This window comes from Kribbella sp. NPDC055071 (genome assembly GCF_053608045.1).
Genome location: NZ_JBSGUS010000001.1, coordinates 169,564 through 225,543 on the forward strand (window position 1 = coordinate 169,564; position 55,980 = coordinate 225,543).

Genomic DNA, 55,980 nt, shown 5'->3' on the forward strand with positions numbered 1-55,980 from the left:
CCCCTGAAATGGGACCCGGCGGGGGGTCAGTCCATGCGGACGAGGGCCTGCTTGAGCAGATCCTCGGTGGCGGACACCGGTGCGGCCGAGATGGTCAGCCCCTCCATGATCGCGACGTACTCGTCGACCTCTTCGAGCTTGTCCAGGTACAGCGCACTGGCGGCGTGCTCGATGTAGACGATGTCGGGCAGGTCGCCCTCGGGGAAGCGCAGGATGCTGAACGCGCCGCCTGCGCCCGGATACCCGACGCTGCTGAACGGCATCACCTGCAGCGTGATGTTCGGCTGCCGCGACCACATCATCAGATGCTCGATCTGGGCCCGCATGATCGTCTCGCCGCCGACCGGCCGGTGCAGCACCGACTCGTCGATGACCACCCACAGCCGGGCCGGGTTGGCGCGGTTCAGGATCTGCTGCCGCGTCACCCGGAGCGCGACCCGCTGCTCGATCTCGTCGGCGGGCAGGTACGACTTCCCGAGCTGTACGACGGCCCGCGCGTACTCCTTGGTCTGCAGCAGGCCCGGGACGAACATCACCTCGTAGGTCCGGATCAGCGTGGCCGCGACCTCGAGACCGACGTAGTTGGTGAACCAGCTCGGCATCACGTCGCCGTACCGGGACCACCAGCCGGGGTTGTTCGCGGCCCGCGCCAGCTCCATCAGCCGGAAGCGTTCCTCCTCGTCGGCCAGCCCGTAGAGCTCGAGCAGATCGCTGACGTCGCGTTCCTTGAACCCGACCCGGCCGAGCTCCATCCGGCTGACCTTGGACTCGGACGCGCGGATCTGCCACCCGGCGTCGGCCCGGCTGATCCCGGCCGTCTCCCGCATCCGCCGTAGCTGTCCGCCCAGCATGATCCGGAGCGCGGTCGGCCCACCCTCGCCACCCGTCACCGTCACGTCGTCACCCGCACCCTGTGGTCGCTCGGGCATGCACCCAACCCCTGTCACCCATTTCAGCCCGCGATGCTACCGCGTGTCCACCGCGGGAACCGGGTTGGCGCTCCGGAAATCAGCTCAGCGACAGGTCGAGCACGGTCGCGCCCGGGAGTTTGGCCAGGTCGGCGCCGTCGACGAGCAGCTTCGAGGCGCGGATCCCGCTGCCGATCACCACGTGCCCGGCCTCGACGACGCGGGAGTCGACCAGGACCGGCCACTCCGCGGGCACTCCGATCGGCGTGATCCCGCCGTACTCCATGCCGGTGGAGCCGACCGCGTCGTCCTGGGCGGCGAACGAGATCTTCCGGACCCCGAGGTGCTTGCGGATCACGCCGTTCACATCGGCCCGGTCGGTGGCCAGCACCAGGACCGCGGCGTACGTCGACTCACCGGCCCGCTTGCCGAGCACGATGACGCAGTTCGCCGAGGCAGCCATCGGTACGTCGTACTCCGCGCAGAAGGCCGCGGTATCGGCCAGCCCCGGATCGATCGCCGCCGCGTACGCCGGGATCCCACCCAGCGCCGCACCACCCAGCGTCGCACCACCCAGCGCCGCGGTGACCGGTGCCGCGAGCAACTCCGGTACGTCGGCCGCCGCCCGCCATTCGAGCTTGCCCAGGACAGGTGCCGTCATTCGGAGTCCTTGACGAGGTCGGCGTACTCGGGGTGCTCTTCGAGATAGCCCTGGTAGAACGGGCAGGCGGGCTTCACGGACAGCCCGAGGGCGCGCGCGTCGTCGAGGGACTTCGACGCGATCCGGCCGGCCACGCCATGGCCGCGGTAGTCCGGCAGCGTCTCCGCGTGCCGGAAGATGATCACGCCGGGGTTGAGTTTGTAGTCGACGAAGCCCATCAGGTTGCCGTCGGCGTCGTGCGCCTCGTACCGACTGCTCTCCTTGGCGTCCACCACGGTGATCTCGTTCTCCATACCGCAACTGTAGTCACGTCGACCGTTTGGGAGACGGGACCTGCGGGGTACGTGCCTAAAGGGCGTCTTCGGCAGTTCGCGCCGTGGACCCGGGCCGCGGGAGGAGCAGCGAATGAGCGAGCACGCGTTGGAGGAAGGCAAGCCGATACCGAGCCTGGTGCCGGCCCGGATGGATCGACTGCCCTGGACGCGGTTCCACTGGATGATCGTCGTCGGGCTCGGCGTCTCCTGGATCCTTGACGGCCTGGAGATCCAGTTGGTCTCCCTGGTCGGGAACGTGCTGAAGGAACCAGAGACCCTGCACCTGACCACGTCCGAGGTCGGGCTGATGGCGTCGGTCTATCTGGGCGGTGAGGTGGTCGGAGCGTTGTTCTTCGGCCGCCTGACCGACCGGCTGGGTCGACGCAGCCTGTTCATCGTGACGCTGCTGGTCTATCTGATCGCATCAGGACTGGCCGGCCTGTCCTGGGACATCTGGTCGCTGCTCATCTTCCGGTTCATCGCCGGGATGGGCATCGGCGGTGAGTACGCGGCGATCAACTCCGCCATCGACGAGCTGATCCCGTCGCGGTACCGCGGCCGCGTCGACATCGGTGTGAACGGCACCTACTGGGCCGGCGCATTGATCGGATCCGTGGTCGGTCTGGTGTTCCTGAACAAGGACATCGTCCCGATCGAGTGGGGCTGGCGGTTGTGCTTCCTGATCGGCCCGGTGATGGGTCTGGCGATCATCTACCTGCGCCGCCACATTCCGGAGAGCCCGCGCTGGTTGATGACCCACGGCCGCGTCGAGGAGGCCGAGCGGACGGTTGACGCGATCGAGGAGCGCATCCGGAGCCAAGGTCGCGAGATCCCCGAGGTCAGCCAGGACGAGGCGATCAACGTGGTCGACTATCCGCCGGTCACGTACCGCGAGATCGCCCACGTGATGCTGAGCCGCTATCCCAGCCGCTCGTTCCTCGGCTTCTCGATGATGGTCACCCAGGCCTTCCTGTACAACGCGATTTTCTTCACCTACGCGCTGGTGCTGAAGGCGTACTTCGGGCTCAGCGACTCCAGCATCGCGCTGTACTTCTTCCCCTTCGCGATCGGTAACCTGGCCGGCCCGCTGCTGCTCGGGCATCTGTTCGACACCATCGGCCGGCGCAAGATGATTCTCGGGACGTACGCCATCTCGGCCGTCGTACTGTTCATCACCGCGCTCCTGTTCAACGCCGGCTCGCTGAACGCCGCGTCGCTGACCGGCCTGTGGTGCGTGGTGTTCTTCTTCGCCTCGGCCGGTGCCTCGTCGGCGTACCTGACGGTGAGTGAGATCTTCCCGATCGAGCTGCGTGGACAGGCGATCTCGTTCTTCTTCGCGATCTCGCAGCTGACCGGCGGTGTGATCGCGCCGTTCCTGTTCGCCTCGTTGATCGGTGAGGGCGAACACCCGGCCCGCGGCCCGCTGACCGTCGGCTACATCATCGGGGCGGCGATCATGCTGATCGGTGGTCTGATCGCGTGGTTCTTCGGGGTCGATGCCGAAGGCCAGTCGCTGGAGAACGTCGCCAAGCCGCTGTCGGCCCGCGACACCGGCGGGACGCGGTTCCAGGGCGTCGCGCCGCGGCTGCCCAGCACCGATGCTCAGGGCCGGCGCATCACTCCCGTCAAACCTGAAGCCGAACAAGGTCTCGACAGAAAAGACGAGCCCAACGAATAGTCAGCCCAGGACCCGGCGGAGGGCGTCCATCCGGTCGACGCCCATCCGCCGGCTCACGGCCGCCTCCTGGACCAGCTCCGAGCCGTGGAAGGTACCGGGGTAGAGGTGCAGTTCGGTGCCGACTCCGGCGGCGAGCAGGCGCTGTGCATAGATCATGCCCTCGTCGCGGAGCGGGTCGAACTCACAGACCTGGACGAACGCCGGTGGCAGGCCGGACAGATCCTCGGCCCGCGCGGGCGCGGCGTACTGCAGTCCGAGGAGCTCCGGCGTACCCGACAGGTAGTACTTCCAGCTGTACTCGGCGGCCGGCCGGTTCCAGAGCGGGGTGTCGACGAAGGTCCGCATCGAGGTGGTCTCGAAACGGTCGTCCAGCTCGGGAATCTCCAGGAACTGGAAGCTGATCGGCGGTCCGTGCCGATCCCGCGCCAGCAGAACGACGGCCGCCGCCAGTCCGCCGCCCGCGCTCGCACCACCGACCGCGATCCGGGCCGGATCGACGCCGAGCTCAGCGGCGTTCGCGGCCAGCCACTCGAGCGTGGCGTAGCAGTCCTCGAGCCCGGCCGGGAACGGGTGCTCCGGGGCGAGCCGGTAGTCCGGCGAGATCACCACCGCGCCGGTGGCCGCCGCGATGTCCACGGGTCCTTGCTCGAACATGTCGAGGTCGCCCATCACGAATCCACCGCCGTGGATGTCGAGGTAACCGGCCCGGAGCCCGTCGCGCAGTCCCGTGCCCGGATCGGTCTGCGCGTAGACCCGGGCGTAGACCTCTGTCCCGTCGCGGCCGGGGATCGTCACCTCGCGGATCTCGAGCCCGGCCGGAACCTGAACGGGTGGGCGCATCCCGATCGCGCTGTCGCGCAACTCCCGCGCGGCTGTCATGTCGGACAGGTCGATGTCCGGCAGCATCGCCAGCCAGGGCTGGAGCTCGGGGTCGATCGCGTAGTTGGTCATCGTGGTGCCTCTCTGCTCGCCGACCCTGTGAGCTTGCCTTCCCACGATGGCACGACGCAGCCGCCGGATGGCGGGGGTTCGGCGCGAGGATTCCGCCGTACGGCGGAGGGTTTCTGGCCTGCGGCCGGTAGCCTCGGGTCATGAAGGGCCTGCTGTTGCGGCTGTCCGGTCTCGACGCCGACGCGGAGAGCGCCGTCCGCGTGATCGGGTTCTTCGACGCGCTCGTGACCGGCAAGGCCGACCTCAACACGCTGCTGCGCAACACCGCCGCACTGGCCGAGTGCGAGGTCGGGATCGACGCGGCGGGCCGCGGACTGGTCCTGCGGGCCGACCCCGGCGGCGCGATCGACATCGCCGGTCCATCGGCCGGCGCTCAGCTCCGTCCGTCGGGTGATGCCTGCTTCTGGTTGGGCCGTCCCACCGGCGAGTTGGCAATCGACGACATGGTCCTCGAACGGTTCGCCCTGGCCGGCTCGATCCTGCTCGATCGCACGGTGAACGCCCTCCCGGCCGTCGGTGATCCCGCATTGGTCGAGTTGATCGTCTCCGCCTCCGCGGGCATCGCCGAGCGCTCCCGGGCCCTGCATCTCCTCGGCCTCACCCCGAGCGCCCCACTCCAGGTCGCAGTCTCCACGGCTCCCGTCTCCAGCTCCTCCGCTCAGGTAGGCAACCAGGTGGTGACCCTGCTTCCAGCGGGTGTTGCGCTGGAGGCGACGGCCGGTCTTCGGGCTGGCATCGGCCCGGCGCTGCCGGCCATCCAAGCCGCTGAGTCCTGGCAGGCGGCGCGGACGGCGCTCCGGCTGGCCTCGCCCGAGGAGCCCGTGGTGAATTCCGACGAGCTGGGCGGCCTGCTCGTCCTGGCCGACCGCCTGCGCCCCGAGGACATCGCGAACTCACCCGATGTGGCCGCCATCGACCGCATCGCTGCCGAGCCCGGTGGCGACGATCTGCTGGCGATCCTCCGCGCGTACTGCATCACCGACTCGGTCCGTAAGGCGGCCGCGCTCGTCTACCGCCACCACAGCACGGTCGCGTACCGACTCGAGCACGCGGAGGCGATCCTGGGCTTCGAGCTCGACAATCCGCAGGGACGCTTCCGCCTCTCGCTGGCCCTGGTGATGTGCGCACTAAGGTAGGCGAGTGGGTTCGCTCCTGATCGCTGGTACGACGTCCGACGCGGGCAAGACGACCGTCGTGACCGGCCTCTGCCGCTGGCTGGCGCGTCAGGGTGTCCGGGTGGCGCCGTACAAGGCTCAGAACATGTCGAACAACTCGATGGTCTGCGCCGACGGCGCCGAGATCGGCCGCGCGCAATGGATCCAGGCCATCGCCGCCGGCGCCGAGCCCGAGGCCGCGATGAACCCGGTCCTGCTCAAGCCGGGCAGCGATCGACGCAGCCACGTCGTTCTGATGGGGGAGCCGTGGGGGGAGCTGTCGGCGCGCGGGTTCCTGACCGAGCGGGCCGAGCTCGCGAAGGCGGCGTTCGCGGCGTACGACGAGCTCGCGGCCCGCTACGACGTGGTGATCAGCGAAGGCGCGGGGAGTCCGACAGAGATCAACCTGCGGCAATCGGACTACGTGAACATGGGGCTCGCGCAGCACACCCAGGCGCCGGTGGTGGTGGTCGGGGACATCGATCGCGGTGGGGTGTTCGCGTCGATGTTCGGGACCGTCGCGTTGCTCGATGCGGCGGATCAGGCGTTGCTCAGTGGGTTCATGGTGAACAAGTTCCGCGGCGACGTGTCGCTGCTGCAGCCGGGGATCGACATGCTCACCTCGGTGACCGGGCGTCCGACGTACGGCGTGCTCCCGTGGCTGCCTGAGTTGTGGCTGGATTCGGAAGATGCGCTGGACATCCCCACCCGACGGACGGCGTCGGCCGAGCTGCTCACCGTCGCCGTGATTCGCTTTCCGCGGATCAGCAACTTCACCGACCTGGATGCACTCGCGGTCGAGCCGACCACCAGTGTCTTCTTCACCACGAGTCCTGCCGAGGTCCGCGACGCCGATCTCGTCGTCCTGCCAGGCTCGCGGGCGACCATTTCCGATCTTGAGTGGCTGCGGTCGCACGGCCTGGCCGAGGCGGTCGCGGCGCGCGTCGCGGCCGGTCGGCCGGTGCTCGGCATCTGCGGCGGTTACCAGGCGCTCGGTGCGACGATCTCCGATCCCGACGGTGTCGAAGGCGGTGGCGATCACGCCGGTCTCGGGTTGTTGCCTGTCGCAACGACCTTCCGGCGGGAGAAGACGCTGGCCCGGCCGGCGCCGACGGCGTACGAGATCCATCACGGGGTGGTCGCGGTCACCGGCGACGCCGAGTCCTTCCCCGGCGGCTGCCGGTCGGGTCATACGTGGGGCACGATCTGGCACGGCCTGCTCGATGACGACGCGACCCGGCACGCTTTCCTGACCGAGATCGCCGGGCTGACCGGCAAGCCCGCGCCGGACGGCACCGTCTCGTTCGCCGCCCTCCGCGAGGCGCGCTTGGATCGCCTCGCCGACACCATCGACGAGTACGCCGACACCGCGGCACTCCTCGACCTGATCACCTCCGGCCCACCGCCGCGCCCCTTCGTCCCACCTGGCGCACCCGGTGGATGACGTCGAGGTGACTTGACGACTGTGACAGTGGGACTGTCACAATGGCGGGCATGGGTCCACTCGAAGGCGTGAAGGTGGTCGAGCTGGCCGGGATGGGTCCGGCGCCGTTCGCCTGCATGATGCTCGCCGAGCTGGGCGCGGACGTCCTCCGGATCGACCGTCCCGGCGGTGGTCTGTCGATGGGACCACCGGAGCTGGACCTGGTCAACCGCGGTCGCCGCAGCGTGGCGCTGGACCTCAAGCAACCAGCGGCCGTCGACGTCGTACGGCGCTTGGTCGCACAGGCCGACGTACTCGTCGAAGGCTTCCGGCCGGGCGTGGCCGAGCGACTCGGCATCGGTCCGGACGACTGTCACGCGATCAACCCCACGCTCGTCTACGGACGGATGACCGGCTGGGGTCAGGACGGTCCGCTCGCCCAGACCGCGGGGCACGACATCGACTACCTCGCGCTGTCAGGCGCGCTGCACTTGATCGGCCGGGCCGGCGGCCCGCCACAAGTCCCGGCCAACCTGCTCGGCGACTTCGCGGGCGGTTCGCTGTACCTGGTGATCGGTGTCCTCGCCGCCCTGCACAGCGGCCAGGGCCAGGTGGTCGACGCCGCGATCGTCGACGGCTCGGCGCATCTGACCACGATGCTCCTCGGCGCCCTCGCGGCCGGGACCTGGACGCAGGAGCGCGGCACCAACCTCCTGGACACCGGCGCGCCGTTCTACGACGTGTACGAAACCTCCGACGGCAAGCACGTCGCGGTCGGCGCGATCGAGCCGCAGTTCTACGCCGAGCTGATCGACAAGCTTGGCATCACTGTTGCCGACCGCAACGACCCGTCGAACTGGCCGACGATCAGGAAGACGCTCACCGAGACCTTCCGCACGCGGACCCAGGCGGAGTGGGCCGAGGTCTTCGACGGCTCCGACGCCTGTGTCACGGCGGTCCTGCCGATGGCCGCCGACCATCCCCATCTCGTCGCTCGCGGCACCTTTGTGGACCACCACGGAGTCCGGCAGGCCGCACCGGCGCCACGCTTCGACCGTACGCCGACCGCCCTGGGCCGACCGCCCGCCAAGGCCGGCCAACACACCCGCGAAGCCCTGACCGACTGGGGCATCACCGACCTCGACCACCTGCTCGAGACCCGCGCCGCCGTTCAGATCTGAGAGGACCCGCCCGTGGAACGTCAGCTCTTCGACGCCGATCACGACGCCTTCCGGGAGACCGTACGAGCGTTCTGCGACAAGGAGGTCGTGCCGCACCACGCAGCCTGGGAGGAGGCCGGCATCGTCCCGCGCGAGCTGTGGACGGCCGCCGGTGCGGCGGGTCTGCTCGGCTTCATGATGCCCGAGCAGTACGGCGGTGGTGGGGTGCGCGACTTCCGGTTCAATGCCGTGCTGATCGAGGAAATGACGACAGCCCACGGAAGTGGGGTCGGTTTCACGATCCACACCGACATCAACTCGGCGTACCTGCTCGACTACGCCACCGACGAGCAGAAGGCTCGCTGGCTGCCTGGGTTCTGCTCGGGGGAGCTGATCACCGCGATCGCGATGACCGAGCCCGGTGCCGGCAGCGACCTGCAGGGCATCCAGACCACGGCCCGGCGCGACGGCGACCACTACGTGCTGAGCGGTCAGAAGACGTTCATCTCCAACGGAATCCTCGCCGACCTCGTCATCGTCGTCGCCAAGACGGACCCGGCGGCCGGCGCCCAAGGCATCTCGCTGCTGGTGGTCGAGCGGGGGATGCCCGGGTTCGAGCGCGGTCGCAACCTGGACAAGATCGGGCTGAAGGCGCAGGACACCGCCGAGTTGTTCTTCGACGAGGTCCGTGTCCCGGTCGAGAATCTGCTCGGCGAGGAGGGCAAGGGCTTCACCTATCTGATGGAGAAGCTCCCGCAGGAACGCGTCACGTTCGCCGTCGTCGCGGCCGTCGCCTGCGAGAACGTCCTCGCCGAAACGCTGCGCTACGTCAAGGACCGGAAGGCGTTCGGGCGACCGATCGGCTCGTTCCAGCACAGCCGCTTCGTCCTGGCCGAGCTCGCGACCGAGACCCAGATCGCCCGGGTCTTCGTCGACCGCTGCATCCAGGAGCTGAACGCCGGCACCCTCACGGTCGCCGAGGTCGCGATGGCGAAGTGGTGGACCACCGAGCTCCAGCAGCGGGTGGTCGACCGGTGTCTGCAACTGCACGGTGGCTACGGATTCATGACCGAGTACCCGATCGCGAAGGCCTATCTGGACACCCGCGCCCAAACCATCTACGGAGGCACGACCGAGATCATGAAGGAGATCATCGGCCGCACGATGGGTCTGTAGTCACCATGATCCGGCTGCGCCGACGCTGGACATCCGGCGAGGGCGTGGTTGACTTCCTCCAGGAGCAGAGGAGGTCGGCATGAACATCGTGTCGCCGGGATTCACCGGTCGTCGCAGCAGCGGTTCGGATCTTCCCCCGGGGCAGTATCTGACCCGGGACTTCCCGGTCCTGTCGGCCGGGCCGACGCCGCGGATCCAGACCGAGCACTGGGAATTCACGGTCACCAGCGAGGCCGGTGAGAAGCACAAGTGGGACTGGGCCGCGCTGCTTGCGTTGCCGGCCGACACCATCACCAAGGACATCCACTGCGTGACCCGGTGGACGAAGCTGCAGACGGAGTGGAAGGGCGTCTCGCTCGACACTCTGCTCGCCGATGTCGAGACCGGTGCCGACTTCGCGATGGCGCACAGCTACGGCGGGTACACGACCAACCTGCCGCTCGACGACCTGCTCGACGGCCAGGCCTGGATCGCCTACGAGTACGACGGCGAGCCGCTGGACCCCGAGCACGGTGGCCCGGCCCGTCTGCTCGTGCCACACCTGTACTTCTGGAAGAGCGCCAAGTGGGTACGCGGACTGGTCCTGTCCGACACCGAGGACCTGGGCTTCTGGGAGACCGCCGGCTACCACGAGTACGGAGACCCATGGAAAGAACAGCGATACGCCGGCGACTGAGCTGGCAGGTGGCCACGGTCTCCGACGTACGACGTGAGACGGAGACCGCTCGGACGCTGACGCTCGACGTACCGGACTGGCCCGGGCACCTCGCGGGCCAGCATCTGGACGTCCGGCTGACCGCGCCGGACGGCTACCGGGCCTCCCGGTCGTATTCGATCGCCTCGGCGTGGACCGGTGCCACGATCGAGCTCACTGTCGAGCAGGTGCCCGACGGTGAGGTTTCGCCGTACCTGGTCGATGTCATCAAGGTCGGTGACCCGTTGGAGATCCGCGGGCCGGTCGGTGGGTGGTTCGTCTGGAAGCCGGAGCAGGAAGGGCCGGTCCAGCTGATCGGCGGGGGATCGGGTGTCGTCCCGCTGCGGGCGATGCTGCGTGCCCACAGCGCCGCGGTCAGCACGACGCCGGTCCGGCTGCTGTATTCGGTGCGGCGTCCGGAGTCGGTCATCTACGTGAGCGACCTGAAGGAGCTGGCCGCCTCGGACGACGTCGACGTACGGCTCGTCTACACGCGGGAGGCTCCGGCGGGAGAGCCGCGAGTGGGTCGGATCGACGCCGAGGTGATCGAGCAGCACGCGTTGCCGCCCGACCAGCTGCCGACGACGTACGTGTGCGGGCCGACGCCGTTCGTGGAGACGGTGGCAGACCTGCTGGTCGCGGCCGGCCACGACCCGGCCCGGGTGAGAACAGAACGGTTCGGACCCACAGGAGGCCCTCGATGAGCGAGATGGATTATCTGGATGGCAATGCGGCAGCGGGGGCGCTGAGTGAGCTCTTCGCCGTCGACATCACGGCCGCGATCTCCCGCTGCGCCGGCTGCGGCCGGACCGGGGTCTTCGCGGAATCACGCCTGTACACGAACGCTCCCGGCCTGGTCGCCCGCTGCGTCGGCTGTGACAGCGTCCTGCTCCGCGTGGTGACGACGCCGACCGACACCTACCTGGATCTGCGCGGATTGACCTACCTGCGGGTCTCCAACTAGCGACGCTGCTTGTTCCGGGTCCGGCGGATGGTGTCGCGCTGGGTCTCACCGACGGCTCGTTCGTAGGCGAGCACGAGGCCCTGGATCGTGACCGGCTTGAAGCGTTCGACGAGCTGCTGGATGTGCTCGGGCGGACCGCCCGAGTCGCGGTAGTGCGGCCAGACCTTGGTCCGGAAGACGTCGGTGAGCTCCTCGGCGATGGCCCGGCCGTGATCGGCGAAGATCCGGCCGGCGTCCTGGACGGCTTCGACCGGCAGGTCCAGGTCGAGCAGCTCGACGCCGAGGCTCAGATGCGCGGTCGCGACCTGGAAGACGTCCTCGTCCGGCGTCGGTTCGACCACGCCCAGGGCGACGAGCATCTCGATGTCGTCGTCGGTGAGCTCCCGGCCGGTACGACGGACCAGGGTCGCGCGATCGAGGGTCTCCGGCAGGTCGCGCATCCACGGCGTGAGCAGCGTGCGATGCAATGCGATGTCCTGCGGGGTCGCGTCCGGCGGAATCCGTTCGAGGTACCCCTCGATCGCGGAGAGCGTGAATCCGTGGGCCTGCAGCTCGCGAACCAGATCGAGCCGGGCGATGTGCTCGGGACCGTAGTACCCGACCCGGCCGCGTCGGGTCGGCGGCGGGATCAAGCCGCGGCCGGCGTAGAACCGCAACGTCCGCACAGTCATCCCGACCCGCGCCGACAACTCGTCGACGGTCAGCGTCGCCACTTCGGCCTGTCCTTCTGCGCCCTGTACTTCTGGCATGGCGGAGATCATAACGACCCGTTCTTGACCACTATGACAGTTCAACTGTCACAATCGAGCTATGACCGAAGCCTTCCTGTACGACGCGATCCGCACCCCCCGCGGTAAGGGCAAACCGACCGGAGCGCTGCACGAGGTCAAGCCGATCTCGCTGATCACCGGCCTGCTCCGCGAGTTGCGGACCCGGCATCCCGAGCTGGATCCGACCGCGATCGACGACGTCGTCCTCGGTGTGGTCACGCCGATCGGCGATCAGGGCATGGACATCGCGCGGACCGCGGTGCTCGCGGCCGGCTACCCGGACACGACCGGTGGCGTGCAGCTCAACCGGTTCTGCGCATCCGGTCTGGAGGCCGTGAACCAAGCGGCCCAGCGGGTCCGGTCCGGCTGGGAGGACTTCATCCTCGCGGGCGGGGTCGAGTCGATGTCGCGCGTACCGATGGCTTCTGACGGCGGTGCCTGGGCGATGGACCCGGAGACCGCGATGCAGACCAACTTCATCCCGCAGGGCATCAGCGCGGACCTGATCGCGACAATCGACGGCTTCTCCCGGACCGACGTCGACGCGTACGCCGCCGAGTCGCACGCTCGCGCCGCCAAGGCCTGGGCGAACGGGTACTTCGCGCGCTCGATCGTTCCGGTCGACGATCGCAACGGGCTGCGGATCCTCGACACCGACCAGCTCGTCCGGCCGGGGACGACCGTCGAGACGCTGGCCGGCCTGCCCGCGTCGTTCGCGGCGATCGGGGAGCACGGCGGGTTCGACTCGGTCGCCCTGGAGAAGTACCTGACCGTCGAGCGGATCGAACACGTGCACCACGCGGGCAACTCGTCCGGAATCGTCGACGGCGCCGCTCTGGTTGCCGTGGGCAACGAGAAGGCCGGGGAGGCGCTCGGCCGGGCGCCGCGCGGACGCGTGGTCGCGACCGCGGTGAGTGGCGCGGACCCGACCATCATGCTGACCGGACCGGCGCCGGCCGCCCGGAAGGCGCTCGGAAAGGCCGGCCTCGAAGTCGGTGACATCGACCTGTTCGAGATGAACGAGGCGTTCGCGGCCGCGGTTCTGCATTTCATGAACGATCTCGGCGTACCGCACGAGAAGGTGAACGTGAACGGTGGTGCGATCGCGCTCGGCCACCCCCTCGGCGCGACCGGCGCGATGCTGATCGGAACCCTGCTGGACGAACTGGAACGACGCGAACTCCGGTACGGACTGGCCACCCTGTGCGTCGGCGGCGGGATGGGCGTCGCGACCATCATCGAGAGGCTTGCGGCATGATCTCCTGGAGCGACTCCGACGGCGTCGTCACGCTGACGATGGACGACCCTTCCGCCGCGGCGAACACGATGAACGAGGCATACGTCGCCGCGATGGGTGCTGCGGTCGAGCGGCTTCAGTCCGCGTCCGGACTGAAGGGCGTCGTCATCACCAGCGCCAAGTCGACGTTCTTTGCCGGTGGCAACCTCCAGATGTTGTCGCAGATCCAGCCGAGCGATGCGGCCCAGGTGTTCGACACGGTCGAGGAGGTCAAGCGGCAGCTCCGGGCGCTGGAGACGCTCGGCGTCCCGGTTGTTGCCGCGATCAACGGATCGGCCCTGGGTGGCGGGCTCGAGATCGCCCTCGCGTGCCACCACCGGATCGTTGCCGATGACAACCGGATCGAGCTCGGCGTACCCGAGGTGACGCTGGGTCTGCTACCCGGTGGTGGCGGCGTGACGCGGACCGTGCGGATGCTCGGTCTGCAGGACGCGCTGATGAAGGTGCTGCTGGAGGGCCGGCGGATGAAGCCTGCCCAGGCGCTGGAGTTCGGGATCGTCGACTCGGTGGTGCCGGCATCCGACCTGTTGGATGCGGCCTACCAGTGGATCGCGTCGTACGAGGGAGACGCGAAGCAGCCCTGGGATCGGGACGGGTACAAGATCCCCGGCGGTACGCCGTCCTCGCCGAAGCTGGCCGCATTCCTGCCGGCCTTCCCGGCGAACCTGCGCAAGCAGCTCAAGGGCGCGCCGTACCCGGCGCCACGCGCGATCATGAGCGCCGCCGTCGAGGGCAGCCAGGTCGACTTCGCCACCGCGTCGCGGATCGAGTCGCGGTACTTCGTGTCGCTCGCGACCGGGCAGATCGCGAAGAACATGATTCAGGCGTTCTTCTTCGACCTGCAGGCGATCAACGCCGGCGCCTCGCGGCCTACCGACGTACCTCGGTACTCCGCCCGGAAGGTCGGCGTGCTGGGCGCGGGAATGATGGGCGCCGGGATCGCCTATGTCTGCGCGAAGGTGGGCATCGAGGTGGTGCTCAAGGATGTCTCGCTCGAGGCTGCTTCTCGCGGCAAGTCATATTCCGAGAAGCTCCTCGCGAAGCAGGTGCAGAGGGGGCGGCTGTCGGTCGGCGAGGTCGAAGCGTTCCTGAGCCGGATCACGCCGACCGCAGACCCGAACGATCTGGCCGGGTGCGACCTGGTGATCGAGGCGGTCTTCGAGGACGGTGGGCTGAAGCAGAAGGTGTTCGCCGAGATCGCGGAGGTGGTCGAGCCGGACGCGCTGCTCTGCTCGAACACGTCGACCCTGCCGATCACCTCACTGGCCGACGGGATTGATCGCCCGGACGACTTCATCGGCATGCACTTCTTCTCGCCGGTCGACCGGATGCCGCTGGTCGAGCTGATCGTGGGCTCGAAGACCTCCGATCGCGCCATCGCTCGCGCGTACGACGTCGTACGGCAGATCAAGAAGACACCGATCGTCGTCAACGACAGCCGTGGTTTCTACACCTCCCGGGTGTTCGGCACGCTGGTGATGGAGGGTGCGGCGATGGTGGCCGAGGGCGTCGATCCGGTCACGATCGAGCGGGCCGCGACGCAGGCGGGCTTCCCGGCTCCGCCGCTCGCGATGCTGGACGAGGTCACGCTGACGCTCCCGCAGAAGATCCGCGACGCGGCCCTGGCCGCGGGGGACAGCGCCGGCGCCTTCGACGACCACCCCGGGATGGCGGTCACCGATCGCCTGGTGACCGAGTTCGATCGCCGCGGGAAGGCCGCGGGGGCTGGCTTTTACGAGTATCCGGCCGACGGACCCAAACACTTGTGGCCGGGACTGTGGTCGCACTTCGCGCGCGAGAGCGCCGTACCGGTGCTTGATCTGCAGGAGCGGATGCTGTTCGCGATGGCGCTCGAGACCGTCAAGTGTCTGGACGAAGGAGTACTACGCTCCGTTGCCGATGCCAACATCGGCTCGATCTTCGGCATCGGCTTTCCACCGTTGTACGGCGGCACCCTGCAGTACATCAACGGCTACGGCCTGCCCGCGTTCGTGGACCGGTCGCGCGAGCTGGCATCGACGTACGGTGACCGCTTCGAGCCGCCCGCGCTGCTGGTCCGCAAGGCCGCGGCAGGCGAACTCTTCCGCTGATCGACGAACTCCTCCGCTGATCACAGAGCGATATCAACTCAAGCAAAATCCACACATTCGAACAAAGTGGAGCGCGTCCGGTCTTGCGCCGGGCGCGCTTTTGAGACATGGTGCTGGCACTTCTACAACGATTGACCTGAACGGTACGGGCGTGGCGTCTTCCGAACGGGCGCGAGCCGTGCCAGAAACGTCATGTGCGAAAGCTGTTGTGATGTTGGATCGTGTTGTACTGTGTGCGAAATCGGAGATGCTTAACCACGTTAAGTAACTCGGAACCTGGCGTCGTACCCCTGCGGCGTTGCTCTCGGGAAGGTGGAATTCATGCCTGCTCATGTTCCGAACGCCGGTCTGACCCGGCGGGATCTACTGAAGCGGACCGGTGGCTTGGCCGCACTCGCGGCATTCACCGCGGCGTGTGGAGGAAATACCGGACGACCGTCCTCTGGTGGCGGCGGTGGTTCAAAGGTCAATTTGTCGCAGTGGTACCACCAATACGGCGAAGCCGGCACGCAGCAGGCCGCGACCAAATACGCCAAGGCCTACACCGATGCAAATGTCGCGGTGCAGTGGACGCCGGGCGACTACGCCAGCAAGCTCGCCTCCGGTCTGTTGTCGAACAAGGCACCGGACGTCTTCGAGAGCCAGCTGAACATCGGCATGGTGAAGAGCAACCAGGTGGTGGCGCTGGACGACATCCTCGCGGACGTGAAGGACGACTTCACCCCGGGCGACCTGGCCACGAACACGGTCGACGGCAAGGTCTACGGCATCCGGATGATCGTCGACCCGCAGGTCATCTACTACCGCAAGTCGCTGTTGGACAAGGCCGGGATCAAACCGCCGGAGACCGTCGACGACCTGATCTCCGCGGCCAAGGCGCTCACCACGAACAAGGTGAAGGGCATCTTCGTCGGCAACGACGGCGGCCTGGCGCTCGGCGCACCCGCGCTCTGGTCGTCCGGCGGGGACCGCCTCACCACGGACAACAAGCCCGGCTTCACCAACGATCGCGCGGCGCAGGCGTTCGGCAAGCTGCACGAGCTGTACGACAGCAAAAGCGCGCTGCTCGGCTCACCGACCGACTGGACCGACCCGAGTGCGCTCATCCAGGGCCTGGTCGCGATGCAGTGGATCGGCATGTGGGCCGTCCCCGCGATGCAGAAGGCGCTCGGCGACGACCTCGGGGTGTTCGCATTCCCCAAGCTCGACGCGCAGGGCAAGCCGGCCGTGTACTCGGGTGGCTGGACGCAGTTCGTGTCGGCCAAGAGCCCGAACGTCGACGCGGCGAAGAAGTTCGTGAAGTGGCTGTGGATCGACCAGCAGGACTACCAGGAGGACTGGTGCCTGAACTACGGCTTCCACATCCCGCCCCGGAAGAGCCTTGCGGCGAAGGCGGCCAAGCTGCAGAGCGGTGTCGCCGCTGAGACCGTGAAACTGACCGGCGACTACGGTCACACCGACAATCCGGCCTGGACCCCGAAGATGAATACGGCCTACACCGACATGCTCACCAACATCATCCGGAAGGGAGCCGACCCCACCGCCGAGATCGCCACAGCCGAAAAGACAGTCAACGCCGAGCTGTCCCGGTTGTTCGGATGAGCGCTTCGGTCAAACCCGTCCAGGACTCCGTCGCAGGTGGTGAGCGGCGGAAGTCCCGGCGGCGTCGTACGGGCATCGCCGGCAGCACGATGTGGTTCTGGATCTTCGTCGGTCCGTTCGTTCTCGGGCTGCTGATCTTCTCCTACCTGCCGATCATCTGGAGCCTGGTCCTCAGTTTCTTCGAGGCCTACAACACGGTCACACCGTCGAAGTTCGTCGGGTTGCAGAACTACATCGACATGCTCACCGACCACAACTTCCTGTCGAGCCTCGGCACGTTCACGATCTTCGCGGTGTTCATCGTGCCGCTGACGTTCGCACTGTCGCTCGCGCTCGCGTTGCTGGTCAACCAGGTGAAGATCGCGCGGGCGTTCTTCCGGTCGGTGTTCTTCCTGCCGACCGCGTGTTCGTATGTGGTGGCGTCCCTGATCTGGCGGTTGTCGATCTTCAACGGAGTCCGGTTCGGACTGGCGAACACGGTGCTCGGCTGGTTCGGGATCGACAACATCGCCTGGCTGTCGACGGTCGACCCGCCGTGGTACTGGATCCCGATCATCACCGTGCGTCTGTGGTTGCAGCTCGGGTTCTACATGATCCTGTTTATCGCGGGTCTGCAACGGATCTCGCCGACGCTGTACGAGGCGGCGTACGTCGATGGCGCGAAGCCGGGGTGGCAGGTGTTCCGATACATCACGCTGCCGCAGTTGCGGGCCACGTCGGTCGCCGTACTGATCCTGAATCTGATCGCGGCCTACCAGGCCTTCGACGAGTTCTACAACCTGCTCGGCAACGTGAACTTCGCGCGGCCGCCGCTGGTCTACCTGTACGGGATCTCGCTGGGATCGATCCAGGACCTCGGCCACGGTTCGGCCGGTGCTTTGATCCTGGCGGTCATCATCATGATCGTGACGCTGCTGCAGAGCCGGATCCTCGGCTTCGGAAGGGCCGGTGACTGATGGCTACCGCCGAGCGTACGACGGGAACACCTCAGCCGATCGGCTTCAGCCGAAGCCCGATCGGCCGGGTCGGGCTGCTGCTGCGCTGGATCGCGCTGTTCATCGCCGTGGTCCTGTTCCTGCTGCCGTTCTACCTGATCCTGCGCAACGCGTTGTCGACCGAGGCCGACATCACGTCGCCGTCGTGGACGTTGTTTCCCTCGCATCTGCAATGGGGGAACATCAAGGAGTTGTTCGACGACACCCAGGTGCCGATGGCGCGGGCGCTGTACAACTCCGCGGTGGTCGGCATCCTCGGGACGGCCGGACAGTTGCTGTTGGCATCGATGGCGGGATATGGGCTGGCCCGGATCCCGTACAAACATGCCGACAAGATCTTCTACGCGATCGTCGCGACGCTGATGATCCCGGCCGCGGTGACGTTCATCCCGAGCTTCATCGTGGTCTCGTCGCTCGGATGGGTCTCGACGTTGCGTGGTCTGATCATTCCTACGCTGTTCAGCGGGTTCGCGGCGTTCCTCTTCCGTCAGTACTTCCTGGGCTTCCCCAAGGAGCTGGAGGAGGCGGCGCGAGTCGACGGCGCCGGGTACTTCGGGGTGTTCTGGCGCATCGTCGTACCGAACTCCCTCCCGTTCTTCGCCGCCCTAGCCGCGATCACCTTCATCGGCAACTGGAACGCATTCCTGTGGCCCCTGGTCATCGGCCAAGACTCGTCGTCCTGGACAGTCCAGGTCGCGATGTCGACGTTCGTCACCGCCCAAACCATCAACATCCACGAACTCTTCATGGCCGTAGCCGTCTCGATCCTCCCGCTGGTCCTCATCTTCGCCTTCCTCCAGCGCTACCTGATCCAAGGCGTAACCCAATCCGGCATCAAGGACTAAACCCCGACGGCGGGGACCCCACCAGGCTCCCCGCCGGACAACTCGCCGCTCACGAAATGATGCGGACCCGGCCAGACTCCTCTGACTGGACTCGCTGTGCGGCTTGTGCGACGGACATCGGTCCGCGGCGGCTGCTTCTTCTGCCCGCCTCCGGCGGCTGCCGCACCCCGTGGCCAGGAGTTGCCGCATCCGGAGTCCGTGGCTCAAGAGCTTTGCGGGCGTCTCGGCTGACCCCGATCGCGTGCCGGACGACCGCGAGGAGCTGGACGGCGTTGGGACCAGAAGAGGGCGTGGCCGCCTGAGCCTTCGGGGATGAAGGTTTGGTCGGTGATGGTCAGCCCGGCCTGGGTCAGCCAGGTTTGGTTGGTGGCGCTGTCGGTGTGGCTCCACCACATGGGTACTCCGCCGTCCAGCCAGTTGTCGTCGGTGCCTGTCCATGCGCGGTGGCCGGTGGTGCAGAGAAACCAGCCGCCCGGCTTGAGCCAACTCGCGATGTTCTTGAGCAGGTCCTGCTGCTCCGCCAACGGGATGTGGATCAGGGCGTACAGCGATACAACTGCATCGAAGGACTCGGGTGGAAACTCCAGGCTAGTGGCGTCAGCCTGGACGAACTCGGCGTCCGGGACAAGCTCGCGCGCTCGACTGATCTGCACCTCACTGATGTCGACGCCGGTCACGTGATGACCAGCGGCCGTCAGCTCACGAGCGATCGGGACGCCGCTACCGCAACCGACGTCGAGAACTCTGCTACCAGGATCGAGCCGGCTGAGCAGCTCGTCGATCCAGCTCCGGTACTTCGAGTCCGCGCCGGTCGCTTCGTCGTACCTGCTCGACAGTACGTCGTAACCCCGCCGAACCACCTGCTTCGGATCGTCACCCGTCATACGCGCCGACGCTAACGACCTCACGGTGCGCAAGGCAACGAAATTTCCGGCTCCCCCCCAAAGCCGCGCCCCCACCGCGCGCCCCCCACCGCGCGCCCCGCATCGAGCGCTGAGTCTGCCCGTCTTACGACGTTGTGCAGCACCGTCTCCGGTGTCCCGCGACCTGGTCCGTTCTCCAGAGTTCGCGATTTGGTGAAATCGAACAGGTGTTCTAATATTGACCCATGAACGTGAGTGTGGTCAGCCGCCCCGGCGACGGTCTCCCAGCCGTCACCGACACCACCATGCCCACCGCCATGCCCACCGACCTCGTGCAATCGAGCGCCGACCAACGGCCCGGAGAAGCCAGCCGGCCAGGCGATCGCCCGCCGCCGACGGAGTCCACAGCTCCCGAGCAGTCCCACGACTCTCAATTCCCGAGCCCCGAGCCCGATAGCTCCAAGCTCCGCAACCCCGAGCTCCATGGCCCTAGGTTCCACAATCCCGAGTCTGCCAACGCCAACCTCTGCAACTCCAAGTCCCGCAGCGCCGAGTCCCGCAGCGCCGAGTCCCGCAGCGCGGAGTTCGGCAATTCTGCGTTCCGCATGCCTGAGTTCTGCAGTCACGAGCCGCCCGATCCCGAGTTCGACATCCCTGCCGGGTTTGGCATTCCGGAACTGCTCGACATCCCGGAGGGTCTCGACATTCCGGAGGGTCCTGGTGAGCCTGGGGGTCCGCGGTTCGTCAGCGAGCAGGATTATTTGGACGCCGAGCTCGACGAGCTGCTGGGCCGGAACCGGTCGACGCGGGTGGATGATCTTGAGTGGGAGTTGTGGGCTGGTGTCGAGCAGGACGAGGCCGAGCGGGAGATGCTGCGGCGGACCGCGCCGGCGTGGGTGTTGCTCCCGCCCGGTGGCGAGCTGGCCGCGGCGTTGGACAAGACCCGGCCGGAGGCGATGTCGCCGATGGAGTTGATCGAGTTCATGAAGGCCGCGGAGCGGATGGTGAGTTGGGCCGAGGCGTGCAAGGCGAGTGCGATGGCGTCGTTCTACCGGCAACGCCAGGCCGAGCATCGCGAGTCCCCGCGCCCGAGTCAGGTGGACAGTTCGGGTCGCCCGATCGATCCGGAGAGGTCCTGGTACAGCGAGATCGGCCTGGCCCTTGGCCTGTCGCCGAACACGATCGCCCGCCGGGTCGAAACCGCGCGGCGGTTGACGTCGACCCTGAGGGCAACCCACACCGGCTTGAAGTGTGGGGCGTTGACCTGGGGCAAGGCACTGGCGATCTCCGAGGCCACCAGCAAACTCACCGACCAAGCAGCCCAGGCCGTCGAGGCGCATGTGCTGAAGCGAGCCGCGAAACAGACCCATCGAAACCTCTCAGCGTCGCTGCATCGCCAGGTCGCCAAGCACACCATCGCCGAGTCCGCCGACGCTCACCGTGCCGCGGTGACTGAGCGCACCTGCAAGATCGTTCCCCTCGCCGACGGCATGGCCGGCCTGTGGGTGGTCAACACCTGCGACAAGATCCAGCAAATGTGGGTCGTCATCCAAGCCATGGCCACCCTGGCCAAACGCGCCACCCCCACACCCCCGACCCCCACAAACCCCAACCCCGCACAGCCGAACCCGGCAGGCCCAAACCCGGCAGGCCCAAACCCGGCAGGCCCGAACCCGGCAGGCCCGAACCCGACAGGGCCGAACGCCGCGCATTCCGCACCAGAGTCCGCGCCCACCGAGTCCACCACCCCGGCGGCCCCCACCCCCACAAACCCCAAGACCGCAGAGCCCACCACCGCAGACTCCACCACCGCAGACTCCACCACCGCAGACTCCACAACCGGAGGCTTTGCCACCACAAGGGCCGAACCCACGGACTCGGCGACCGCAGGCTCCACAGCCGCACGGCCGCAAGCCACAGCACCCACAACTGAGGAGCCCGCAACCGCACGGCCCGACGCCGTAGACGCCACGAGGGCCCGCCTGGCACCCATTAGGTCCGCGGCCGCCGACGGCACGACGGTGTACCCGACGCCCGTTGGATCCGCAGCCGCAGCCGCAGCAGCCGCAACTACCGCGTATCCCGCACCTGGTGGATCCACGGCCGCCGGCGCCGCCACCACCGCGGTCCCCACACCTTCGGATCCCGAGGCGGACGAGTCCCATGCGCCAGGTTCAACGTTCGCAGCTCCCGAGGCACTTGATCGCGGCGCCGCGGGCTCTACATCGGCCGCGCCCGAGGCTGCCGCAGCATGCGTCGCGGCGGGCTCAACATTCGCAGGTCCCGAGACGCCAGGATCAGGCTCCGCATCCGCCCCGCCCGAGGCTGCAGCTTGCGTCGGTGCGGGCTCGGCGCCTGGGGGTGGGGATGAGCGGACTGTTGAGCAGCGGCGTGCGGATGTGGTGGCGGATCTGTTCGAGCAGATCCTCCACAACGGACTGGACTGGCTAGGCCGCCGGTTGCCCGATCAGCATCGCCGACGTCCTCACATCGAGGTCGTCGTGCCTGCGTCCACGCTCCTCGGGCTCGACGACGACCCAGGCGAGCTGACCGGGTACGGCCCGATCCCCGCCGACCTGGCCCGGCGCATCGCCGCCGACGGCACCTGGCGGCGCCTGCTCACCGACCCCACCAACGGCACCGTCCTCGAGGCATCGACCACCCGCCACGACCCCGGCGTCCTGGTCACCGAAACCCTCCTGGCCCGCCACCCGGTCTGCGCCTGGCCCGGCTGCAACCGCACCTCCCGCGACTGCGACCGCGACCACACCACACCGTTTGCCCGCACCGGCACCACCAACCTGCTCGGGCTGGCGCCGTACTGCGAGTACCACCACGTCATCAAAGACACCCCCGCCTGGGGCTGGACCACCACCAGCCACCCCAACGGCTCCATCACCCTCACCACCCCCACCGGCCACCGCTACACCACCGTCCCGCCCGCCCGAGGCCCCATCACCCAGCCACCCACGCCCGGCCCGACGATGCCTGGACCGACGATGCCTGGACCGACGATGCCTGGACCGACGATGCCCGGACCACCCACGACCGAACCACGCGTCGCGCAACCGCCCGCCGCCGGACCACGCGTCGCCGAGCCGCTCATGACCGAGCCGCTCATGACCGGGCCGCTCGCCTCCGAACCAACCCCAATGTCAGGGCCACATCCCACAAGACCGCGTCCCGCAAGCCCGGAACCGGCACAACCGGAGCCGGCACAACCGGAGCCGGCACAACCGGAGCCGGCACAACCGGAGCCGGCGCAACCGGAGCCGGCGCAACCGGAGCCGGCGCAACCGGAGCCGGCGCAACCGGAGCCGGCGCAACCGGAGCCGGCGCAACCGGACCCGAACGGAACCTCGTCGATGCCACCACACCGACGCACGGCCGACAGCGATCCTCCACCGTTCTGACCATCGGCGAGAGGTGCCGGTCATTGGATGGCAGGCGATCTGCTAGTACATGAGCGGGCGCGCCGGGGCCGGGGCGATGACGATTAGCCGAGAAAGCAGAACCGGGGAGACCGCCTGGGCGTAACGGACCCAATCCGCCCCTGGCGACGATATTCGCCCTGGCCCTGGCCCCGAGCACAACCCGGCCATCGGCGTCGAGTCGGTCGAGACCGAAATCGAGGCCGGAGACGCCTACGGCTTCGTCCCCGACCACATCCGCCCCGGCATCGTGATAGGCATCGACACATCACACACCCCAGCGCGTCGCGCCTCACACACCCCAATGCGTCGCGCCTCAGCACCCCAATGCGTCGCGCCTCAGCACCCAATGCGTCGCGCCTCAGCACCCCAGTGCGTCGCGCCTCAGCACCCCAACGCGCCTCACACACCCCAGCGCGTCGCACCTCAGCACCCCAGTGCGTCGCGCCTCTGCACCTCGGCGTTTCGGGCATCTGCCTCGAACGTGTCACGTCTGCCGACACGCCGTATTCTTCGACACCTCGTGTCCCGGTTCGTCGGTCGTCCCAGCACGCCGCATGCCTGATCTCTCCGGTCGTTGAGAATCCCCGGGCGGAGCGTCTCGGTTCGGTCGAGCGCGCCGCTCATGCTGGGTCGTGGTCGTGCCTGGGGTAGCAACCACCGCCGTACGCAGTGGGAGGCGGGCACCTACTGCAAGCCGGATGGGGTCGGCCCGCTGTCGTTTTGTGGTGGATGTGCTGGGTTGATGTCTAGGGCTGTGAAGCGGGTGGTTAGGTCTTCTATCCAGTCGGGTGGAGTTCGGTGGTCTGGGAGGGGGACACCTGCCTCGCTGCGCCAGAGGGCGTCGCTGAAGAGGGTGCGGAGATGCCAGGCCATGACGTGGTTGGGGGAGAGGTCGCGCCCGGTGAGGGCCTGGTAGTGGTGGAGGGTGGCGGTGAGGAGTTCGATGCCTGGTCCGGTGCCGGGGAAGGTGCGGAGGTCGTATTCGGGCTCGGCGAGGCCGGTGGTTTCGAAGTCGACGACGGCGCAAAGGTGGTCGTCGTACCAGATCTGGTTGCCGCCGTGGAGGTCGCCATGGACCAGTACTGACGGGCGGGGGGTTGCCAGGACCTCGTCGGTCCAGTCGCACCAGCGCAGGACGGTTGGGCGCTGGTCTGGGCGGACCCATCGGGGGAAGCGTTCGCGTACGACGTCGGTCGAGACTGGCTGAAGGACCGCCGGGCGAAGCTCACCCACGGCGGCTTCGACGCGGTGCCGGGTAGCTGGATCCTCCAGGCCGGCCAGGAACTCAGCCAGTTGGCGGCCGGCCTGATCCCGGTCCATCGAGTCCACGATGTCGAACAGCGCCTGACCCGGAATCAACCTGGTCACCAACAGCACCGGGTCGGTGCTACTGGCAACTACTTCCGGCAGGTACGGGACGGCCGGCTCCTCAGCCAATGCCGCGAGGACCGTGATCTCGTGCGCGACCCGAAGCGCCGCGGGCTCGGACCAGGCGAACTTCACCACGAACCGCTCGTCGAGGACTCCCGTGGCCGACCACCAGAGGGGGTCGCTTTCGTTCACCGCCTCGCGCAGCACGATCGGATACTCACTCAGCTCAGGCGCCACGTCCCGCAGCGCCTCCACCACCGCCGCAGCCGACCGCTCCTTCAACCACCTCATCGCAGGCCCTCCCACACCCGGCCGAGGCTACCCGCCACCTTCCACCCACGCCTCACCTTTCTCTGCCCGTACTGAGGGTGAGGTGGTGGCTCTCGACGGAACTCGGGTTTGGGGGTGAGGATGAGGGTGTGGCGGGAGATGGGGGTCGGTTTGGTGGGCGGGTGCCGACCAGTCATGAGCGGATGACCGGGGTGCCTTGGGATGTGTCGTACGACGCAGGGCCGGCGCCTTGGGATGTGGGGCCGCAGCCGGCGATTGTGCGGTTGGCCCAGTCGGGCGCGTTCACGGGGACTGTGCTTGACGCGGGGTGTGGGAGTGGTGAGAACGCGTTGCATCTGGCGTCGTTGGGGTTGCGCGTGCTGGGGGTCGATGTCGCCGAAACCGCGTTGGCTCGGGCGCGAGAGAAGGCACGGGAGCGTGGGCTGGAGGTTGAGTTCGAAACTGGCGACGCGTTGCATTTGGAGCGGCTTGGACGGACGTTCGACACGGTGCTGGACAGTGGGCTGCTGCATACGTTCGATGCCGGCGAGCGTTCGGCGTACGCCGAAAGCCTGGCGAAGGTGACCGATGGGACGCTGTACGTCCTCTGTTTTAGTGAGGAAGGGCGTGACACCGGACCGCATCCCATCACCCAGGACGATCTGGGGACGGCGTTCGCAAGCGGCTGGCGGATCGTCGCCATCGAGGCGAGTCGGATCGGGACCCGGTATCACGACGAGAACGGCGCGCCGGCCTGGCTCGCGAGGATCGAACGCGCCTAAGGATTACGCCTGCGTTGAATAGTGCGGGGACGGGACCGCGCGGTGTTTATGGTCCGCACTATGGCTGTTGGGTATCGGGAAGTCTTTCGGGTGCCGGAGTTTCGGGCGATGTGGCTGGGGGAGTTGCAGTCGGTCGCCGGGGATCAGTTGGCTCGGGTCGCGTTGTCGGTGCTGGTGTTCGCCGACACGGGATCAGCTGCGCTGACCGGGTTGACGTATGCGTTGACGTTCGTACCGTCGCTCCTCGGCGGGATCTTCCTGACCGGGCTGGCCGATCGGTTCCCGCGGCGGGAGCTGATCTTCTGGATCGACGCGCTCAGGGGATGCCTGATCCTGTTGGTGGCGCTGCCGGTGATGCCGTTCTGGTCGTTGTGCGTGCTGGTCGGGATCGTGTCGTTGCTGCAGCCGGTCTTCAAGTCGGCGCAGCTCGCGTTGCTGCCGGAGGTGCTCGGCAAGGAACGTTTCTCGACCGGGATGGCGATCCGCAGCATCACGATCCAGTCCGCGCAGATGGCCGGGTTCGCCGGTGGTGGTCTGCTGATCGCGCTCTTCAATCCGTACGTCGTTCTCGTGATCGATGCGGTGACCTTCTTCGGCTCGGCGATTGTGATCCGGACTGGACTGAAGTCGCGTCCGGCCGCGGATCGGGCGGTCGCGGTCGACGGCGTACGGCGATCCTGGCGATCATCGGCGGGTGAATCGTGGGGACTGCTGTTCGCGGATCGTGGGATGCGGGCGCTCGTCCTGATGCTGTGGTTGATGGCGCTCGTCGCCGTCTACGAAGGGATGGCCGCGCCGTACGTCGCTGTCTTCGGCGGCAGTTCGGTGATGGTCGGACTGATCCTCGCCGCGGATCCGTTGGGCAGTGTGGTCGGGGCGTTCCTGTTCAGCAAGTTCGTACCGGAGGAGAAGCGACCGGGGTTGCTCGGGCCGCTCTCGATCGCCGCCGCGGTGCCGGTTGCGTTGTGTCTGTTGCGACCCGGGATCGTGGTGTCGATTGTCTTGTTCGTGGTGGCCGGTGGGTTCGGCACGATCGTCGTGATGCAGACGACGACGTCGATGACGCTCAGAATCCCGGACGAACGGCGGGGGCAGGCGATCGGGATGTCGAACAGCGGACTCACGACCGCGACCGGTGTCAGCCCTCTCTTCGCCGGGATCCTGGCCGACCGCACCGACGCGGTCAACGCAGTCGGCTGGTTCGGCCTCGCCGGAAGTGTCGCCGCCATCCTCCTCGCCATCGCCTGGCAACGAGCAAGACGCGCAGAACCAGAACCAGCCCTGGAATGACCCACTCCGGCCTTGGAATGACCCACTCCGGCCTTGGAGTGCAAGGATGGATCGGTGGAGGTCCGCTGCCGGAGCGATGATTGCGGTTGGCGATCGAGGTGATCGGGAGCTCGTGCTTTTCGTGGGTGGTGGGGTTCGCCTAGGTTCGGGGCATGAGCTTCGACTACGACGCCGAGTTGGGCCGGTATCACCGGCGGTTGCTGGCAGCAATGGATGTCGCGCCGGATGATCACGTGCTCGATATCGGGTGTGGCACCGGTCTCAGCACCCGGGACGCAGCCGGGCGCGCGGTTCGCGGCAGCGCGCTCGGGGTCGACATCTCCAAAGGGATGATCGCGACCGCCCGGCGGTTGAGTGAGGGCGTACCGAATGTGCGGTTCGAGCGCGCTGATGTACAGACTGCGCCATTGCCGCGGAACGAGTTTTCGCTGGGGATCAGTCGGTTCGGCACGATGTTCTTCGGCGATCCGAAGGTTGCGTTCGGCAACATTGCGCAAGCGTTGCGGCCGGGAGCCCGGTTGGTACAACTGGTCTGGCAGGAGTCGAAGTATCAGGAGTGGGTGACCGTCATCCGCACAGCGCTCGAGGGTGTCGAGCCGGGGCCGATCACAGGTGGAGCGTTCTCCCTCGCGGATCCCGCCGTGGCGCGACAGCTGCTAACTACTGCGGGCTTCACCGACGTGGACGTGACCGACGTACGGGAACCCGTCTACTACGGCGCGAACGCCAGGACGGCGAGCGATGCGATCCGCGGACTGGGGATGGCCGACGGGTGGGAACCTGCACTCGACCGGCTGCTCGCCGTACTGGCTGAGCGCGAGCAGCCGGACGGAGTCTGGTTCGACTCCCGTGCCTGGATCGTCACAGCGATTCGAAAATCTACAGCTTGACGGTCGCGAGCTGTCCGACCTCGTAGGTACCGCCCTGCTGCTGGGTTATCACCATCAGCCGGTTGAACGCGTTGATGAGGGAGATCAGGGCAACGATCGCCATCAGTTCTTCCTCGTCGTAGTGCTTGGCCGCGTTCGCCCACGTGTCGTCCGAGATGCCGCGGGAGTCGGCGAGACGGGTGCCTTCCTCGGTCAGTTCGAGCGCTGCCCGCTCGGCGTCGGTGAACACGGTCGTCTCCCGCCACGCTGCGATCAGACCGAGCCGTACGGCGCTCTCACCGGCGTGCGCGGCCTCCTTGACGTGCATGTCGAGGCAACCACCGCAGCCGTTGATCTGGCTGGCCCGGATCCTGATCAGCTCGGCCGTTGCTGTCGGCAACGTCGAACCGGCGATCGCCTTGTCGGCCGAGACCAGTTGCCGCCCGAACTTCGGGCCGAGCTGCGTGCCGAACGGGTTGAGCCTGGTGTTCATCAGAATCTCCTTCGTCGTTTTGGCCTTTCACTGACTCGACGAGCGGGAGCTTCAAGAGGTAACAGTGTCCATGGCAATCAGCCGGTCAGGATCGCTGACAGACTCGACCGCGACGATCCGGCCGTCGACGATGGTGCACGCCATCACGCCGACCAACCGACCGCTCGCGCCGTACGTCGCGACACCCGGCAGACCGTTCACCACAGCAGCGCGTACGTCCACCGCGGCACGAGCCCCACGCTGAACCCTGGCGGCGACCTCTTCGGCGCCTTGCTGGACGACGAGACCGTGTCGGGTGTGCGAGCGCCAGGTCACGTTGGGGTCGAGCAACCGGAGCAGCTCCTCGAAGTCTCCGCTCCGGGCGGCGGCGAGGAAGGCGTCGACGACGGCCCGCTGCTGCGGCTCGTCGGCCGGCCGGTCGGTGCCCTGGACCTTCCGGCGGGCGCGGCTGGCGAGCATCTTGGTGGCGTCCGGAGACTTGCCGATGATCTGGCCGATCTCCGCGAACGGCACCGCGAACATGTCGTGCAGGACGAACGCCAGCCGCTCCGCCGGCCCAAGGGTGTCGAGCACCACCAGCAATGCGAGTCCGACCGACTCCGCGAGTACGGCGTCGTCCTCGGGACCGCCGTCCTCGATCACCACGAACTCGGGCAGCTGATCCTCGTACGACGACTCGGGTCGCGTCTTGCGGGACCGCAGTACGTCGATGCACACGCGGCCGACCACGGTCGTCAACCAGCCGGAGAGGTTGTCGATCGCTGCGGCATCCTGGCGGGCCAGCCGGAGCCAGGCTTCCTGTACGGCGTCCTCCGCATCGGCCCGCGATCCGAGCATGCGATAGGCCACCGATACCAGCCGGCCCCGCTGCTCGTCGAAAGCCCGGGCCAGCGCGTCATTCGGAGTCATCCGACTACCTTCCCTCGATCAATCACCGTCATGACCATGACGAGCCCGGACCGGGAAAGGTAACCGGACGCCCCGGGCAACTACTCCGCGACCTGGTACGTCGGGGTGATGATCGCGCGGGCCAGGGTGTGGAAGGCCAGGTTGAAGCCGACGTACGCCGGGCTCGCGTCGGAGTCCACCTCCAGGGCCTCGACGTCGATGGCGTGGACGACGAAGTAGTAGCGGTGATTCTGGTCACCGGCCGGCGGCGCGGCGCCACCGAAGGCCTTGGTGCCGAAGTCGCTGCGGACGTGGAAGCCGCCGTTGTCGAGGCGCTCGGTGGCCCCGGCGTTCGTGGCCAGCTCGGTCACGGTGGCCGGCAGGTTGACCAGGACCCAGTGCCAGAAGCCCGAGACGATCGGGGCGTCCGGGTCGAAACACGTGACGACGAAGCCTTTGGTCTCCGCCGGGAAGCCGGACCAGCTGAGCTGCGGCGACTTGTTCCCGCCGGCGAAGGCGTGGTCGTCGGAGAGCTGCTCGCCGTCGGTGACGTCGGAGCTGGTGACGGTGAAGGAGCCGACCTGCGGAAGCAGTTCGTAGGGGTCCGGCGCGACGGGTCGATCGAGCGACATCTGTGATCCTCCGGGAGCTCGCGATGTGTGGTGATTCCGACATTACTGTCCATCGGACCCGGATCGGTCCGGGGGCAGGCAGGACGGGATGCGAAGATCGTCGAAGACCTGACTGAACTGGAGGAGCACCGTGGAGGAGTACCTGGACCGGATCGGACCGGCGGACGAGGTGGCGATGCGGGCGGCCACCGAGCGGCAGGCCCGGCTGACGAAGCCGGCCGGTTCCCTCGGCGTGCTCGAGGAGCTTTCCGTCCGGGTCGCCGGGATGACCGGCACGTGTCCCCCCGCGCTGCCCGCGCCGGCTGTGGTCACGGTGTTTGCCGCGGATCACGGCGTCCATGCACAGGGAGTGTCGCCCTGGCCGCAGGAGGTGACCGCGGCGATGCTGGCGAACTTCGCCGCCGGTGGCGCCGCGGTCAACGCGTTCGCGACGAACAATGGCGTCGAGGTCCGCGTCGTCGACGTCGGCGTGGCGACGCCGGTGGACGAGCTGGAGATCGTGCACGCGAAGGTCCGGCCCGGTACGCGCGACCTGTCCACGGAGGCTGCGCTCACCGAGGACGAGGCCCGGGCGGCGATCGCGGTCGGCTTCAACCTCGCCGACAGACTGGTCCGTGACGGCTACCGCTGCCTGCTGACGGGCGACATGGGCATCGCGAACACCACCGCCAGCGCTGCCCTGATCGCGACCTTCACCGGCTCGACCGCCGACGCCGTCACCGGCCGCGGCACCGGTATCGACGACGCGACGCTGGCCCACAAGACCTCGATCGTCCAGTCGGCTCTCGGGCTGCACGACGTACCGGCGTCGGATCCGCTGAAGGCTCTCCAGGCGTACGGCGGTCTCGAACACGCAGCCCTCGCCGGATACATCCTCGGCGGCGCGGCCAACAAGGTGCCGGTGATCCTGGACGGCGTGATCGCAGGCGCGGCCGCGCTCGCCGCGCAGGCGTTCCACCCGGCCGTGACGGACTACTGCGTCGCCGGCCATCGCTCGGCCGAGCCGGGGCACGCCATCGCGCTGAAGACGCTCGGGCTGCAGCCGCTGGTCGACCTCGACCTGAGGCTCGGCGAGGGGACCGGCGCCGTACTCGCGTACCCGATCCTGACCTGTGCGGTCCGGGCGCTCGCCGAGATGGCGACGTTCGAGGCCGCTGGGATCGACTCGTGACCAATCAGTACCTGTCCGGGCTCGTGCTCGACGGCCGCCGCGTGGTGGTCGTCGGCGGCGGTGGCGTCGCCCAGCGGCGACTGCCGCGGCTGCTCGAGTCCGGCGCCCAGATCGACCTGATCAGCCCGTCGATCACGCCGACGATCGAGGGCCTGCTGGCGAACCCGGCGTTGACCTGGATCGAGCGCGGTTATGTGTACGGCGATCTCGATGGCGCGTGGTACGTCGTCGTCGCGACGGACGATCCCGTGGTCAACGACCAGGTCTCGGTGGAGGCCGAGGAGCGCCGCATCTTCTGCGTACGGTCGGACGATCGATCCCGCGCGACGGCGTGGACGCCCGCATCGGGGCAGCACGACAACGTGACCATCGGCGTGCTCGGGGGCGGCGATCACCGACGGTCGGCCGCCGTACGGGACGCGATCCTCGAGGGCCTGCGGACTGGGGACCTGGGCGCCCGCGAGGTCGAGAAGCATCCGGGCGTGTACCTGGTCGGGGGTGGACCGGGCGATCCCGATCTGATCACCGTGCGCGGACGGCGGTTGTTGGCCGAGGCGGATGTCGTGGTCGCGGATCGGCTCGCGCCGCAGCCGTTGCTGGACGAGCTGCATCCTGATGTCGAGTTGTTCGATGCGGCCAAGCTGCCGCGTGGCCGGGCCGCTCAGCAGGAGGAGATCAACCGGATCCTGGTGGATCGCGGGCAGCAGGGGAAGGTCGTCGTACGGCTGAAGGGCGGCGATCCGTACGTGTTCGGCCGCGGCTTCGAGGAGGCGCTGGCGTGCGCGGCCGCCGGGGTGCCGTGGACGGTGGTGCCGGGGATCACGAGCTCGATCTCGGTGCCGGCGGTGTCCGGGATTCCGGTCACGCATCGCGGGGTGACGCATGAATTCACGGTGGCGTCGGGGCATGTTCCGCCGTCGCATCCGGACTCGTTGATCAACTGGGACGCGTTGGCCCAGCTCAGTGGGACGCTGGTGTTGCTGATGGCGGTGGAGAACCTGCCGGCGATCACCGAGCGGCTGATCGCGGGCGGGCGGCCGGCGACGACACCCGCCGCGGCGATTGCCGACGGCACCCTTCCCGGGCAGCGGATGGTGACGTCGGATCTGGCCGGAATCGCTGCGGCGATGGCGGAAGCCGGCGTCGGCGCACCCGCGATCGTTGTCATCGGCAACGTTGTTGCCGTGGCTGCGCAGGCGCGATGAGGATTGTGCTGGATGATCCGGCCGATCCGCGGCTGGCGGACTATGTGCAGCTGCGGGAGGTGACGCTGCGTCGCCTGCTGGAGGAGGAGCACGGGTTGTTCATTGCCGAGGGCGACAAAGTGATCCGTCGCGCGGCGGAGGCCGGTTTCGCGCCGCGGTCGTTCCTGCTGGCAGAGCGGTGGCTGGATTCGCTCAAGGACGTGCTGGAGCTGTGGTCGGAGACACCGGTGTACATCGTGTCCGAGGAGTTGGCCGAGCAGGTCACCGGATTCCACGTGCATCGGGGCGCACTTGCGTCGTACAAGCGTCGCGCTACTGTCCCGCTCGCGGACCTGCTGACCGATGACGTACGGCGGATCGCGATCTTCGACGACATCGTGGACCACACGAACGTCGGTGCCGGCTTCCGGGCGGCCGCGGCGATGGGGGTGGAGCTCGTGCTGGTCACGCCGTCCTGTGCGGACCCGCTGTACCGGCGTTCGATCAAGGTCTCGATGGGGACGGTCTTCCAGGTCCCGTGGACGCGGCTCGCGAGCTGGCCGGGGGATCTCGGCGTACTGCAGTCCCATGGGTTCACCGCCGCGGCGTTCGCGTTGACCGACGACTCGATCACGCTCGACGACCTTGCGGCCAGACACGACGAGCGGCTCGCGCTGATCTTCGGTACCGAAGGACACGGCCTCAAGCCGCACGTGCTCGAACAGGCAGATCTGACCGTGCGCATCCCGATGGCCGGCGGCGTCGACTCCCTGAACGTGGCATCCTCGGCAGCAGTCGCTTTCTACGCGACCCGACGCTGAGCCGGATTCATGGGAGGGGGATTCATGCGTACGACGGAACGCCTGCTGCTGCGCCCGTTCCGCGACGAGGACCTGGAGCCGTGGGCGGCGCTGAACACCGATCCCGCGGTGATGATGTACCTCGGCGGGAATCCGCTCAGCCGCGAGGAGTCCGACGCGATCGCGGAGGGCGTGAACAAGCGCTACGCGATCGACGGGACCGGGTTCCTGGCGATCGAGCGGCGTAGCGATGGCGCCTTCCTGGGCGCCTGCGGCCTCCAGCACACGCCCTGGTTCCCCGACTTCGAGATCGGCTGGCGCCTGTCGCGCGAACACTGGGGTCACGGCTACGCCACCGAAGCAGCCTCATCCTGGCTGGAACACGCCTTCACGGCAATGGACTTGCCCCACGTAATCTCGGTGACCGACACCCCGAACACCCGTAGCATCGCCGTCATGCGCCGCCTCGGGATGAGCTTCGACCAGGAGACGGTGCTGGAGGAGGACGGCGTCGAGTTCGACGCCACCATCTACCGACTCACGGCGGGGACATGGAACGCGGCCCACAAGTAGTCCTCGTCACCGGCATGCAAGCAGCCGGAAAGTCGACGATCGCGCCACTCCTGGCTGCCCGCCTCGGACCACCGGCGGCCACGCTGGACGGCGATGTGTTCTACACCGGCGTCGTCGCGGGCGCCGAGATCATGACGCCTGAGCCGACGGCCGAGGCTGTGCGCCAGTTGGAGCTGCGGTACGACGCGAGCGTGCTGGTGGCGCAGCACTATGCGGACGCCGGGTTCGACTTCGTCTGCAGCGACATAGTGCTCGGCACGCACGTTGAACGGTGGTTCAACCGGTTGCACGACGTGACGCCGTACCTGGTGGTGTTGGTCCCGGCCGTCGAGGCCATCGTCGAGCGGGAGATCGGGCGAGGGGGCAACAACTCGTACCGGGACTGGGGTGAGTCGCTCGAGGACGGCGTACGGGCGTTGCAGGCCGGTCTGGAGGGGATCCCGCGGCGGGGGCTCTGGCTGGACACCGGCGGACAAACCCCGGAGCAGACAGTCGACGCGATCCTCGCCGACTTCGACAAGGCTCGCTGGTAGGTCAGGTCGCCGGGGTGTCCTCGTGGGCGTCCTCGTGCTCGACCATCGGGGAGACGGGCCAGTCGGCGGGGTAGTCGGGCGCCAGTTCTTCAGCCTCGCCGTAGAGGCGTTTGCGGTATTTGCGGGAGATGCGGTCGCCGAAGACGACGCCCTTGGTGTGGTCGGTCTCGTGCTGGAGGCAGCGAGCCAGGAGGCCGTTGCCTTCGAAGGTGACGGGCTCGCCGTGCTGGTCGACGCCGGTGACGCGGGCGAAGTCGGGACGGGCGCACTTGGTGAAGGCGCCGGGCAGGGACAGGCAGCCCTCGTCGCCCTCGTCCAGGCTGCGGTCCTTGCCTTCGGGGAGCTCGATCTCCGGGTTACAGACGACGCCCTGGACCCGGTTGCCCTCCTTGTCGGGGCAGTCGAACACGAACAGCTGCAGGTCCACGCCGACCTGGTTCGCGGCCAGGCCGACGCCCTCGGCCGCGTTCATCGTCGCGACCATGTCGGCGACCAGCGTCTGCAGCTCGTCGCCGAAGTCGGTGACCGGCTGGTTGACCCGATGCATGACGTCCTCACCCCAGCGGGTGATGGGCCGCACCGAACCGTTCTCAGGCAACGTAGACATGGCGGAAATCCTAACCGGCCGGGCCGGGGTGGTGGCCCCAGGGACCGCCACCCCGCCCGCGGGCGCTACTTCGCGTTGACCTCGTCGCGCCAGCTGATCCAGTCCTTCAGCAGGCCCAGGTCGTGCACCGGACCCGACGTCGCGATCGTGAACAGCCGGGTGCCGACGTCGTACAGGGACTTGCCGGCCTCCTCGGGAGTCTTCGAACCGACGGCGGCCGAGCGCTCGATCTCGCCCGGGTCGCGGCCGAGCGTCTTGCAGTGCTCGTCCAGTACGGCGTGCTTGTGCGCGAGCGTCTCGGCGTCACCGAAGCCGTGCCAGATGTTCGCGTGCTTGGCCACGAGCTTCAGGGTCTTCTTCTCGCCGCCACCACCGATCAGCACCGGGATGTCCCGGGTCGGCTTCGGGTTGAGCTTGGTGAAGCGCTGCTCGATCCGCGGCAGTGCCTCACCGAGCGCGTCGAGCCGGCCGCCCGCCGTACCGAACTCGTAGCCGTACTCGTCGTAGTCCTTCTCGAACCAGCCCGACCCGATGCCGAAGATCAGCCGGCCGTTGCTGATGTGATCGACGGTCCGGGCCATGTCGGCCAGCAGCTCGGGGTTGCGGTAGGAGTTGCAGGTGACCAGCGCGCCGAATTCGACCCGCTCGGTCGCCTCGGCCCAGGCGCCGAGCATCGTCCAGCACTCGAAGTGCAGACCCTCGGGCTCGCCGGACAGGGGATAGAAGTGGTCCCAGTTGAACAGCACGTCCACGCCGGCCTCCTCGGCCGCGGCGGCGGTACGGCGGATGTCGGCGTACTCGGCGTGCTGGGGCTGGAGCTGGAGGGCGACCCGGACCGGATAGGCGGCGTACGGACGCTCGTTGGACTCGGAATCTGTCATGGTAGTGATCCTATTCCACGTTGCGGAGGACCCTCCGGATCGGGCCGGGGAATGGACCATGAGGGGGTACGGCGGAATGCCGGACGAGACCGAGATCGACGAGTTCGCGCGGTTGTTCACGAGGTTCCTGGAGCGGATGCATCAGCCGCCGGGACAGGCCGGCCGGGAGAACTTGCGGGACCGGCTGCGCGCCCACCTCGGCGTGGATCCCGAGCAGGTGCCGGTGGTGTCGTCGAAGTTCCCGTCGTACGACCTGCCGAACGTGCAACGAGCGGTCGAGGCGTGGTTCGACGAGTTCGAGCTGGTCGGGCTGGCCGGTTCGGACCGCGGTCACCACTCGCTCGCCGAGCTGCTCGAGCTGGCCGCGTACAACCGGTTCGGCATCGGGGCGGTCGACTATCAGCGGCTGCAGATCGATGTCGACGAGGAGATGGACTGCGTCGCGTTCGGGTTCTTTCTCGGCGTGCAGGGGGCGGATCGGTACGTCGCGCTGTTGCGCGCGGCGAACCAGCAGTACGGGCGGCCGTCCGTCGAGCTCGAGGTGCTCGCGTTGACCAAGGAGGCGGGGGACCGGTTCCTTGGCGCGCTGCCGGATCTGATCCGCGAGCACAACGTGTTCCGCGGCAAGGTGGTGTCGTTCGAGGGGCACGAGTTCGGGCAAGGGGTCGGGCCGTTCCGGTTGCACGCGCGTCCCGGGATCAGCCAGGCGGACGTCGTACTGCCGGATGGGGTGCTGGAGCGGATCGAGCGTGAGGTCATCGGCGTCGCGGACCACCGCGAGACGCTGCTGGCGGCCGGTCAGCACCTGCGCCGAGGCGTGTTGTTCTACGGGCCGCCGGGGACGGGCAAGACGCACACCGTGCGGTATCTGCTGTCCCGGCTGCCTGAGTTCACCGTCGTACTGCTGGCCGGGACGAGTATCGGGTTCATCCGGCAGGCGTGTGCACTCGCGCGGATGTTGCAGCCGGCCCTCGTCGTACTCGAGGACTGCGATCTGGTGGCTGAGGCGCGCGACTTCTCGCACGGGATGGACAACCCGTTGCTCTTCCAGGTCCTCAACGAGATGGACGGCTTGGCGGAGGACTCCGACGTGGCGTTCCTCCTCACCACCAACCGGGCGGATCTGCTGGAGCCGGCGTTGATGCAGCGGCCGGGGCGGGTGGATATGGCCGTCGAGATCCCGTTGCCGGACGCCGAGGGTCGCGCTCGGCTGCTGTCGCTCTACGGCCCGGGTCTGGAGGTCCCGGCCGAGGTGATCACCCAGACCGAAGGTACGACCGCGTCGTTCATGAAGGAGCTGGTACGGCGGACCGTCCTGCTGGCGGCCGAATTGGGCGTCGAGCCGACCACCGAGCACCTCCGCTCGGCAACCGCGGAGCTCCTGTCGTCCCGCGATGCGCTGACCCGCCGGCTTCTCGGCGCCACGAACGGCGACGTGCCCGAGTACGATCCGGGCCGCCCGGCCTCTCCCGGCATCTACCCCGGCTGAGGCCCTGGGCCGGCTCGTACCTGGGCTAGGCCATCTCGGTCGGGATCTGGTCGCCGAACTCGACCACCCACTCGCCGAGGGCTCTGAGCGGCCCGAGGAGGCCCTCACCGGCCGTGGTGAGGGAATACTCGACGCGCGGTGGTGCCTCGGCGTACCGGTCGCGCCGGACCAGGCCGTTGTGTTCGAGCCGTCGGAGCGTGTCGGTCAGGACCTTCTGGCTGATGCCGCCGATCTGCTCGCGCAGTTCGCCGGGACGGGCCGGGCCGTGGGCGAGCGAGTAGAGGACAACCATCTGCCAGCGCCCGCCGATCACGTCGATGGCGATCCGGGCTTGGCAGTCGGCGAAGAATCTCGGCTCCACGTCTCCATTCTGCCGTGTCGTTGGGCACCTGGAGGTGTGTATCGAACCGGCTAGCTTCCTGGCCATGAGAACCGGCATGGTGAGAATCGGAATCCTGGGGAACGGCCGGATGGCCGAAGCACTCGGCAGGCACTGGGTGAAGGCCGGCCACGAGGTGATGATCGGCGGACGCTCGTCGGAGCGGACGACGGCGGTGGCGGAACGGCTCGGGGCGAGTGCGGGAAGCTTGCGGGAGGCAACGACGTACGGCGAGATCCTGCTGCTCGCGCTCCCGGCGAGCGCGGTGGTGGACACGGTGAAAGCGCTCCCGATCGCAGCCGGTCAGATCCTGATCGACTGCACGAACGCGCTGAATCACGAGGACTTCACGCTCGTCGAACCAGCGACGGCCGAAGCCATCAGTGACGCGGCACCGGATGCCCACGTCGTCAAGGCGTTCAACCTCGCCGCCGACCCGGTCTGGCGGGACGCGCCGCACTCCTTCGAAGGCCGGCCGTTGGGAGTTCCGCTGTGTGGCGACGATCCCGCCGCGCTGGCCAAGGTCGGCGAGCTGGTCCGCGACGTCGGTGCTGAACCGGTGAACGCGGGCGGGCTTGCCCATGCGAAATTGCTCGAGGCAACAGCCGCGCTGGCCATCGGGGTCTGGGTGGCGGGCGGCGACGTCCGCGCCATGTTCCCGCCTGTGCAGCTCGCGTTCGGGGATGTGCGCCCCGACGCCTGACGATCAGCCCGAAGTTTGCCCGAACGGTCGGTACCTAAGGGCTACTGAGACGACGGTGAAATGGGTGGGCGGCAGGATCCACGGGTCAGTAGTGCAGATGATTCGGGGAGAGATGTCATGAAGGTGCTTGCGGGGGTCGCGGTGGCCGCGATTGTGCTGGGTGGGGTGTCCGGCTGTGCGTTTGCGTCGGACACCGAGGTCGAGAGTCAGCCGAACACCACTGCCGAGCAGCCCAGTGGGGGAGAGACGACGGATGGAGCCGGGGAGGAACAAGCGGGTGGGAAGTGGGACCCGTGCAAGTACCTGGTCAAGGCCGACGTCGAGAAGGTGCTGGGCGAGCCGGTGCAGGAAGGGGCGCCGGCCGACGGTGCCTTGGACGGCGACAACGTGCTTTCGGCGGTGTGCTCGTACGACGCGACGGCCGACGACAACAACAACATCCAGTTGTCGGTGGGGTCGGACGCGATCCTGAAGCAGTCGATCGGGCAGGCCGGGAACCCGATCCCGGACCTCGGTGACGAGGCCCGGGGCGCGAACGGGATCTTGTACTTCCGGAAGGGCGAGACCGCGTTCCTGATCACGATGGTGAAGAACCGGGACGACGAGAGCCAGCTCTCGCCGACTCTCTTCGTCCCGTTGGCTCAGGAAGCGCTGACGAAGGTCTAGGACTCTTTCGACGCGGCGGCCTCGTCGAGCAGCCACAGCGTCCGGTTCTGGCCCTTTGGTTGGGCGGCGGGGACATCTCCGTCGCCCAGCGCCTTCGCGACCGCCTCGGCCTTGTCCTCGCCGGAGACGACGAACCACACCTCGCGGGTCCGGCTCAGCCACGGCAGCGTCAGCGAGATCCGCGTCGGCGGCGGCTTCGGCGCGTCGTGCACCGCCACCGCCGCCACGTCGATCACCCCGAGCTGCGGGAACCCTGGGAACAACGACGCGACATGCCCGTCGGGACCGACCCCGAGCATCACGACGTCGAACGTCGGGGACCCGGCCGCCTCCAGCTCCTCCGCGTACGCCGAAGCCGCGGCCTCGGCGCCCTGCCCGGCGTCGGCCGGCATCGGGTGCACCCGCGCCGGGTCGACGTCCAGCTTGGACAGCAGCGCCTCACGCGCCTGGGTCTCGTTCCGCTCGGGGTCGCCGGACGGCAGGAACCGCTCGTCACCCCACCAGAACTCGACCCGCCGCCAGTCGACCTCGACGTTCCCGGGGGACTCCGCCACCGCGCCGTACACCAGCGCGGCCACTCGGCCGCCGGTCAGCACCAGCTGCGCGACGCCGCCTTCGCTCTGCGCGTCGACGAGCTGCGTGATCAGCCGGCCCGCGACCGAGAAGGCCAGGTCGTCGGCATCCGGATGGATCAGCAGCTCCGGCTCGATCTCCGTCATCGGTTCGCCACCCTCTTACCGGTCGCCCGCTTGGTGGCAACCCGCTTGCTCGAAGCCTTCTTCGCGGCCGCGCTCTTCTTGACCGCTGTCTTCTTCGCCACGGCGTTCTTGGCTACGGCCTTGCCGGCAACGGCCCTTCCGGCGGCTGCCTTCTTGGCGATGGCGGCCTTCTTGACCGGTCCGCGTTTGGCGGCGGCCTTCTTCGCCGAGTCCGGCGCCTCGTCCGACACCGCCTTGGTCGCCGCCCGCGCTACCGCGGACTGGACCGAGCGTCGGTCGGCCTCGCTGACCTTCTTCGCGGACTCCGGCATCTTCTCCCGCTTGACCATGCAGGCCAGCGTCGACGCGTACACGTCGTCCGGGTCGAGCCGCCGCAACTCCTCGCTCAACAGCTCCGACGGCGTACGGCGCTTCAACGCGACCGGCCGATCCGGTTGCCCCGGCACGCTGAACGTCGCCACCGAGCCATCGGACCGCGTGAGCGAGATCGGGCCCGACGGCGTGAACAGACGAGTAGCCGTGATCCCCGGGCCGCGTGACACGCGCTGTTCGACCGGTACGCCGAGCCGGCACTGCAGCCACGCGGCCATCAGGTCCGCACTCGGGTTGCCCTTGGCCGACACGACCTCGGCGCCCGTCACCTTCGTCGGATACTGATCCAGAGCGGCTGCCATCAGCGCACGCCACGGCGTGAGCCGGGTCCACGCGAAGTCCGTGTCGCCAGGCTCGTAGCCCTCGGCCCGCGCGGTGAAGTCGACGGACGCGCGACGGGTCGCGGCCGCGTCGGTGACCCGACGCCGGCCCAAGCGGCCCAGCGGGTCGTCGTCCGGCACCTTAGGGCCGCCGCCCGGCCACCACACGATGACGGGGGAGTCGGGCAGCAGCAGCGGCGTGACCACGGACTCCGGCACCTTGGCCAGCTCACCGTGCAGCCGCAGCAGCACGGCCTCGCCGGGGATTCCTTCGCCGACGCGGACCTCGGCATCCAGACCGGGCGCACCCCGGCCGGGCCGCAGGATCGCGACCAGGACCCGGGACGGGTGTTCGCGACCGGCCTCGTTCGCGGCCTTCATCGCGTCGTGGTGGGACGCCTCGTCGACGACCACCACGATGGTGCCGACCATGCCCATGGCCGGGGAACCGGCGTTCCGGCGGGCCCTGAGCAATGCCGAGGCGATCTCGGCGGACGTCGTACCGGTGAGGTCGATGATCATGGCCGCCTCCACACGCGTCCGTCGCGGGCGAGCATCTCGTGCGCCGAGTCGGGACCCCAGTCGCCCGACTTGTACTGCTCCGGCTTGCCGTGCTCGGCCCAGTAGTTGATCACCGGGTCGAGGATTTTCCAGCCCAGCTCCACCTCGGTGTGCTGCGGGAACAATGGCGGGTCACCGAGCAGTACGTCGAGGATCAGCCGCTCGTATGCCTCGGGGGAGGACTCCGTGAACGAACCGCCGTACTGGAAGTCCATGTTCACGTCGCGGATCTCCATCGCGGTCCCGGGCACCTTGGCGCCGAAGCGCAGGGTCACGCCCTCATCCGGCTGGATGCGCAGAACCAATGCGTTCTGGCCGAGCTCCTCGGTCTCGGTCTTGGCGAACGGCAGGTGCGGCGCGCGCTTGAACATCACCGCGACCTCAGTGACGCGACGGCCGAGCCGCTTGCCGGTGCGCAGGTAGAACGGAACGCCGGCCCAGCGGCGGGTGTCGACATCGACCCGCAGGGCTGCGAACGTCTCCGTCCGGGACGACTTCGGAATGCCGTCCTCCTGCAGGTAGCCCTTGACCTTGACGCCGCCGGCCCAGCCGGCCGCGTACTGACCGTGGGCAGTGTGCAGGTCGAGACGCTCCGGCAGGGTGACCGCCGCGAGCACCTTCTTCTTCTCCTGGCGCAGCGACCAGGCGTCGAAGCTGACCGGCTCCTCCATCGCGACCAGCGCGAGGAGTTGGAGCAGGTGGTTCTGGATCACGTCGCGGGCCGCGCCGATGCCGTCGTAGTAGCCGGCCCGGCCGCCGATGCCGATGTCCTCGGCCATCGTGATCTGGACGTGGTCGACGTAGTGGCTGTTCCAGACCGGCTCGAACATCGAGTTGGCGAACCGCAGCGCCAGCATGTTCTGCACGGTCTCTTTGCCCAGGTAGTGGTCGATCCGGAAGACCGCCTCGGGCGGGAACACGGACTCGACCACCCGGTTCAGGTCCCGCGCGCTCTTCAGGTCATGACCGAACGGCTTCTCGATCACAACCCGCCGCCACGAACCGGGGACCTCATCGGTCAGCCCGTGCTCGGACAGCTGCCGCACGACCTCCGGGAACAGGCCTGGCGGGATGGACAGGTAGAAGGCGTGGTTGCCGCCCGTACCGCGGGTGACGTCCAGCTCGTCCACGGTCTCCCGCAGCCGCTTGAACGCCTCGTCGTCGGTCAGGTCACCCGGTACGAACCGGAAGCCCTCGGCGAGCTGCTGCCAGACCTCTTCCCGGAACGGTGTCCGGGCGTGCTCCTTGACCGAGTCGTGCACGATCTGAGCGAAGTCCTGGTTGGTGTAGTCGCGCCGCGCGAACCCGACCAGGGCGAAACCGGGGGGCAACAGCCCCCGGTTCGCCAGGTCGTAGACCGCCGGCATCAGTTTCTTGCGGGCCAGGTCCCCGGTCACACCGAAGATGACCAGGCTGCACGGCCCGGCGATCCGGGGGAGCCGCCGGTCCTGCGGGTCCCGCAGTGGGTTCACCGGGCCGGCCGGCCCTTCGTCGAGCTCAGCGGTCATCAGCCGCTTGCCTCCGTGTCGTCTAGTGCTTCTGGGATTGTCTGGTACCGCGATTGTTCAGGTCAGTTGCCGAACAGGGCCAGCAGTTGCTGTACGCCGCCCGCCGGGTCGGTCAGGTGGAGACGCAGGACCGGCCTGCCGCGCTCGGCGAGCACGTTCGCGTCACCGGCGGCCTGCGCTGTGATCAGTGTGCCGAAGGTGAACGGGCGATCCGGGATTTCCACGTCCGTCGGGTGTGCCGCGGTGATCTGCAGGAACACGCCCTCGGGGTGCCCGCCCTTGTGGTACTGACCGGTCGAGTGCAGGAAGCGCGGACCCCAGCCGAACGTCACCGGACGCCCGGTCCGCGACGACAGCGCCGGCCGGATGCCGATCAGCGAGGCGTCGCGCTCGGAGTCTAGGTACGCCATCACGGCCACGTAGCCGACGTCGTCGAGCTTGCCCAGCAGTGCGTCGACCGCGCCTTGCAGCGAGTCCACGCCGTCCAGCAGGCCCTCGGATCCGCGGACCTCGACGACACCGTCGGTGAACGCCGCGGCCTCCGGCTCCGGCTGCGCGTCGAGCAGACCGCGGGCGGCCTTCTTCGCGCTCTCGACATCGGGCTGGTCGAACGGGTTGATACCGAGCAGGTAACCCGCCACCGCCGTCGCCGTCTCCCACAGCAGCATCTGCCCGCCGAGCGAGCCCGCCGTCAGAGCCGTCGGGACACCGCTGGTCGCCTTCTCCGCGAGCAGTGCGTTCGTGATGTCCGCCGCGTCGCTGCGCAGCTCCGGCGCACCGACCTCGACGGCGACCGGCAGCACGCCGGTCCCCTCCTTACCGGTGCTCTCGGCAATCAACTGCTCGGCCCAGTCCGGGAACCCGACGATGTCCGACCCGTCGGCCGTGATGATCGCCTTGTCCCGGCCCGCGCTCGCCGCGAGCACGGCACCCAGCCACAGTGCCGGGTTGTCGGTCGAGTCGGCCTGCAACTCCGGAGCGGCCTCGGCCGCCTGGTCGAGCAGCTCGGCGATGTCGGCCCCGGCCAGCCCGGACGGAACCAGCCCGAACGCCGTCAGCGCGCTGTACCGGCCACCCACGTTCGGGTCGGCCAGGAAGGTCTTGCGGTAGCCCTCGTCGGCCGAGAGCTTCTCGAACGGCGAACCCGGGTCCGTCACGACGACGATCCGGGACGCGGCATCGATGCCCGCGTCCGTGAACGCCTTGACGAATGTCCGCCGGTGGCTGTCGGTCTCGACCGTACCGCCGGACTTGCTGGACACGACGACCACTGTCTTGGACAGGTCGCCGGCCAGCGCGCGGCCGACCACACTCGGGTCGGTCGAGTCCAGTACGACGAGCTCCACACCGGCCGTCCGGGTGATCACCTCGGGAGCCAGCGACGAGCCACCCATGCCGGACAGCACGACCCGGTCCAGACCCTCCGACCGGAAGTCGGCCTGCAGGGCCTCGATCTCGGCCAGCAGCGGCCGCGAGGTGTCGTGCAGGTCCACCCAGCCGAGCCGGATAGAGGCCTCGTGCTCCGCCTCGGGACCCCAGATCGTCGCGTCCTTCGCGGCGATCCGGGACGCGATCTTCTCGCTGACCAGCCGGTCGACGACCTCGGACCAGTCGCCGTTCTGCGTGCTTACCTTCGGTGCGGTCACTTGGTGGCCGCCTTGAGGGCCGCCGCGACCGTGTCCTGCAGCTCGGACCAGGAGGCGTCGAACTTCGCGACTCCCTCGTCCTCGAGCACCTGCACGACCTCGTCGTAGGAGATGCCCAGCTTCTCCAGGTCGTCGATCACCTTGCGGTCGGCCGCGTAGTTGCCGCGGACGGTGTCGCCTTCGAACGAGCTGTGCTCCTCGACGGCCTTGATCGTTGCCTCAGGCATCGTGTTGACGACGCCCCTGGTGACCAGGTTGTCGACGTACAGGGTGGGGGAGTACGACGGGTCCTTCGTGCCGGTCGAGGCCCACAGCGGCCGCTGCGGCTTGGCCCCGGCGGTCTCGATCTCGCGCCAGCGGTCGGTGTCGAAGATCGCCTCGTACGCCTCGAAGGCGAGCCGCGCGTTGGCGACGGCGGCCTTGCCCTTCAGGGCCTTCGCCTCGTCGTTGCCGATGGCATCGAGGCGCTTGTCCACTTCGGTGTCGACCCGGCTGACGAAGAACGACGCCACGCTGGCCAGCTTCGTCACGTCGTGGCCGTTCTCGATCGCCTGCTCCAGGCCGGCCAGGAACGCCGCGGCCACCGCCTTGTAGCGCTCGAGGGAGAAGATCAGCGTCACGTTCACGCTGATCCCGGCGGCCAGCGTCGCGGTGATCGCGGGCAGACCCTCCTTCGTGGCGGGGATCTTCACGAAGATGTTCTCGCGCCCGACGATGTCCCAGAGCAGCTTGGCCTGCTCGATCGTCTTGTCGGTGTCGTGCGCGAGCGTCGGCTCGACCTCGATCGAGACCCGCCCGTCCTGGCCGTCGGTGTCGTCGTAGATCGGCTTGAACAGATCGGCCGCGTTGCGGACGTCGTCGGTGGTGATCACCCGGATGGACTGGTCGACCGAGACACCGTCGGCAGCGAGCCGGGAGACCTGCTCGGCGTACGCCCCGGCGTCCGAGATGGCCTTCGCGAAGATGGTCGGATTCGTCGTCACGCCGACGATGTGCTTCTCGTCGATCAGCTGCGCCAGGCTGCCGCTGGTCAGCCGCTGCCGGGACAGGTCGTCGAGCCAGATGGAGACACCCGCGTCGGCGAGTGCTTTCAAGCGATCGTTCATTTCTCCGATGCCTTCTTCCGATTCTGTTGTGGGTGTCTCAGTCGCGGGCTTCGCCGGCGTCGGCCGGTCCGACCGGTCCGGCCGCGGCACGCCCGGGAGGTACGCCGGGGCCGCTGATCTGCGCGGCCGTGGCGATGCTGTCCTTGGCTGCCTGGACGACGGCGGCCGCGGTGATGCCGAACTCGTCGTACAGGGTCTTGTAGTCGGCCGACGCGCCGTAGTGCTCCAGGCTGACGCTGCGGCCGGAGTCGCCGACGATGTCGTGCCAGCTCTGCGCGATCCCGGCCTCGACCGAGACCCGGGCACGGACGTCGGCCGGGATGACCGACTCACGGTAGGCGTCATCCTGCTCGTCGAACCACTCGCGCGACACCATCGAGACGACGCGGGCGTTGATGCCCTCGCCGGCCAGGGTGTTGCGGGCCTCGACGGCCAGCTGGAGCTCGGAGCCGGTGCCGATCAGGACCACGTCCGGCGTGCCGTCGGTGTCGAGCAGCGTGTAGGCGCCCTTCTTGACGTTCTCCGTGGTCGCGTAGCCGTCGGTCCCACGCGGGAAGGTAGGCACGTTCTGGCGGGTCAGCACCAGGCCGGCCGGGCGATCGGTGTGCTCCAGGATCGCGGCCCAGGCGGCGGCGGTCTCGTTCGCATCACCAGGCCGGACGACGTCCAGGCCCGGGATGGCCCGCAGCGCCGAAAGGTGCTCCACCGGCTGGTGGGTCGGGCCGTCCTCGCCGAGGCCGATCGAGTCGTGCGTCCACACGTAGGTGACCGGCAGCTTCATCAGTGCGGCCAGCCGGACCGCCGGGCGCATGTAGTCGCTGAAGACCAGGAACGTGCCGCCGTACGGGCGGGTCAGGCCGTGCAGGGCGATGCCGTTCATCACCGAGCCCATGGCGTGCTCACGGATGCCGAAGTGCAGCACCCGGCCGTACTCGTTGCCCTGGAACTCCTTGGTGGCGTGCTCGGCCGGGATGAACGACGGCTCACCCTTCGGGGTGGTGTTGTTCGAACCGGCCAGGTCGGCCGAACCGCCCCACAGCTCCGGCAGCTCGCCGACGATCTTGGTCAGTACGTCGCCGGAGGCCGCGCGGGTCGCGACACCCTTGGCGTCGGCATCCCAGCGCGGCAGGGCAGCCTCCCAACCGGCCGGCAGCTCGCGCTTGCTCAGCCGGTCGATCAGCTCGGCGCGCTCGGGAGCCGCCGTCCGCCAGGCGTCGTACTTGACGTCCCAGGCGTCCTGCTCGGCCTTGCCGCGGTCGAGCGCCTTGCGGGTGTACTCGATCACGTCGTCGGCGACCTCGAAGGTCTGCTCGGGGTCGAACCCGAGGATCTTCTTGGTCGCGGCGACCTCGTCGGCGCCGATCGCGGAGCCGTGGATCTTGCCGGTGTTCTGCTTGGTCGGGGCCGGCCAGCCGATGATCGTGTGCAGCCGGATGAAGCTCGGCTTGTCCGTGACCGCCTCGGCCGCCTCGATCGCGTCGTACAGGGCCTGGACGTTCTCCTCGTAGCCGGTGCCGCCGTTGGTCCAGTCGACGTCCTGCACGTGCCAGCCGTACGCCGCGTACCGGGCCGCGACGTCTTCGGAGAACGCGATGTTGGTGTCGTCCTCGATCGAGATCTTGTTGTCGTCATAGATCACGGTGAGGTTGCCGAGCTTCTGGTGACCGGCCAGCGACGAGGCCTCGGCCGAGACGCCCTCCTCCAGGTCACCGTCGGAGGCGATCGCGTAGATGTGGTGGTCGAAGACACCCTCGCCGGCGGCGGCCTCCGGCTCGAGCAGGCCGCGCTCGCGGCGGGCCGCCATCGCCATGCCGACCGCGTTGCCGACACCCTGGCCGAGCGGCCCGGTAGTGGTCTCCACGCCGGGGGTGTGCGAGTACTCCGGGTGCCCCGGGGTCTTGCTGCCCCAGGTCCGCAGCGCCTTCAGGTCATCCAGCTCGACGCCGAAGCCGGCCAGGTAGAGCTGGATGTACAGGGTGAGGCTGGAGTGTCCGGCCGAGAGGACGAAGCGGTCCCGACCGGCCCAGTGCGGGTCCGCCGGATTGTGCCGCATCACCTTCTGGAACAGCAGATACGCGGCCGGTGCGAGGCTCATCGCCGTACCGGGGTGGCCGTTGCCGACCTTCTCCACCGCGTCCATCGCGAGCACCCGAACGGTGTCGACTGCGCGCTGGTCGAGCTCGGTCCATTCAAGCTTCGGGCTGGTCTTCTCCGTCACGCCGGCGGCGCTCCTCTCGATGGCTGTTATCGATGCCGTGAACACACCTGGACACACACGTGCTGGTCCTCGTCACGGAGCCTACTCGCCAGCACGTTTCAGGCTTCTCACAGACAAGCAACTCGGACATGTACATCCTTGTTCCCATCCCGCCCTGTGACTCACGGAGGGGGGTGCACGACCCCTCCTACGGGGCGTCGTAGACTGTCGAACCGTCAGCGCCGCACCGCGGTGTCAACCATAAGTTTTCGAGGTGTTCGTGACCGCCGTCGATCCGCGTCCAGCCGCGACGACGTCGTACCCGGCGCCGCTGCCGGAGCCATCCGTTGAGATGCGTCCGTCGGTGCGCGATGTGGTGAAGGCGTATATCGGTCTGACCAAGCCACGCATCATCGAGCTGCTGCTGATCACCACCGTGCCGGTGATGTTCCTGGCCGCCGGCGGAGTCCCCGGTCTCGGGGTCGTCGCGGCCACCCTGGTCGGCGGCATCCTCGCCTCCGGCAGCGCCAACACGATCAACTGCGTGCTGGACCGCGACATCGACGAGCAGATGCGCCGGACCCGGCGCCGGCCGTTGCCGCGGCACGCGGTCAGCCCGCGCTCGGCCACGGTTTTCGGCATCGTGCTGGGGATTCTGGCCACGATCGAGCTCGGGTTCCTCGTGAACTGGCTGTCGTCCGGGCTGGCGCTGGCCGCGAACCTGTTCTACGTCTTCGGCTACACGATGCTGCTGAAGCGCCGTACCGTCCAGAACATCGTCTGGGGCGGCATCGCGGGCTGCTTCCCGACGCTGATCGGGTGGACCTCGGTCACCAACTCGCTGGCCTGGACGCCGGTCGTGCTGTTCCTGGTCGTCTTCTTCTGGACGCCACCCCACACCTGGTCGCTGGCAATGCGGTACCGCGAGGACTACGCGTCGGTCGACGTGCCCATGCTTCCCGTGGTCGCCACCCCGGTCGCCACCGCCCGCCAGATCATGGCCTACTCGGTCGTCATGGTCCTGACCTCGATTGCCCTGTGGCCCGTAGCCGACACCGGCTTCGTCTACCCGGTCGCCGCGGTCGTCCTGGGCGTGGTCTTCCTCCGCGAGGCAAGGCAGTTGTTGCTCCGAGCCCACACCGGCGCCGATGGCGCCGCGTTGCGCCCCATGCGCCTCTTCCACTTCTCCAACATCTACCTGGCCCTCCTCTTCATCGCCGCAGCCATCGACCCACTCCTGCACTAACAGACACCGCTACGCGGCGGCTGATCTTTGCCGCCTTCGGCCGGGTGCGCGAACTGCTGTCCTGCCCCCTGCGGTTCGCGCGAAGGATGTAGGTGGTGCGCAAATCCGTCACCGCTTCACGGAGGCTGATTCTTGCCGCCTTCGGCGGGGCGCAGATGGTGGATCCGCAGCTCATCTGGTGTGCGCCGAGCGGACTGTGGTGTCGCGGCCTTGCGGGGACTGTGGTCCGCGGTCTCCGCTGCGTGATGGTGCTAGTCACGGCGGTGTGCGTCAAGGGCGCCTTCGGCGTCGCTGCGCGATCTTCGACCCTTGACCCACACCACCGCGACCAGGGAAGGACGCAGCTACGCGGATCCCGCGGGGGGCTGTGAGCCAGGTGATGTGGATCCGGTTGGTCGGCGTGGAGCTGTGCGCCGGGGTTGAGGTGGGTCGGGTTGGTCGGTGTGGTGACGGGCTGGTCTGGTTCGGTGTGATTCGGTGCGGAATCTGGTGAACGGGCCGGTCCTGGTCCGCCGGTGTGCACGTGTCAGTCGCGCGGGGCTGTCTCGGGCTTGGGATCTCGCGATCCGGGCAGATTCATCCACCCGCCGGTCCGGCAGCCCGCGTCTCGCGGGCTGGGGTGGATCTCTTCCCGTTGCGGGTAGAAGATCCTCCCGGTCCCCTTCCCTGCCAGGCGAATCCCGCCACCCGGACACCCCCGGCCACATCCCGAGACCCACCCCGCCACTGGCCCGCCAACTCACGGGTTATCCCATGAACTTGTCGGTTCTCCGATGAGATCTCGGTGGGAGAAGGGACAAACTCATGGGATAACCCGTGAGTTGGAGACCGCCCGGCCGGGGTAAGCCACCAGGTCGCGGGCCGACCGGTCTCGGGTCTGTCCAGCAGCACTCCGATCCGCTCCCCAGCGCGATCCACCCCCGTGAACACACCAATGTCCGACCCAGACCGGCCGTCAGCCTCACCACGGTCCACCACCGTGATCACGTCCGATGTGCGACCACTCGGGTCAGCGGCTCCGGGATAGCCGCGTCCTTCCCTGGTCGGGGTGGTGTGGGTCAAGGGTCGAAGATCGCGCAGCGACGCCGAAGGCGCCCTTGACGCACACCAGCCCGACTGGCACGATCACGCAGCCCGGAGACCGCGACACCACATCCCCGTCGCGCACACCAGATGAGCGACCGGACGCCAGTTCGCGCGCCCCGCCGAAGGCGGCGAGAGAACAGGTGCCGCGGAGCGGTGTCCGACGTGCGCACCGCTCGAATATCCCTTGCGCCAAACCACGACGGGTGGGCCAGGAGTTCGCGCGGTCCGCCGGAGGTGGTGAGGGTCAGCGGTGTCCTGATTGCCCTATGGGGTTGCCCTAAAGGGTTGGGTTGGTTGCTGGGGGCATGGGTTGCGGGGTGTGTGCGGGTGGGTGCGGGGAGTCGGGGCGTTGACCAGATCGTGACTTGGTGTTGTTCTGGTCCAGTCTGTGGACGGGGGTCCATCCTGGGGAGACGCAACGGCAGGGGGAATCAGATGGGGGTTCGGACGCGCACGATCGCGGTTGGGATCGGGGCGCTCGCGTTGGCGGGGTCGGTGCTGGTGGCCGGTCAGGCTGACGCTGGTACGACGGGTAGTGGTACGCACGGCAGCAGCTTGAAGCCGGTTGCGACGGGACTGGTGGGTCCGCGCGGCGTATCGACGTACAAGGACAAGGTCATCTACGGCGTCATGGACGGTTCCGTGTACGCCACCAACGGCAAGAAGACCTGGAAGCTCGGTCAGGTCCCGGGTGGGTTCCCGCCCGCGGTCGACACCAACGCGTGGGGTACGACATACGCCCTCACCGGCGGTGGCGCCGAGCCGGGTGAGCCGGTCCCGCCAGGCGGCGCAACCCTGTTCAGGCTGCGACCCGGCAAGTCTCCGGTCGCGGTCGCGGACATCGGGAAGTACCAGTCGCACGACCCGGATCCGTACAACCTGGCCGACCCGCCGACGGAGTCCAACCCGTTCGGTGTCGCGGCGCTGAAGGACGGCACCGTCCTGGTGTCGGATGCCGCAGGCAACGACCTGCTCCGGGTCTGGCCGAACGGCAAGATCAAGACCGTCGCCCGGCTGAAGCCGCGCGTGGTCGAGACTCCTGCCGGTCTCGGACCGGACGCACCGCCGGCGGGCACCATGCTGCCGGCCGAAGCCGTCGCCACGTCGGTGACGGTGGGCTCGGACGGTTACTGGTACGTCGGTGAGCTCCGCGGCTTCCCGGCCACTCCGGGAACGTCGGAGATCTGGCGGATCAGGCCGGGCTCGGTGGGCGCGGTGTGTGATCCGGCCAACCCGTACAAGGGCAGCTGCCAGCGGTACGCCGACGGGTACACGTCGATCGTGGACCTGGCCGGTGGCCCGCACGGCACCCTCGCCGTGGTGCAGCTGGCGCGGGAGAGCTGGCTCAAGTTCGAGATGGGCGGCTCGACGATCGGGTCGCTGTACCTGCAGTACCCCGGCAAGCACCACAAGGCCGGGTACAAGAAGGAGCTGGTCCGTGGCCAGCTGAACCTTCCGGGCGGTACGGCGTTCAGCCGTTGGGGCGACCTGTATGTCTCCTCACCCGTCTTCGGCCCTGGCGCCGTGTACAAGGTCAGGCACTAAACGCGAGTGAACACACCCGCAACGTAGGACTCCTACGTTGCGGGTGTTCCGCGTTCGCCGTACACCGCTGTCACCAGCGCGATCAGCAGGCCGGCAAAGCCCATGTGCACCAGGACCAGGCCCCACGGGAGTCCGGTGAAGTACTGCGTGAAGCCGACGACCCCCTGCAGCAGCTCCATCGCCAGCAACCAGGCCGCGAGCTTGCGCAGCGTTCGTGAGGTCGCGGTGACGCGGGTCGCGATCACGAGGGCGATGGTGATCCCCAGCAGCCCGAACACCACGTCGGCGTGCAGTTGCGCGATGACTTCCTCGTTGAATCCGTTCCGGCCGGTGTCCGGATCACCCGAGTGCGGTCCGGCGCCGGTGACCAAGGTGCCGAGGGCAACGGTCAGCCAAACCGCCACCACCGAGGCCGTTGCGAGCGCACGGACCACCGGGGGAGTGTGGGGATACGGGCTGGTTCGGGACCGGCGCATCATCGACACGGTCAGCGTGATGATGATCGGTGAGACCAGGAAGTGCGCCGACACGATCCACGGGTTCAGGCCGGTCAGGACGCTGATACCGCCGATCACGGCCTGCAGCGGGACGCCGAGCGCGGCCGCGGTCGCCAGCCGGCGGAGGTCCCGGCGGACCGGGCGGTACCGCATCACGGCCAGCCAGGTCCCGATCGCGATCACCGCGACCACGAACCCGAGCATCCGGTTCCCGAACTCGATCGCACCGTGATAGCCGAGCGCGGCATGCGGCACGTACGACTGGTCCGTGCACTGCGGCCAGGTCGGGCATCCCAGTCCGGAGCCGGTCAGGCGGACCAGACCGCCGGTCACGACGATGCCGATGTTCGCCACCACCGAGGCCCAGCCACAGCGCCGTACGGCGTCCAGGCTCGGCTCGGGAATCAGCCGCCAGAATCCGCTGACTGCCTCGGTCTCCTGGGGCGAAGTCTCCGTGTCCATCACTGGCACACCTTAAAGGTCAGTCCCAGCGGAAGGTTCGGGAGACCAGGTAGCCGAGCACTGCGGCCCAGAGTGCGAGGGACAGTGCTGCCGCCCACGGGATCACACCTTCGATGGTCGAGTTCGCGATGCCGTTGGCCAGAGCGGCGCTCGGAAGCAGGCGTACGACGCTCTGCATGCCGGCCGGGTATTCGTCGACCGGCGTCATGATCGCGCCGCCCGCGAGCAGGAGCAGATAGAGCAGGTTCGCCGCGGCCAAGGTCGCCTCGGCGCGGAGGGTGCCGGCCATCAACAGGCCGAGTGAGGCGAAGGCCGCCGTACCGCAGAGCACGGTGAGGATGACCCCCACCACGGCGTCCGCGCCGCCGACGGGCTTCCAGCCGAGGGCGAACCCCGTCCCCATCAACACGACGAACTGGATCACCTCGACGACCAGGACGGCGCCGATCTTCCCGGCGAGCAGTCCGGTCCGAGACAGGGGAGAGGCGCCCAGACGCTTGATCACGCCGTAGCGCCGTTCGAAGCCGGTCGCGATCGCCAGCGAGGTGAACGACGACGACAGCACGGCCAGTGCGAGTACGCGCGGCACCGCGTCGTCGATCGCCCGTCCGTCACCGAGCGGGAGCCGGTCACCCAATCCGGTGCCGCCGAGCAGCAACAGCAGCCCGAGTGGGATCACCAGAGCCAGGAGCAGCTGTTCGCCGTTCCGGATGAGCAGCTTGAACTCCATCCGCGAGTGCGCCAGCACCTTGCGCGGCCAGGGCGCGCTCCCCGGCTGCGGGGCGTACGTCGTCATGGCTGCTGCCTCGGTGAGGTGAGCTCGAGGAAGACGTCCTCGAGAGACTTCGTGTGGTGCTCGGTCAGGGCGTCGGGGGTGCCGGAGGCGATCACCTTGCCGGCCGAGACGACGTACACCTGGTCGGACAGCTGCTCGGCCTCGTCCATCGCGTGCGTCGTGAGTACGACGGTCACCCCGTCCTCGCGCAGATCGCGGATCAGCTGCCAGATCTCGCGCCGGCCATGCGGGTCCAGCCCGGTGGTCGGCTCATCCAGGAACGCGACCTCCGGCCGCCCGATGATCGCCAGCGCGAACGACAGCCGTTGCTTCTGACCACCCGACAACCGCCGGTACGGCGTCCGCCCACAACTGCCCAGGTCGAGTCGCTCGACCAGCGCGGGAACGTCGAGGGGATGGGTATGGAGGGTGGCCATGTACTTGAGCATCTCGAGCGCGCGGACACCGGACCACGCGCCGCCCTCCTGGAGCATCACGCCGATCCGCGGCATCAGCTCGTCATGATCCGTGATCGGGTCCAGCCCGAGCACCCGGACCCGGCCGGATTCGGGCCGCCGGAACCCCCCACAGCTCTCCACGGTCGTGGTCTTGCCGGCACCGTTGGGGCCGAGCACGGACGTCACCGTCCCGCCGGTTACGGTGAGACTGAGACCGTCGACCGCGGTCTTCTCGCCGTACCGCACGACGAGGTTGTCGATCTCCACCGCGACTGGCACAACGGCAGCATAGAGAACCCTCTGAAGTGACCTCGCTCACGGTCCGGATCAGAACCCGGCGGGATGACGTGAACCGGTTAGGGCATCCTTATTTGAAGGGCCCGGGGAATTACGCGACACTGATGTTGTGAAAAATCCTGCGCCCAAGACTGCGACCGGCGGACCTGTGTCCGCCGGGGCCAGTGTGGCGCGGGACGAGTCCACCCGGGACCGGGTCGCCCGGTCGATCCTGACCAACGGCCCGTCCAGCGCCGCGGTGCTCGCCGAGCGCCTCGAGCTGACCCCGGCGGCGGTCCGCCGCCACCTCGACCACCTACTCGACGAGGGCCTGGTCGAGTCCCGCGAGGAGCGCATCTACGGCCCCCGCGGCCGCGGTCGTCCCGCGAAGGTCTTCGTGCTGACCGACACCGGCCGGCACGCGTTCCACCAGGCGTACGACGACCTGGCCGCCACCGCACTGCGGTTCATCGCCGAAGCCGGTGGTGACGAGGCGGTCACCGAGTTCGCCCGGCGTCGGGCCGCCGAGGTGGAGCAGCGGTACCGCGAGCGGCTCGACGCCGCTCCGGAGGACGCCAAGGCGAAGGTGCTCGCCCAGGCGCTGACCGGGGACGGGTATGCCGCGTCCACGGCCGACGCCGGTCTCGGCGCCCAGCTCTGTCAGCATCACTGCCCGGTGGCGCACGTGGCCGAGCAGTTCCCCCAGTTGTGCGAAGCCGAGACCGAGGTCTTCTCGCGGTTGCTCGGCAAGCACGTCCAGCGACTGGCCACCATCGCGCACGGCGACGGTGTTTGTACGACGCATATCCCCGGTCCACAACCGGTATCCCCTGTATCCGACGGCGAATCTGCGAGGACTGCACGATGACGCAAACCGCTCACCCCGAACTGGAAGGCCTCGGCAACTACCAGTACGGCTGGTCCGACTCCGACGCCGCCGGCGCCGTTGCCCAGCGCGGCATCAGCGCTGACGTCGTGCGGGGGATCTCGGCCCTGAAGAGCGAACCCGAGTGGATGCTCGACCTGCGGCTGAAGGGCCTCAAGCTCTTCGACCGCAAGCCGATGCCGTCGTGGGGTGCCGACCTGTCCGGGATCGACTTCGACAACATCAAGTACTTCGTCCGCTCGACCGAGAAGCAGGCCTCGAGCTGGGAAGAGCTGCCCGAGGACATCAAGAACACCTACGACAAGCTCGGCATCCCCGAGGCGGAGAAGCAGCGGCTGGTCGCCGGTGTCGCGGCGCAGTACGAGTCCGAGGTCGTCTACCACCAGATCCGTGAGGACCTGGAGGCGCAGGGTGTCATCTTCCTCGACACCGACACCGGCCTGAAGGAGCACCCGGAGATCTTCCAGGAGTACTTCGGCTCGGTCATCCCGGTCGGCGACAACAAGTTCGCCGCGCTGAACACGGCGGTCTGGTCCGGCGGTTCGTTCATCTACGTGCCCAAGGGCGTCAAGGTGGACATCCCGCTGCAGGCCTACTTCCGGATCAACACCGAGAACATGGGCCAGTTCGAGCGGACCCTGATCATCGTCGACGAGGGCGCCTACGTGCACTACGTCGAGGGGTGTACGGCGCCGATCTACAAGTCGGACTCGCTGCACTCCGCGGTCGTCGAGATCATCGTGAAGAAGGGCGCCCGCTGCCGCTACACGACGATCCAGAACTGGTCGAACAACGTCTACAACCTGGTCACCAAGCGCGCCACCTGCGAAGAGGGCGCGACGATGGAGTGGATCGACGGCAACATCGGTTCCAAGGTGACGATGAAGTACCCGGCCGTCTACCTGATGGGTGAGCACGCCAAGGGCGAGACCCTGTCGGTCGCGTTCGCGGGCGAGGGCCAGCACCAGGACGCCGGCTCCAAGATGGTGCACAACGCGCCGTACACGTCGAGCTCGATCGTGTCGAAGTCGGTGGCCCGCGGTGGCGGCCGGACGTCGTACCGCGGTCTGGTCGAGGTGGCGCCGGGCTCGCACCACAGCAAGTCCACGGTCCGCTGTGACGCGCTGCTGGTCGACACGATCAGCCGTTCCGACACCTACCCGTACGTCGACGTCCGCGAGGACGACGTGGCGATGGGTCACGAGGCCACCGTCTCCCGGGTCAGCGAAGAGCAGCTCTTCTACCTGATGAGCCGGGGCATGGCCGAGGACGAGGCGATGGCGATGATCGTCCGCGGCTTCATCGAGCCGATCGCCCGCGAGCTCCCGATGGAGTACGCGCTGGAACTGAACCGTTTGATCGAGCTGCAGATGGAAGGGGCCGTCGGCTGATGTCCTCGGCAGAGACACTGGTTGCCACCGGCAACCGGGCACACTCGCACGGACCGGGCTCCCCGGTCCCGCTCCAGGCGCGCAGCGAGCGGCCGACGTCGTACGACGTGGCCGACTTCGCGGTGCCGAACGGACGCGAGGAGGAGTGGCGCTTCACTCCGGTCAAGGCACTGAAGGCGTTGTTCGCCGACGAGGCCGGCACCGAGACCCCGAAGATCGACGCCTCCGGTCCGGACGGCGTGACCTTCGAGACCGTCGCCGCGGACTCGCTGAAGGTCGGCACACCGCAGGACCGCGCGGCGGCTGTCGCGTGGAGTTATGCGCCCGAGGCGCTCGCGGTGCGGATCCCGGTCGAGGCCGAGCTGACCG

General features: G+C 68.2%; 52 protein-coding genes (1 of these 52 only partly in view). 30 read left to right on the forward strand and 22 right to left on the reverse strand.

What is annotated here, in order from left to right:
- Positions 1 to 26 precede the first annotated feature (26 nt).
- The 3 genes from ACWF4Z_RS00830 to ACWF4Z_RS00840 all read right to left on the reverse strand — a co-directional run bounded on the left by ACWF4Z_RS00830 (position 27) and on the right by ACWF4Z_RS00840 (position 1,862).
- Positions 27 to 851 carry a helix-turn-helix domain-containing protein gene (locus ACWF4Z_RS00830; RefSeq protein WP_452241301.1) on the reverse strand — a complete coding sequence of 275 codons (825 nt, stop codon included), beginning with the start codon at positions 849 to 851 and terminating at the stop codon, positions 27 to 29.
- A gap of 157 nt (positions 852 to 1,008) precedes the next feature.
- Positions 1,009 to 1,569, reverse strand: coding sequence for a YbaK/EbsC family protein (locus tag ACWF4Z_RS00835; protein WP_452240811.1), 561 nt, complete (start codon positions 1,567 to 1,569; stop codon positions 1,009 to 1,011).
- Positions 1,566 to 1,862: a GNAT family N-acetyltransferase gene (locus ACWF4Z_RS00840; protein ID WP_452240812.1), complete on the reverse strand. Its 297-nt coding sequence runs from the start codon at positions 1,860 to 1,862 to the stop codon at positions 1,566 to 1,568. The genes ACWF4Z_RS00835 and ACWF4Z_RS00840 overlap by 4 nt, the downstream gene beginning before the upstream one ends.
- Before the next feature lie 112 nt (positions 1,863 to 1,974).
- On the opposite strand from ACWF4Z_RS00840, the gene ACWF4Z_RS00845 reads away from it, so the two are divergent.
- Positions 1,975 to 3,561 carry an MFS transporter gene (locus ACWF4Z_RS00845; protein ID WP_452240813.1) on the forward strand — a complete coding sequence of 529 codons (1,587 nt, stop codon included), beginning with the start codon at positions 1,975 to 1,977 and terminating at the stop codon, positions 3,559 to 3,561.
- Here the strand turns inward: ACWF4Z_RS00845 and ACWF4Z_RS00850 are convergent, their stop codons facing one another.
- Entirely contained in the window at positions 3,562 to 4,512 is a 951-nt protein-coding gene (locus tag ACWF4Z_RS00850; protein WP_452240814.1) for an alpha/beta hydrolase, read from the reverse strand.
- Positions 4,513 to 4,652: 140 nt separating this feature from the next.
- Between ACWF4Z_RS00850 and ACWF4Z_RS00855 the strand changes: the two genes are divergently transcribed.
- From ACWF4Z_RS00855 to ACWF4Z_RS00885, 7 genes are all read left to right on the forward strand, one after another.
- Positions 4,653 to 5,648 carry a helix-turn-helix domain-containing protein gene (locus ACWF4Z_RS00855; RefSeq protein ID WP_452240815.1) on the forward strand — a complete coding sequence of 332 codons (996 nt, stop codon included), beginning with the start codon at positions 4,653 to 4,655 and terminating at the stop codon, positions 5,646 to 5,648.
- 4 nt (positions 5,649 to 5,652) lie between these two features.
- A complete protein-coding gene (locus ACWF4Z_RS00860; RefSeq protein ID WP_452240816.1) occupies positions 5,653 to 7,110 on the forward strand; it encodes a cobyric acid synthase in 1,458 nt (485 codons plus the stop codon).
- Between the two features lie 50 nt (positions 7,111 to 7,160).
- Entirely contained in the window at positions 7,161 to 8,270 is a 1,110-nt protein-coding gene (locus tag ACWF4Z_RS00865; protein WP_452240817.1) for a CaiB/BaiF CoA transferase family protein, read from the forward strand.
- A gap of 12 nt (positions 8,271 to 8,282) precedes the next feature.
- Positions 8,283 to 9,425 (forward strand): acyl-CoA dehydrogenase family protein, encoded by a 1,143-nt coding sequence (locus tag ACWF4Z_RS00870; RefSeq protein ID WP_452240818.1) that lies wholly within the window; start codon positions 8,283 to 8,285, stop codon positions 9,423 to 9,425.
- 79 nt (positions 9,426 to 9,504) lie between these two features.
- A complete protein-coding gene (locus ACWF4Z_RS00875) occupies positions 9,505 to 10,101 on the forward strand; it encodes a sulfite oxidase-like oxidoreductase (protein ID WP_452240819.1) in 597 nt (198 codons plus the stop codon).
- A complete protein-coding gene (locus ACWF4Z_RS00880; RefSeq protein WP_452240820.1) occupies positions 10,071 to 10,823 on the forward strand; it encodes a ferredoxin reductase in 753 nt (250 codons plus the stop codon). The genes ACWF4Z_RS00875 and ACWF4Z_RS00880 overlap by 31 nt, the downstream gene beginning before the upstream one ends.
- Positions 10,820 to 11,083, forward strand: a complete 264-nt coding sequence (locus tag ACWF4Z_RS00885; RefSeq protein WP_452240821.1) for a DUF6510 family protein — start codon at positions 10,820 to 10,822, stop codon at positions 11,081 to 11,083. The genes ACWF4Z_RS00880 and ACWF4Z_RS00885 overlap by 4 nt, the downstream gene beginning before the upstream one ends.
- On the opposite strand, the gene ACWF4Z_RS00890 is transcribed toward ACWF4Z_RS00885, so the two are convergent.
- Positions 11,080 to 11,832 (reverse strand): MerR family transcriptional regulator, encoded by a 753-nt coding sequence (locus ACWF4Z_RS00890; RefSeq protein ID WP_452240822.1) that lies wholly within the window; start codon positions 11,830 to 11,832, stop codon positions 11,080 to 11,082. The two genes, ACWF4Z_RS00885 and ACWF4Z_RS00890, sit on opposite strands and share 4 nt — an antisense overlap.
- 61 nt (positions 11,833 to 11,893) lie before the next feature.
- Between ACWF4Z_RS00890 and ACWF4Z_RS00895 the strand changes: the two genes are divergently transcribed.
- The 5 genes from ACWF4Z_RS00895 (at position 11,894) to ACWF4Z_RS00915 (ending at position 18,682) form a co-directional block, all read left to right on the forward strand.
- Positions 11,894 to 13,111, forward strand: a complete 1,218-nt coding sequence (locus ACWF4Z_RS00895) for an acetyl-CoA C-acetyltransferase (protein WP_452240823.1) — start codon at positions 11,894 to 11,896, stop codon at positions 13,109 to 13,111.
- A complete protein-coding gene (locus ACWF4Z_RS00900; RefSeq protein WP_452240824.1) occupies positions 13,108 to 15,240 on the forward strand; it encodes a 3-hydroxyacyl-CoA dehydrogenase NAD-binding domain-containing protein in 2,133 nt (710 codons plus the stop codon). The genes ACWF4Z_RS00895 and ACWF4Z_RS00900 overlap by 4 nt, the downstream gene beginning before the upstream one ends.
- Positions 15,241 to 15,561: 321 nt before the next feature.
- Positions 15,562 to 16,842 carry an ABC transporter substrate-binding protein gene (locus tag ACWF4Z_RS00905; protein ID WP_452240825.1) on the forward strand — a complete coding sequence of 427 codons (1,281 nt, stop codon included), beginning with the start codon at positions 15,562 to 15,564 and terminating at the stop codon, positions 16,840 to 16,842.
- Positions 16,839 to 17,798, forward strand: coding sequence for a carbohydrate ABC transporter permease (locus ACWF4Z_RS00910; protein WP_452240826.1), 960 nt, complete (start codon positions 16,839 to 16,841; stop codon positions 17,796 to 17,798). The genes ACWF4Z_RS00905 and ACWF4Z_RS00910 overlap by 4 nt, the downstream gene beginning before the upstream one ends.
- Entirely contained in the window at positions 17,798 to 18,682 is an 885-nt protein-coding gene (locus tag ACWF4Z_RS00915) for a carbohydrate ABC transporter permease (RefSeq protein ID WP_452240827.1), read from the forward strand. The genes ACWF4Z_RS00910 and ACWF4Z_RS00915 overlap by 1 nt, the downstream gene beginning before the upstream one ends.
- A gap of 203 nt (positions 18,683 to 18,885) precedes the next feature.
- On the opposite strand, the gene ACWF4Z_RS00920 is transcribed toward ACWF4Z_RS00915, so the two are convergent.
- Complete coding sequence (locus ACWF4Z_RS00920) at positions 18,886 to 19,566, reverse strand: class I SAM-dependent methyltransferase (protein ID WP_452240828.1); 681 nt, start codon at positions 19,564 to 19,566, stop codon at positions 18,886 to 18,888.
- A 224-nt stretch (positions 19,567 to 19,790) separates the two neighbouring features.
- Between ACWF4Z_RS00920 and ACWF4Z_RS00925 the strand changes: the two genes are divergently transcribed.
- Positions 19,791 to 22,958 carry a hypothetical protein gene (locus ACWF4Z_RS00925; RefSeq protein ID WP_452240829.1) on the forward strand — a complete coding sequence of 1,056 codons (3,168 nt, stop codon included), beginning with the start codon at positions 19,791 to 19,793 and terminating at the stop codon, positions 22,956 to 22,958.
- Positions 22,959 to 23,663: 705 nt separating this feature from the next.
- Here ACWF4Z_RS00925 and ACWF4Z_RS00930 read toward each other — a convergent pair.
- Positions 23,664 to 24,641, reverse strand: a complete 978-nt coding sequence (locus ACWF4Z_RS00930) for a phosphotransferase family protein (protein WP_452240830.1) — start codon at positions 24,639 to 24,641, stop codon at positions 23,664 to 23,666.
- Positions 24,642 to 24,802: 161 nt separating this feature from the next.
- Here ACWF4Z_RS00930 and ACWF4Z_RS00935 point away from each other — a divergent pair, with 161 nt between their 5' ends.
- The 3 genes from ACWF4Z_RS00935 (at position 24,803) to ACWF4Z_RS00945 (ending at position 27,582) form a co-directional block, all read left to right on the forward strand.
- Entirely contained in the window at positions 24,803 to 25,402 is a 600-nt protein-coding gene (locus ACWF4Z_RS00935; protein ID WP_452240831.1) for a class I SAM-dependent methyltransferase, read from the forward strand.
- Positions 25,403 to 25,462: 60 nt separating this feature from the next.
- Complete coding sequence (locus ACWF4Z_RS00940; protein ID WP_452240832.1) at positions 25,463 to 26,692, forward strand: MFS transporter; 1,230 nt, start codon at positions 25,463 to 25,465, stop codon at positions 26,690 to 26,692.
- Between the two features lie 152 nt (positions 26,693 to 26,844).
- Positions 26,845 to 27,582, forward strand: coding sequence for a class I SAM-dependent methyltransferase (locus ACWF4Z_RS00945; RefSeq protein ID WP_452240833.1), 738 nt, complete (start codon positions 26,845 to 26,847; stop codon positions 27,580 to 27,582).
- On the opposite strand, the gene ACWF4Z_RS00950 is transcribed toward ACWF4Z_RS00945, so the two are convergent.
- The 3 genes from ACWF4Z_RS00950 to ACWF4Z_RS00960 all read right to left on the reverse strand — a co-directional run bounded on the left by ACWF4Z_RS00950 (position 27,572) and on the right by ACWF4Z_RS00960 (position 29,574).
- Complete coding sequence (locus ACWF4Z_RS00950; RefSeq protein ID WP_452240834.1) at positions 27,572 to 28,054, reverse strand: carboxymuconolactone decarboxylase family protein; 483 nt, start codon at positions 28,052 to 28,054, stop codon at positions 27,572 to 27,574. The two genes, ACWF4Z_RS00945 and ACWF4Z_RS00950, sit on opposite strands and share 11 nt — an antisense overlap.
- Positions 28,055 to 28,105: 51 nt before the next feature.
- On the reverse strand, positions 28,106 to 28,963 hold the full coding sequence (locus tag ACWF4Z_RS00955; protein ID WP_452240835.1) for a sigma-70 family RNA polymerase sigma factor: 858 nt from the start codon (positions 28,961 to 28,963) through the stop codon (positions 28,106 to 28,108).
- A gap of 80 nt (positions 28,964 to 29,043) precedes the next feature.
- Positions 29,044 to 29,574, reverse strand: a complete 531-nt coding sequence (locus tag ACWF4Z_RS00960) for a YbhB/YbcL family Raf kinase inhibitor-like protein (RefSeq protein WP_452240836.1) — start codon at positions 29,572 to 29,574, stop codon at positions 29,044 to 29,046.
- 130 nt (positions 29,575 to 29,704) lie between these two features.
- Here ACWF4Z_RS00960 and cobT point away from each other — a divergent pair, with 130 nt between their 5' ends.
- Genes cobT through ACWF4Z_RS00985 form a run of 5 tightly spaced genes read left to right on the forward strand, consistent with a single transcriptional unit; the run spans position 29,705 to position 33,835 of the window.
- A complete protein-coding gene (gene cobT, locus ACWF4Z_RS00965; RefSeq protein ID WP_452240837.1) occupies positions 29,705 to 30,745 on the forward strand; it encodes a nicotinate-nucleotide--dimethylbenzimidazole phosphoribosyltransferase in 1,041 nt (346 codons plus the stop codon).
- A complete protein-coding gene (gene cobA, locus ACWF4Z_RS00970) occupies positions 30,742 to 31,950 on the forward strand; it encodes a uroporphyrinogen-III C-methyltransferase (RefSeq protein ID WP_452240838.1) in 1,209 nt (402 codons plus the stop codon). Before cobT ends, cobA begins: the two co-directional genes overlap by 4 nt.
- Positions 31,947 to 32,750, forward strand: coding sequence for a TrmH family RNA methyltransferase (locus ACWF4Z_RS00975; protein ID WP_452240839.1), 804 nt, complete (start codon positions 31,947 to 31,949; stop codon positions 32,748 to 32,750). The genes cobA and ACWF4Z_RS00975 overlap by 4 nt, the downstream gene beginning before the upstream one ends.
- 24 nt (positions 32,751 to 32,774) lie before the next feature.
- On the forward strand, positions 32,775 to 33,302 hold the full coding sequence (locus ACWF4Z_RS00980) for a GNAT family N-acetyltransferase (RefSeq protein WP_452240840.1): 528 nt from the start codon (positions 32,775 to 32,777) through the stop codon (positions 33,300 to 33,302).
- Positions 33,281 to 33,835, forward strand: coding sequence for a phosphotransferase-like protein (locus ACWF4Z_RS00985; RefSeq protein ID WP_452240841.1), 555 nt, complete (start codon positions 33,281 to 33,283; stop codon positions 33,833 to 33,835). The genes ACWF4Z_RS00980 and ACWF4Z_RS00985 overlap by 22 nt, the downstream gene beginning before the upstream one ends.
- A 1-nt stretch (position 33,836) precedes the next feature.
- Here the strand turns inward: ACWF4Z_RS00985 and def are convergent, their stop codons facing one another.
- Together def and ACWF4Z_RS00995 are read right to left on the reverse strand one after the other, a co-directional pair.
- Positions 33,837 to 34,442, reverse strand: coding sequence for a peptide deformylase (def, locus tag ACWF4Z_RS00990; RefSeq protein WP_452240842.1), 606 nt, complete (start codon positions 34,440 to 34,442; stop codon positions 33,837 to 33,839).
- Between the two features lie 65 nt (positions 34,443 to 34,507).
- Positions 34,508 to 35,323, reverse strand: a complete 816-nt coding sequence (locus ACWF4Z_RS00995) for an LLM class F420-dependent oxidoreductase (protein WP_452240843.1) — start codon at positions 35,321 to 35,323, stop codon at positions 34,508 to 34,510.
- A 58-nt stretch (positions 35,324 to 35,381) separates the two neighbouring features.
- Here ACWF4Z_RS00995 and ACWF4Z_RS01000 point away from each other — a divergent pair, with 58 nt between their 5' ends.
- Positions 35,382 to 36,812: an AAA family ATPase gene (locus ACWF4Z_RS01000; RefSeq protein WP_452240844.1), complete on the forward strand. Its 1,431-nt coding sequence runs from the start codon at positions 35,382 to 35,384 to the stop codon at positions 36,810 to 36,812.
- Positions 36,813 to 36,837: 25 nt separating this feature from the next.
- Here ACWF4Z_RS01000 and ACWF4Z_RS01005 read toward each other — a convergent pair whose 3' ends face one another.
- On the reverse strand, positions 36,838 to 37,173 hold the full coding sequence (locus ACWF4Z_RS01005; protein ID WP_452240845.1) for a winged helix-turn-helix transcriptional regulator: 336 nt from the start codon (positions 37,171 to 37,173) through the stop codon (positions 36,838 to 36,840).
- A 64-nt stretch (positions 37,174 to 37,237) separates the two neighbouring features.
- Between ACWF4Z_RS01005 and ACWF4Z_RS01010 the strand changes: the two genes are divergently transcribed.
- The gene (locus ACWF4Z_RS01010; protein ID WP_452240846.1) at positions 37,238 to 37,894 is read left to right on the forward strand and encodes an NADPH-dependent F420 reductase; all 657 of its coding nucleotides are present in this window, start codon (positions 37,238 to 37,240) and stop codon (positions 37,892 to 37,894) included.
- A 117-nt stretch (positions 37,895 to 38,011) separates the two neighbouring features.
- Positions 38,012 to 38,560, forward strand: a complete 549-nt coding sequence (locus ACWF4Z_RS01015) for a hypothetical protein (protein WP_452240847.1) — start codon at positions 38,012 to 38,014, stop codon at positions 38,558 to 38,560.
- Here the strand turns inward: ACWF4Z_RS01015 and pgl are convergent.
- The 6 genes from pgl to tkt form a co-directional block, all read right to left on the reverse strand.
- Positions 38,557 to 39,279, reverse strand: a complete 723-nt coding sequence (gene pgl / locus ACWF4Z_RS01020) for a 6-phosphogluconolactonase (protein ID WP_452240848.1) — start codon at positions 39,277 to 39,279, stop codon at positions 38,557 to 38,559. The genes ACWF4Z_RS01015 and pgl overlap by 4 nt on opposite strands.
- Positions 39,276 to 40,493, reverse strand: a complete 1,218-nt coding sequence (locus ACWF4Z_RS01025; RefSeq protein ID WP_452240849.1) for a glucose-6-phosphate dehydrogenase assembly protein OpcA — start codon at positions 40,491 to 40,493, stop codon at positions 39,276 to 39,278. Before ACWF4Z_RS01025 ends, pgl begins: the two co-directional genes overlap by 4 nt.
- Positions 40,490 to 42,040 (reverse strand): glucose-6-phosphate dehydrogenase, encoded by a 1,551-nt coding sequence (gene zwf, locus ACWF4Z_RS01030; protein WP_452240850.1) that lies wholly within the window; start codon positions 42,038 to 42,040, stop codon positions 40,490 to 40,492. The genes ACWF4Z_RS01025 and zwf overlap by 4 nt, the downstream gene beginning before the upstream one ends.
- Positions 42,041 to 42,102: 62 nt before the next feature.
- On the reverse strand, positions 42,103 to 43,686 hold the full coding sequence (locus ACWF4Z_RS01035) for a glucose-6-phosphate isomerase (RefSeq protein WP_452240851.1): 1,584 nt from the start codon (positions 43,684 to 43,686) through the stop codon (positions 42,103 to 42,105).
- The gene (tal, locus tag ACWF4Z_RS01040; RefSeq protein WP_452240852.1) at positions 43,683 to 44,792 is read right to left on the reverse strand and encodes a transaldolase; all 1,110 of its coding nucleotides are present in this window, start codon (positions 44,790 to 44,792) and stop codon (positions 43,683 to 43,685) included. Before tal ends, ACWF4Z_RS01035 begins: the two co-directional genes overlap by 4 nt.
- A gap of 37 nt (positions 44,793 to 44,829) precedes the next feature.
- The gene (gene tkt / locus ACWF4Z_RS01045) at positions 44,830 to 47,010 is read right to left on the reverse strand and encodes a transketolase (protein WP_452240853.1); all 2,181 of its coding nucleotides are present in this window, start codon (positions 47,008 to 47,010) and stop codon (positions 44,830 to 44,832) included.
- A 253-nt stretch (positions 47,011 to 47,263) separates the two neighbouring features.
- Here tkt and ACWF4Z_RS01050 point away from each other — a divergent pair, with 253 nt between their 5' ends.
- Entirely contained in the window at positions 47,264 to 48,235 is a 972-nt protein-coding gene (locus ACWF4Z_RS01050; RefSeq protein ID WP_452240854.1) for a heme o synthase, read from the forward strand.
- A gap of 1,521 nt (positions 48,236 to 49,756) precedes the next feature.
- On the forward strand, positions 49,757 to 50,866 hold the full coding sequence (locus ACWF4Z_RS01055; protein WP_452240855.1) for a ScyD/ScyE family protein: 1,110 nt from the start codon (positions 49,757 to 49,759) through the stop codon (positions 50,864 to 50,866).
- Positions 50,867 to 50,898: 32 nt separating this feature from the next.
- Here the strand turns inward: ACWF4Z_RS01055 and ACWF4Z_RS01060 are convergent, their stop codons facing one another.
- The 3 genes from ACWF4Z_RS01060 to ACWF4Z_RS01070 are packed head-to-tail and all read right to left on the reverse strand — an operon-like array spanning position 50,899 to position 53,337.
- Positions 50,899 to 51,825: a COX15/CtaA family protein gene (locus ACWF4Z_RS01060; RefSeq protein WP_452240856.1), complete on the reverse strand. Its 927-nt coding sequence runs from the start codon at positions 51,823 to 51,825 to the stop codon at positions 50,899 to 50,901.
- Between the two features lie 19 nt (positions 51,826 to 51,844).
- Positions 51,845 to 52,621, reverse strand: a complete 777-nt coding sequence (locus ACWF4Z_RS01065; RefSeq protein ID WP_452240857.1) for an ABC transporter permease — start codon at positions 52,619 to 52,621, stop codon at positions 51,845 to 51,847.
- Positions 52,618 to 53,337, reverse strand: a complete 720-nt coding sequence (locus tag ACWF4Z_RS01070) for an ABC transporter ATP-binding protein (RefSeq protein ID WP_452240858.1) — start codon at positions 53,335 to 53,337, stop codon at positions 52,618 to 52,620. Before ACWF4Z_RS01070 ends, ACWF4Z_RS01065 begins: the two co-directional genes overlap by 4 nt.
- 166 nt (positions 53,338 to 53,503) lie before the next feature.
- On the opposite strand from ACWF4Z_RS01070, the gene ACWF4Z_RS01075 reads away from it, so the two are divergent.
- The 3 genes in view from ACWF4Z_RS01075 to sufD are tightly spaced (each overlapping or abutting the next) and all read left to right on the forward strand, a layout consistent with a single transcriptional unit that may run on beyond the window.
- Positions 53,504 to 54,202 carry a helix-turn-helix transcriptional regulator gene (locus ACWF4Z_RS01075; RefSeq protein WP_452241302.1) on the forward strand — a complete coding sequence of 233 codons (699 nt, stop codon included), beginning with the start codon at positions 53,504 to 53,506 and terminating at the stop codon, positions 54,200 to 54,202.
- Positions 54,199 to 55,611 carry a Fe-S cluster assembly protein SufB gene (gene sufB / locus ACWF4Z_RS01080; protein ID WP_452240859.1) on the forward strand — a complete coding sequence of 471 codons (1,413 nt, stop codon included), beginning with the start codon at positions 54,199 to 54,201 and terminating at the stop codon, positions 55,609 to 55,611. The genes ACWF4Z_RS01075 and sufB overlap by 4 nt, the downstream gene beginning before the upstream one ends.
- Positions 55,611 to 55,980 carry the beginning of a Fe-S cluster assembly protein SufD gene (sufD, locus tag ACWF4Z_RS01085; protein ID WP_452240860.1) on the forward strand. The gene runs 833 nt beyond the window's last position, so 370 of the gene's 1,203 nt are visible here — the first part of the coding sequence; it begins with the start codon at positions 55,611 to 55,613; its stop codon lies beyond the right edge, outside the window. The genes sufB and sufD overlap by 1 nt, the downstream gene beginning before the upstream one ends.

Bases quoted from the DNA above. Each gene is read 5' to 3' on its own strand.
- ACWF4Z_RS00830 (WP_452241301.1), bottom strand. From the start codon at position 851: ATGCTGGGCGGACAGCTACGGCGGATGCGGGAGACGGCCGGGATCAGC.
- ACWF4Z_RS00835 (WP_452240811.1), bottom strand. From the start codon at position 1,569: ATGACGGCACCTGTCCTGGGCAAGCTCGAATGGCGGGCGGCGGCCGAC.
- ACWF4Z_RS00840 (WP_452240812.1), bottom strand. From the start codon at position 1,862: ATGGAGAACGAGATCACCGTGGTGGACGCCAAGGAGAGCAGTCGGTAC.
- ACWF4Z_RS00845 (WP_452240813.1), top strand. From the start codon at position 1,975: ATGAGCGAGCACGCGTTGGAGGAAGGCAAGCCGATACCGAGCCTGGTG.
- ACWF4Z_RS00850 (WP_452240814.1), bottom strand. From the start codon at position 4,512: ATGACCAACTACGCGATCGACCCCGAGCTCCAGCCCTGGCTGGCGATG.
- ACWF4Z_RS00855 (WP_452240815.1), top strand. From the start codon at position 4,653: ATGAAGGGCCTGCTGTTGCGGCTGTCCGGTCTCGACGCCGACGCGGAG.
- ACWF4Z_RS00865 (WP_452240817.1), top strand. From the start codon at position 7,161: ATGGGTCCACTCGAAGGCGTGAAGGTGGTCGAGCTGGCCGGGATGGGT.
- ACWF4Z_RS00875 (WP_452240819.1), top strand. From the start codon at position 9,505: ATGAACATCGTGTCGCCGGGATTCACCGGTCGTCGCAGCAGCGGTTCG.
- ACWF4Z_RS00880 (WP_452240820.1), top strand. From the start codon at position 10,071: ATGGAAAGAACAGCGATACGCCGGCGACTGAGCTGGCAGGTGGCCACG.
- ACWF4Z_RS00885 (WP_452240821.1), top strand. From the start codon at position 10,820: ATGAGCGAGATGGATTATCTGGATGGCAATGCGGCAGCGGGGGCGCTG.
- ACWF4Z_RS00890 (WP_452240822.1), bottom strand. From the start codon at position 11,832: ATGCCAGAAGTACAGGGCGCAGAAGGACAGGCCGAAGTGGCGACGCTG.
- ACWF4Z_RS00895 (WP_452240823.1), top strand. From the start codon at position 11,894: ATGACCGAAGCCTTCCTGTACGACGCGATCCGCACCCCCCGCGGTAAG.
- ACWF4Z_RS00900 (WP_452240824.1), top strand. From the start codon at position 13,108: ATGATCTCCTGGAGCGACTCCGACGGCGTCGTCACGCTGACGATGGAC.
- ACWF4Z_RS00905 (WP_452240825.1), top strand. From the start codon at position 15,562: ATGCCTGCTCATGTTCCGAACGCCGGTCTGACCCGGCGGGATCTACTG.
- ACWF4Z_RS00910 (WP_452240826.1), top strand. From the start codon at position 16,839: ATGAGCGCTTCGGTCAAACCCGTCCAGGACTCCGTCGCAGGTGGTGAG.
- ACWF4Z_RS00915 (WP_452240827.1), top strand. From the start codon at position 17,798: ATGGCTACCGCCGAGCGTACGACGGGAACACCTCAGCCGATCGGCTTC.
- ACWF4Z_RS00920 (WP_452240828.1), bottom strand. From the start codon at position 19,566: ATGACGGGTGACGATCCGAAGCAGGTGGTTCGGCGGGGTTACGACGTA.
- ACWF4Z_RS00925 (WP_452240829.1), top strand. From the start codon at position 19,791: ATGAACGTGAGTGTGGTCAGCCGCCCCGGCGACGGTCTCCCAGCCGTC.
- ACWF4Z_RS00930 (WP_452240830.1), bottom strand. From the start codon at position 24,641: ATGAGGTGGTTGAAGGAGCGGTCGGCTGCGGCGGTGGTGGAGGCGCTG.
- ACWF4Z_RS00940 (WP_452240832.1), top strand. From the start codon at position 25,463: ATGGCTGTTGGGTATCGGGAAGTCTTTCGGGTGCCGGAGTTTCGGGCG.
- ACWF4Z_RS00945 (WP_452240833.1), top strand. From the start codon at position 26,845: ATGAGCTTCGACTACGACGCCGAGTTGGGCCGGTATCACCGGCGGTTG.
- ACWF4Z_RS00950 (WP_452240834.1), bottom strand. From the start codon at position 28,054: ATGAACACCAGGCTCAACCCGTTCGGCACGCAGCTCGGCCCGAAGTTC.
- ACWF4Z_RS00955 (WP_452240835.1), bottom strand. From the start codon at position 28,963: ATGACTCCGAATGACGCGCTGGCCCGGGCTTTCGACGAGCAGCGGGGC.
- ACWF4Z_RS00960 (WP_452240836.1), bottom strand. From the start codon at position 29,574: ATGTCGCTCGATCGACCCGTCGCGCCGGACCCCTACGAACTGCTTCCG.
- ACWF4Z_RS00975 (WP_452240839.1), top strand. From the start codon at position 31,947: ATGAGGATTGTGCTGGATGATCCGGCCGATCCGCGGCTGGCGGACTAT.
- ACWF4Z_RS00980 (WP_452240840.1), top strand. From the start codon at position 32,775: ATGCGTACGACGGAACGCCTGCTGCTGCGCCCGTTCCGCGACGAGGAC.
- ACWF4Z_RS00985 (WP_452240841.1), top strand. From the start codon at position 33,281: ATGGAACGCGGCCCACAAGTAGTCCTCGTCACCGGCATGCAAGCAGCC.
- def (WP_452240842.1), bottom strand. From the start codon at position 34,442: ATGTCTACGTTGCCTGAGAACGGTTCGGTGCGGCCCATCACCCGCTGG.
- ACWF4Z_RS00995 (WP_452240843.1), bottom strand. From the start codon at position 35,323: ATGACAGATTCCGAGTCCAACGAGCGTCCGTACGCCGCCTATCCGGTC.
- ACWF4Z_RS01000 (WP_452240844.1), top strand. From the start codon at position 35,382: ATGAGGGGGTACGGCGGAATGCCGGACGAGACCGAGATCGACGAGTTC.
- ACWF4Z_RS01010 (WP_452240846.1), top strand. From the start codon at position 37,238: ATGAGAACCGGCATGGTGAGAATCGGAATCCTGGGGAACGGCCGGATG.
- ACWF4Z_RS01015 (WP_452240847.1), top strand. From the start codon at position 38,012: ATGAAGGTGCTTGCGGGGGTCGCGGTGGCCGCGATTGTGCTGGGTGGG.
- pgl (WP_452240848.1), bottom strand. From the start codon at position 39,279: ATGACGGAGATCGAGCCGGAGCTGCTGATCCATCCGGATGCCGACGAC.
- ACWF4Z_RS01025 (WP_452240849.1), bottom strand. From the start codon at position 40,493: ATGATCATCGACCTCACCGGTACGACGTCCGCCGAGATCGCCTCGGCA.
- zwf (WP_452240850.1), bottom strand. From the start codon at position 42,040: ATGACCGCTGAGCTCGACGAAGGGCCGGCCGGCCCGGTGAACCCACTG.
- tal (WP_452240852.1), bottom strand. From the start codon at position 44,792: ATGAACGATCGCTTGAAAGCACTCGCCGACGCGGGTGTCTCCATCTGG.
- ACWF4Z_RS01055 (WP_452240855.1), top strand. From the start codon at position 49,757: ATGGGGGTTCGGACGCGCACGATCGCGGTTGGGATCGGGGCGCTCGCG.
- ACWF4Z_RS01060 (WP_452240856.1), bottom strand. From the start codon at position 51,825: ATGGACACGGAGACTTCGCCCCAGGAGACCGAGGCAGTCAGCGGATTC.
- ACWF4Z_RS01065 (WP_452240857.1), bottom strand. From the start codon at position 52,621: ATGACGACGTACGCCCCGCAGCCGGGGAGCGCGCCCTGGCCGCGCAAG.
- sufB (WP_452240859.1), top strand. From the start codon at position 54,199: ATGACGCAAACCGCTCACCCCGAACTGGAAGGCCTCGGCAACTACCAG.